The following is a 56,465-nucleotide window of genomic DNA, read 5'->3' as shown; positions in this document are numbered from 1 at the left end:
TGCGCGGCGATGGTCGCCACGCACGGGGTGTACGAGAGCAGGAAGAGCATGTAGGCCCACACCGCGGCCAAAGCATGGCCTTCCGATGCCGCCTCAAAGTCAGCGCGGATATTGCTGGCGAGGGGGCTGGCGGCTTGCTCGGTGGGATCAGCATCCGTGACGTCCGCGACGGCATAGGTCTGCGCCCACGTGGAGATAAGCGCTTCCTTCGCCACGAAGCCGGTGACGAGCGGGCCAGTGAGCGACCACGAGTCAAAGCCAGCAGGCGCGAAGGCCGGGGCGATGGTGCGCGCGACGGTGCCGTACGCGGAATCCTGTGGGGCGACCTCACCAATCCGGGCGTCCGTGCCGACGGGGATGGCCATGAGCAGCCAGATGACGATGACGGTGGAGACGATAATGCCGCCGGCGGTGCGCAGGAATCCTTTGAGACGAATCCACATAACGGACAAGGCCAGGCGCGCGGTGGGCAGCTGGTAGGAGGGCAAATCAATGACAAGTGCCTCGGCGGGCATGGCGCGCCACAGCGTGTGGCGCAGGAGCAGGCCGGTGAGCACGACGAGTGCGATGGAGACGACGTACATCGTGAAGACGGCGCTGCCTGCATGCGCCGGGAAGAAGGTCTGCGCGAGCATGAGGAAGACGACGAGGCGCGCGGAGCACGACGTGAATGGAATGAGCAGTGCGGTGAGGATGCGCTGGCGTGGTGCGGCGAGCACGCGCGTGGCGGCAATCGCCGGGACATTGCAGCCAAAGCCCACGATGATGGGGATAAACGCCTTGCCCGGCAGCCCGATGGCGCGCATGACGCGGTCGGTGACCACCGCCGCCCGCGCCATATAGCCGGAGTCCTCCAGCACGGCCAGGCAGATGAACATGAGCGCCATGAGCGGGGCGAAGGTGAGCACGGTGCCCACGCCGCCGATGAAACCGTCGACAAGGAGGCCTTCCACCAGTCCCCCGCCCAGGCCGACTTTTTCGAGCCCGGCGCGCGCCGCATCAGAGACTGGCCCCATGATGAACGCCTCGAGGCCATCCTGCAGCGGTGCCGCGACAGTGGTGGTGATCTGGAAGACGAGCCACATGACGCCAAGGAAGAGAATGGGCCCCAGGACCGGGTGGAGGGCGAAGCGGTCAATCTTCTCCGTGGCGGTGGTCGCGGCGGGACCGCGGGTGACGGCGGCCTTCACAGCAGCATCGACATCTCGGAATCGATCGTCGGGATCATGGGAGGTGCGGAGGGTGGTCTTAGTCGTAGCCAGTGCTGCGCGGACGGCGCGCTCTAGTTCTGCGATGCCGGAGCGCGTGCGTCCGTTGACAGTGACGACGGGCATCCCGAGCTGCTTTTCCAGCTTCCTGACATCCACGGTGATGCCGCGGGCGGCGGCCGTGTCCGTCTTACTCAGCGCGATGACGACGCGGTGCGGGTACTCCGCAACCTGCAGCGCCATGTTGAGACCGCGCGCCACGGCGGTGGCGTCGACGAGGACCACGACGGCATCGGGACGCTCGTCCACCGGATGCCTGATGAGCATGTCCCGGGTGAGCTCCTCATCCGGGCTCATAGGGTCGAGCGAATACGCGCCAGGAAAGTCGATGAGGTCGATCGCCTGCGCCTGGTGAGGGCAGTGGCACTCGCTGGTCCCGGCACACGCGCAGTCGTGCGCTGTGCTGAGCCGCCAGGCGCCGCGGGCGACCTCGACGGTGGTGCCTGGCCAGTTGCCGGTCTGGGCCTTCGCACCGGTGAGCGCGTTAAAGAGCGTGGACTTGCCGGAGTTCGGTGCGCCGACGAGCGCGACGATAGGCGCGCCCGCGGGAGCTACTGCCCCGCCGGCATTGCCGTGGCAGCTGGCGGCTTTGTGTGTGGTGCTCATCGTTGGACGTCCAGGCTCGCGAGGGTCGCCACGTCGAGGGCGTAGCGGCAGCCGTCCACGGTCACGACGCGGCCGCCGCCGGCCGTCTTATTGCCGATGGTGAGTGTCGCGCCCTCGCGCAAGCCGAGCTCGCGCAGGCGAAGGGCCAGCGCCGGATTCGTGACGCGGGCGACGCTGGTGAGCACGGCTTCGGCGCCGACGGGCAGGAGGTGGGCGCGGGCAGTGCATTCGCGCTCGACCGCGCCAGGCAGCGGTGCAGAAGTCGCGGCGCGGTGGCCGGTGGCAAAAAGCGACAACATAACCATGAGGAATTCCTCGTCAATGAGTGAGGCTGATAATTAATCTCATCGGTAATTTAAATCGCGAAGGCTTGCCTTAGGAAGGCGATCCTTGGCTTTGACTACTTTGTCACCCCCAGGGGTGGATCCCCTCCTTGTTTCGGCGCCGCGGTACGCGGCCATCAATTGCACTTTGTGCAGGGTGTTCCCGCGTCGCTGCCTGCCTCTTGAAAGTCGCTACCGCGGCGGCCTGACCGTCGTGCAGGCCGCTCTCGTCTCGGGCAATTCTGAGAACTGCACTCGCGAATTCACGGGAACGCTGGCCGCATGCACCGGCCGAGTGCAGCGGCATGCGTCCCCTTCGGCAGGTGGGACTGCGAAGTATGAATGAGTCGCCGAAAATTCACCCGATTTTCGGTGACTCATTCACGTTCCGTCATTCCAGAACAACCATCTCGTCGTGCATACCCCAATGCCACTGTCGTACGAAGAGCCTGTGCCACCGCTCGCCCAGTCGCGGGGCCTTCGCTGAGAGGATTTGCCCCACCACGTCCTCGAGATGATGTTTCACGCAAGAACCGGAATATCGAAGCGTCGTCCAGCCGCGCAGGACAGCATCATTATTCTTCCAGCGGTCATGGATGAACACGTCACGCTGGATGTGGAACTTGAATCCGTCAAGTTCGATTGCGACCTTCGTTTTCGGGATCACCAGATCCCAGCGGTAAAGCCCGATCAGGTGATTGACTTTTACCTCGACGCCATGTTCCCGCAGTGCACGGGCGACAGTGCGCTCGAGCGGGGACTCAGCCCCGACCGCGGCGCGGTTGATAAGTTCCCGCGTCCGCTTGGGAAGCTCGCGCACGTGCGAGAGATCCTCGTCGAGCAACTTCTGTCCCCTCTTTCCGCCGTAGCGGCTCGCGAGCAGCCGAATGGCCCGGTCGTCATTGGCGATATCGGCCACGGCGAGGGGATGATACAGGATCTTAAGGTCGCCACGCGTGAGGTACACCAACCGGTTCCGTCGCGACACGGTCCATAGCTGCGAAGACGGTAGCGATGTGCGACTCACCAAGCGCAGCGGAAAGGTGAGCTGTTCACCCAGCAGCACCTGTGCGGCGCTCTCGCCGGTTAGATACGCGCCCCTCCCGCAAGCGAGCGCCGCGAGCTGTTCCGGCGTCGGCTCTTCAGGCAAGTAAAGGCCCTGGCCTACTTTGAAAGCCCCCGGAAATTTTCTGTCAACAATCTTCATGCTGATCTCCCCCGTGTGTTGTGAGCATCAGCCTAACCGAAGGCACCCGAGCGTGCAGCACAAGTATGAATGAGTCCCCGAAAATTCACCCGATTTTCGGGGACTCATTCACGTTTCGACAAGCGAGAGCACCTGCGCTCTACCAAGCCCGCAGAAAATCAATCCGCGCCTGCAGCTGCTCCGCGTTGCACAGTGCGGTGGGCGGGCCGCCGCAGGCCTTTCTGACCTCCGTGTGGATAGCGCCGTGCGGGCGGCCGGAGCTCTGCGCCTTGATGGAGACCAAAGTGTTGAGCTCCTTGCGCAGCTCGGCGATCTCATCGACAACACCGCTGGCTTCGCCAGCGGCATCGGAAGCAGCGGGCTTCCGGTTCTGCGGCGCGCTGGGCAGGCCGAAGATTTCGCGACGGTGGGCCTCGGCGGCCTCGGCGGCGCGCTTGGCCTTCTCTTCCTGCTCGCGGCGGTCGAGTTCATCGGACTGCTTCTTGCGCAGCAGGTCCTTGACCTGATCGGCGTCGAGGAGGCCGGGGATGCCGATGAAGTCCTGGTCTTCCTGCGTGATATCGCCGGTGGTGAACTGGGAGCCGTTGAAGAGCAGGCCGGAGAACTCAGCCTCCGCACCCAAGGACTCGTAGGTCGGCTCGAGCATGTCCTGCTCGGTCTTCTTCTTGTTGGCTTCGGCCAACAGATCGTCGTCCCAGCCCTCCTTATCCGGGGACTTCTCCGCACCAAGGACGTGGTCACGGGACTTTTCCATGTTCTCCGCCAGGCCCAGGAGCACGGGGACGGAGGGCAGGAAGACACTCGCGGTTTCGCCCGGCATGCGCGAACGCACAAAACGGCCGATGGCCTGCGCAAAGAAGAGCGGCGTGGACGCGGAGGTGGCGTAGACGCCCACGGCCAGGCGCGGGACGTCGACGCCCTCAGAAACCATGCGCACAGCGACCATCCACTCGTCGGTGGACTGGGAGAATTCCTCAATGCGGTCCGAGGACGTCGGATCGTCGGAGAGGATGACGGAGACCGGCGTATTCGACAGCTTCTTCAAGATCTTCGCGTACGCGCGGGCGGTCTGCGTGTCCGTGGCGAGCACGAGGCCGCCGGCGTCCGGCATGTTGCGGCGCATCTGCATAAGCCGCGTGTGTGCCGCATTCAAAACGGTAGGAATCCACTCGCCCTTGGGGTCCAGCGCCGTCTTCCACGCGCGGGCGGTCTGCTCCGGGTTGAGGATGTCGCCCAGGCGGGCGGCATGCTCCTCGCCGGCGGAATCGCGCCAGCGCGACTCGCCAGAGTAAGAAAGAAAGACCACGGGGCGCACGACGCCATCGGCAAGCGCGTCACCGTACCCATAGGTGTGGTCGGACTGGCTAACGAGGTGGCCCTCACCGTCCTGCTCGTAGCGCACGAAGGGGATCTGCGAGTCATCGGAACGGAACGGCGTACCTGTAAGCGCCAGGCGGTGCTCCACGTCGTCGTAGGCCTCGCGCACGCCGTCGCCCCAGCTTTTTGCGTCGCCGGCGTGGTGGATCTCGTCAAGGATCACCAACGTGCGCTTGGACGAGGCCACGGCGCGGTGCTTGAACGGGTGCATGCCTACCTGGGCATAGGTGACCACAATGCCGTCGTACGCCGGGTTGACCGCAGACGAGTTCTTAAAGTTCGGGTCCAGCGACAGGTTCACGCGCGCGGCGGCGTGGGACCACTGCACCTTGAGGTGCTCCGTGGGGACCACAACAATGACGCGGTCGACCGTGCGGTCATCGATAAGCTCCGTGGCAATGCGCAACGCGAACGTCGTCTTACCGGCACCCGGCGTTGCCACGGCCATGAAGTCACGCGGTTTGGTTGCCAAGAATTTGTCCAATGCCGCCTGTTGCCAGGCGCGCAAAGGACCGCGGCGGGCGCTCACTTACGACGCAGCCCCTTATAGATTTTCTCGCAGTCCGGGCACACCGGAGAACCCGGCTTCGCCTGTTTGGTCACCGGGAAGGTCTCGCCGCACAGTGCAACGACGTATTCGCCGCTCACAGCGGAATTCAGGATCTTGTCCTTGCGCACGTAGTGGAAGAACTTCGGGGTGCCATCACCCGTCGACGTCTCTTCACGAACGTCGGGGCGTTCAATCGTCTTCGTCGTCGTAGTACTCACTCGACCTATCATGCCCCACGAGGGTTAAAAAATGCGACTCTAGGGGCTAGGCTGGGTTGTCATGAGCACTCGGGACAATGGCGACGACACCCCAGACGATCCTATGACCGGATCGTCGTCTAGCGATCCCTCCATTATTGAGGGCGTCGCAGAGGAAGCTCCCCGCCGCCGTTTTGCCCGCCGCAGTGCCCTCATTACAGACGCGAAGGTCGGCCCCGGCCAGGATCGCCTCCGCCGCGAGAAGCAATACGCTTTTCTCCAGTTCCTCCGCGTGCCCTCCCTCCTGCTCGGCGCGTTCTTCCTCGTCATGCACTGGTACCTCGCCGCGACCATCGCGCTGGCCGTCTCCGTGCCGCTGCCGTGGATTGCGGTCGTGCTCGGCAACGGCCGCGGCCAGAAGCGCGACGAGCGCGAGCGCATGGTCTACCGCCCCGCCCTCGCCCGCCAGCAGCAACAGCACTACGCCCAGCTTGAGCGTGAACGCACCGCCGAGCTGCCCGCCTCCCGCACCATCGACCACGACGACACTCAGTAAAGGCCCGCTATGACCGACTTCTTCGCGCCGCTCAACCCCAAGTTCCCGCTTGCCGATGCCGCCGCGGACCTCGCCGCCGCCTTCGAATCCGCCGGCTTTACCGACGCCGGTCTCTCCGGCCACCTGGGCCCTGAGGTCACCGAGGCCCTCTATCGCGGCGAGTCCGGCCCCGTTCTGCTCGCCACCTCCGGCGGCACGCAGCTCGACGCGCTCATTCGCGCGTTTATCCTCCACGAGCCGCTAACCCCCGCCGAGCTTGCCGATGCCCTCTCTGCACCGCTGGCCACCCGCCTCATCGACGCCGGGGTCACCGTCCCTGCTGATACCGCCGGGACGCTCCGTATCGCCCTCGACGTGCGCCCGCACGTCATCGCGGGCACCAACCACTGGGTCTTTTCCGACGTGGACGCCACCTTCGTCGACCACGTCCCCGGCCCCGATCACGTATTAGGCGTCGGCTCCGCCTCGCTCTCCCTCCTCCAGTCGACGCCGCACTCGCCGGTCGAGTCCGTCCTCGACCTCGGTACCGGCTCGGGCGTGCAGCTGCTCGGCCAGCTGGGCAACGCCACGCGGGTTGTCGCCACTGACGTCCATGCGCGCGCCCTCGAGCTCGCCCGTGCCACCGTCGCCGCGGCCGGTGCCACCGAGCGCGTCGATCTCCGCCAGGGCTCCTGGTTCGAGCCTGTCGACGGCGAACGCTTCGACCGGATCGTGGCCAACCCGCCCTTCGTCGTGGGCTTGCCCACCGTGGGCCACGTCTACCGCGACTCCGGCCTCAACCTGGACGGCGCCTCCGAGCTCGTCATCTCCCAGGCCCCAGAGCACCTCAACCCCGGCGGCACCGCGCACCTGCTCGCGGCCTGGGTCCACCAAGGCGCCGTCCCCTGGCAGCAGCGCGTCGCGTCCTGGTTGCCCGCCACTGGTGTGGCCGCGTGGATCATTCAGCGCGACGTCGCGGACCCGTCGCTCTACGTCTCGACGTGGCTCAAGGACGAATCCGTGGACCTCCGCTCGGACACCGGCAAGGAGCAGGCGCAGCGCTGGCTTCAGCACTTCCATGCCCACGACGTCACGGGCATCGGCTTCGGCTTCGTTGCTCTGCAGCGCATCGGCGACGACGAACCCTCGGACATCCTGGCGGAGTACATGCCGCAGCCGTTTAACGATCCGCTCGGCCCCGAGGTCGAGGAGTACTTCGCGCGCGTCGCGTGGCTGCGCGGCCTCGTCCCCGGCAAGCTGGAGCGCTCTCACTTCGCGGTGCGCCCGGGCCTCGCCCGCGAGGACGTCGCCCTGCCGGACGAAGCCGGCCAAGGTTTTCACCGCGCCGCACTGCGACTCACCCGTACCGAGGGCCCACGCTGGCAGCACGACGTGGACCAGCACCTCGCCGCCATCGTCGCGGGTCTCAACCCGGAGGGCCTCACACTCGCCGATACCGTCGGCGTCTACGCCGCACTCAACGACTTCGACGAGGACGAGCTCCTCGCCTCTGCCCTGCCTGCCGTCGTGGATCTCGTCCGCCACGGCTTGCTCATACCCACCGACCTGCTCAACGACTAAGGAGTCTTTCTTTCATGCGCGCCGTTCTCACTCGCGTCTCGTCCGCGTCCGTCACCGTCGAAGGCGAGGTGGTCGGCGCTATCGACTGCCCCGAGACCGGCGGGCTGCTCGCACTCGTGGGCGTGGCCCGCGAGGACTGCGACGACGCCAGCACGCTGGCGTCGAAAATTGACAAGATGGCAGACAAGATCTCGGGCCTGCGTATCCTCGACGGCGAGGTTGCCGTCCGCGACGCAGGCGCGCCGGTTCTCCTCGTCTCCCAGTTCACGCTCTACGGCCGCACCGCCAAGGGCCGCCGCCCGTCATGGTCGGACGCCGCGCCTGGCGAAGACGCCGAGCCCGTCATCGAGGCGCTGCGCACCGCGCTCGAGGGCCACGGAGTGCACGTGGAGACAGGCCGCTTCGGTGCCATGATGGAGGTCACCTCCGTCAATCAGGGCCCCTTCACGGTCCTCGTCGAGTGCTAGCCTCGCGGCCCGAGTCTGAATTTCCACTAATTTTTTGTTTTAAATGGATCTCAGGAAACCGCAGGTTACCCCCGGTGAATTACCCCCATTTGTGCGACACTTATCGCAGCAATAATCGGCGGCGGGAACTCATTTCACCTCTCGGCCGTTGAACAATGTGTTACCGGCGAAACCTTATAGGAGGCCACAAACAATGAGCAGCTCTTCCGCAGCCCACACCACCGCAGAAAACGACGGCTTCGCGCCCGACGACGCGGACCGCGGCTCCCGCCGCAATCAGACGAACGATAATCCCTCCGCAGACTTGGTTCGTGTTTATCTCAACGGTATCGGTAAGACAGCGCTGCTCTCGGCCGAAGACGAGGTGGAACTCGCCCAGCGTATTGAGGTTGGTCTCTACGCGGAGCACAAGCTCGCCAACGCCGAGAAGCTCACCCGCGCTGAGAAGCGTGATTTGAAGATCCTCGCCCGCGACGGCAAGAAGGCCCGCTCCCACCTGCTGGAAGCCAACCTCCGTCTCGTCGTCTCGCTCGCGAAGCGTTACACCGGCCGCGGCATGCCGCTCCTCGATCTCATCCAGGAGGGCAACCTCGGCCTTATTCGCGCCATGGAAAAGTTCGACTACTCCAAGGGCTTTAAGTTCTCCACGTACGCCACGTGGTGGATTCGCCAGGCCATTACGCGCGGCATGGCTGACCAGTCGCGCACCATTCGCCTCCCAGTCCACCTCGTCGAGCAGGTCAATAAGCTCTCCCGCATCAAGCGCGAGATGTACCAGTCCCTGGGCCGCGAGGCCACGAACGAGGAGCTGTCGGAGGAATCCGGCATTGACGAGTCGAAGATTGAGATGCTCCTGCGCCAGTCCCGCGACCCGGTCTCGCTTGACATGCCGGTCGGCGCGGACGAGGAAGCACCGCTGGGCGACTTCATTGAGGACGCTGAGGCGACCGACGCCGAGTCCGCCGTCGTCGCCGCGATGCGCCACTCTGATATCCGCTCCGTCATCGGCTCTTTGGAGCAGCGCGAGCAGGATGTCATCCGTCTGCGCTACGGCCTGGACGACGGTGTGCCGCGCACCCTCGACCAGATTGGCCGCAAGTTCGGTCTCTCCCGCGAGCGCGTCCGCCAGATCGAGCGCGAGGTGATGGCTAAGCTGCGCGACGGCAACCGCGCCGCCCGCCTGCGCGAGTACGCCCAGTAAACAAGCCCAGACTCATTCCGGGCACCACCGCGCCCCTTTCCACCGCTCTCGGCCAGCCGGCCGGGGGCGGTGTCGTATGTCACCTACAGGTTTCGGCGCTTAGTCGCCCACATCCCATAGTCCGCGACTATTAAAAATCGGCAGTTAAAAGTGTTTTCCTGCGCGCGGGACCGTGCTTTTACGCTAAAGTATGGGAGTAAATCACACCGCGCGGCGGCAGGTCGTGGAAATAAAACGGCGTGCTGGCGCGTTGGCGTGGGCGAGTATTTCTTTATTACAGCAGCTGGGGCCGTCGCGCACGTCGGCTCCAGACAGAAAGGCCATACAGCATGCGCGATCTAGTCGATACCACGGAGATGTATCTTCGTACCATCTATGAGCTGGAAGAAGAGGGTATTACTCCCTTGCGCGCCCGCATTGCTGAGCGCCTCGAGCAGTCCGGCCCGACGGTCTCCCAGACGGTCGCCCGCATGGAGCGCGATGGCCTACTGCACGTGCGCAACGACCGCAGCCTCGACCTCACGGCGCAGGGCCGCTCACTGGCCACGGCCGTTATGCGCAAGCACCGTCTCGCTGAGCTCCTGCTCACCGACGTCCTGGGCCTCGACATCCACCAGGTCCACGACGAGGCCTGCCGCTGGGAGCACGTCATGAGCGAGGACGTCGAGCGTCGCCTCGTCAACATCCTGGACGAACCATTCCGCTCCCCGTTCGGCAATCCCATCCCGGCCCTCGACGAGCTGGGCGTGACCCCGCCGTCGCTCGAGGCGGGCGTGCGCGTCATCGATCTTCCGGACAACGAGGAGACGAAGGGCACCATCGAGCAGATCAACGAGATCCTGCAGGTCGATGCCTCCCAGTTCCGTAAGCTCTACGAGGCTGGCATCGTGGTCGGCGCCGCGGTCACCGTGGTCAATGACAACGGCACCGTGACGATGACGACGGACAACGGCGCCACCGTTGAGCTCGTCGACGACCTCGCTCACGCCATTCGCATTCGCACGTAGCGTGCCGGGCCGGTGCTCGCCTTTCGCACCGGCGTCTTCTCCGCGGCCGCGCTCCCTGTGCCGCTCGTTTCGCCCCTCACTGGGCCACACGAGTTTCGCACCGGGACCGCGGCCGCGTTCGCGTCTACAGTGGGAGATTGTTGTATACAGACCAACACTCCTGACTCGACTCGCCTGCCCGCAGCATGTACCGCGGGCATTGCCCCAACCGCCTAATGGAAAGGTCCTATTCATGAAGCTGCTTGTCACCGGCGGTGCCGGTTACGTGGGAAGCGTGTGCGCCGCCGTCCTCGTCGAGGCCGGCCACGACGTCACCATCATTGACAACTTCACCACGGGCAACCGCGAGGCCGTCCCGGCCGCCGCCCGCCTCGTCGAGGGCGACGTGCGTGATAAGGCCGCCGAGGTCCTCGGCGAAGGCGGCTTCGAGGGCGTCGTCCACTTCGCGGCACGCTCGCTTGTCGGCGAGTCCATGGAGGTGCCGGACGAGTACTGGCAGCACAACCTCGTCACCACGCTGGCGCTGCTCGACGCGATGCGCGCCAACGACGTGAAGAACCTCGTCTTCTCGTCCACTGCGGCGACCTACGGCGAGCCCGAGGTCGTGCCGATCACCGAGGACTTGCCTACCAAACCCACGAACACGTACGGCGCGACGAAGCTCTCCATCGACTACGCCATCACGTCCTACGCGAACGCCTACGGCCTGGGCGCGACCTCGCTGCGCTACTTCAACGTTGCGGGCGCTTACGGCGAGATTGGCGAGAACCGCGAAATCGAGACCCATCTCATCCCGCTCGTGCTCCAGGTGGCGCTGGGCCACCGCGACAAGATCTTTATCTTCGGCGATGACTACCCCACCCCGGATGGCACGGCCGTGCGCGACTACATCCACATCCGCGACCTCGCGGACGCACACGTCCTCGCGCTCGAGACGAATACGCCGGGCACGCACCGCATCTACAACCTGGGCTCGGGCGACGGCTACTCCGTCAAGCAGGTCATCGAGGCCTGCCGCGCCGTGACAGGCCACCCCATCCCGGCCGAGCTTGCCCCGCGCCGCGCTGGCGACCCGGCGACGCTCATCGCGTCTTCCGCCAAGATCAAGGAAGAGCTGGGCTGGAACCCGACGCGTACAGAGCTCACCACCATCGTGACCGACGCTTGGAACTTCACGAAGAACCTGGGCGAGCGCGCGCACTCCGCCAAGCGCGTCCGCTAAGCGTCTTCCACACACGAGTCCCGACGCCGATTACGGTGCCGGGATTTCGTCGTTTCGGGCATGGACACACGTCCGCTAGGCACACAAGGCGCGCTCGCCGTCCTCGTCGAGGCCGAGGCTCGCACGCGCCTTGGCGGATCCGCGCCGGAAGTTCGCCACCATCTTGTCCTGCAGCCCGGCGCGATACCCACGCATAAGCAGGCCCGCGAGGGTGTGCTCCGGGTCTTCCTCGAGGGCGACGGACAACACGGTGCCGGCGACCATCGGCAAGCCGAGCGCGACCTGCGCCATGGCATAGAGCGCCAACGCGTTGGTGCGCGCGAGTCCGTGAACCGTCTGCGCCACGGCGAGCAGCACTCGCGCCGCGCCCTTGGGTTGGTCGCACAGAGCGCTCACGATGAGATCGCGCAACGCGGTGTCGTACAAGATGGTCGCCATGCGGGTGAGCAGGACGGCATCGGCACGCACAGGGTCGTCCTCCGGCGGCTCACCCGTCATATTCGACAGCTCGCTAAAGACCCGCGTCGCCAGCGGCACGATGTCGCGGACCTCGAAGCGCAGGCGGACGTCCTCGGCCACGGTGCTGGCCGCCCCGCCGGCTGCCATGGGCACAGGCCGCGCGGGACGGCCTTGGGCGAGCAAGGGGGCATCGGAAGCAGCGGCTCTCACCATGGCTGCGATATCGCGCGGGCCGAAGTGAGGATTGGCCTCGTCGAAGCAGGCGAAGGCCTCGTCACGGGAAATCTCTGGCAGGCGGCCAGCCTCGCGCCAGCGCTCCATAGTGGGCGACGCGGCGATGGAGCCAATGGTGCCCTGTTGCCATTCCGCGGTGTGCGTGAGCGGAATCTCCGCCGGGGCAAAGCACATCTCATAGGGCTGGCCGACGGAAATCTCTGGGGTAAACCAGCAGGCGTCGACGGTGCGGTCAGTGTCGTCGAGGTCAGCAGAGAAGTCGAAGAGGAGATCGGTGAGGTCATGAATGGCGGGGTCGGGGCGGTGGGAAACGATGAAGGCGAAGACGACGTCCGCCCCCGCGGCGACGACGGCGAAGGCCTCAGGCAGTTGGCGCGAGGCCAGCGCGATGTCGAAACGGGCGACGGGCCCTAAGACGAGGCGATTGTCCTCTGAGCTAAAGCCCATGAGGATGATGGAGTCGCTGGGATAAAATCCGAGCGCCCCAGGGATAGAAGCGAGCAGGTAACCAGGTGTAACAGCATCATGTGAAGTAGTCATGCTTTCACTGTGGCGGGTTACTTTACATGGTGTCGAGACCGGCGCGTTCGTGCCTGTGGAAAACGTGGGTGCATTGCCCAATAGAGTGTGCAGTCCCCCGGGGATTATCCACAGATGCACACATTGGTATTGACTCCACAGGAATAGATGGGGCACAACCGGCACGCTTGGCAGGTTTTTCGCGCTAAAATAGTTGGCCACCTACCCCATTGCCGCACCCCTGAAATTTGATTGCGTGCAAGGGAATAACAACGGTGAGGTTCGCTGTTGTGGAGGGTATAGACGCTAGGAGGACACCATGGCGAACGAAGATCGCATGTATGAGCTGGAGTACCCAGCACCGGCGGTGAACGACACCGCGGCCGGTGAGACGGACGGCCCCACCCTTATCGTCGCCCTGCACGGCTACGCGGACGCAGGCCAGGCGGTCGAGCACAGTGCCGACCACCTCAAGGCAGCGCTCGATAACAGACTTATCGCATCCTTTAACGCGGACGAGCTCATCGATTACCGCTCGCGCCGCCCTGCGGTGACGCTCGATAATGACGCACCGATAGAGATTGAGAATCTCGATCTCGATATGCGCGTGCTGCGCGATAACGCGGACAAGGCTTTCCTGCTGCTGTCTGGCCCCGAGCCGGACCTGCGCTGGCAGGCTTTTACCAAGGCCGTCACTGACCTGGTTGAGAAGTTCGACGTCAAGCAGACGGTCGCGCTATATGGCGCGCCCATGCCGGTGCCGCATACGCGCCCCATGGTGATTACGGCCCACGGCAACTCACCGGAGCTCGTGAGCCGCATGTTCCGCCTCGACTCCACAATGATGGTCCCGGGTGCGGCGCAGATGTACATCGAACGTGCCCTAGCGAAGGCCGGCCGGAACGTGGCGGGCTACACGGCGCACGTGCCGCACTACCTGGCCAACTCCCCGTACCCACAGGCCACGCTCGAGCTTCTCGAGTCCGTCGCCTCCGTGACGGGGCTCAAGCTGCCACTGCGCGCCCTGGAGGCCGATGCCGCGCGACTCAACCACCAGATTGAGGAGCAGGTCAACGACTCCGAGGAGATCGCACAGGTCGTGGGCCAGCTAGAGAACCAGTACGACGCCTATATGGAGCGCTACCGCGAGGAGCACCCGCAGGCCATCATGCCGGGCGAGCAGGGCGCGCCTACCGGCGAAGAGCTCTCGGAGGAATTCGAGCGCTTCCTCGATGCCCTCGGCCACGAGAATTCCTGGCGCGACCAGATCCTCACCGCGGACATCAACGACCGCGAGGATAACTTCGGTCGGGACTCTTCGGGCCCGCAAGAGCTGGGTGGTCCTTCTGCCGGAGACTCGGATGCTTCCGATGACTCGGACGATTCAGGCAAAGCCAAGTAACTCGCGTCGGCCTGCCTTGTAGACTGGTGAGTCGTGAATACCGCGACGTTGTCTGACAAGCTGGCCGACCTTGAGGATGTCCCCTCCTCCCTCTTCGACGAGGCGGTGTGGGACACCTTCATCGCGTGGACGAAAGACCGCGGGATTAGCCTCTACCCCGCCCAGGAGGAAGCCTCGTTGGGCATCCTCGCCGGCGACAATGTCATCCTTGCGACACCCACCGGCTCCGGCAAGTCCATGGTGGCTAACGCCGCGCACTTTATCGCGCTCGCCCGCGGCCAGCGCAGCTTCTACACCGCCCCCATTAAGGCGCTGGTCTCCGAGAAGTTCTTCGCGCTGTGCGAGATCTTCGGCCCCGATAACGTGGGCATGATGACGGGCGACGCCACCGTCAACGGCAACGCGCCGATTATCGCGGCCACCGCGGAGATCGTCGCCAATATCGCGCTGCGCGACGGCGCGGAGGCCTCTATCGACCAAGTCGTCATGGATGAGTTCCACTACTACTCTGAGCCCGACCGCGGCTGGGCCTGGCAAGTACCGCTCCTGGAACTGCCCAAGGCGCAGTTCCTCCTCATGTCCGCCACACTCGGCGACACGTCGTGGCTCGAGGAGGACCTCACCCAGCGCACCGGCCGCGACACCACGCTCGTTGCCGGGACCACCCGTCCCGTGCCGCTCGACTTCTCTTATGTCTTTACGGGCGTGCAGGACACCATCGAAGAACTCCTCTCCACGGGCAAGGCACCCATCTACGTCGTGCACTTCTCCCAGCGCGAGGCCTCCGAGCGCGCCCAAGCGCTCACCTCCATCGGCACAATCCTCACGCCCGAGGAAAAGGACGCAGTCGCGAAGGAAATCGGTGGTTTCCGCTTTACCACGACCTTCGGCCGGGACCTGTCCAAGCTGCTACGCAAGGGCATTGGCGTCCACCACGCCGGCATGCTGCCCAAGTACCGCCGCCTGGTCGAGCGCCTCGCCCAGCGCGGCTTGCTCAAGATCATCTGTGGCACGGACACCCTGGGCGTGGGTATTAACGTGCCCATCCGCACCGTGCTTATGACGGGCCTGGCCAAGTACGACGGCACCCGCCAGCGCATCTTGAAGTCCCGCGAGTTCCACCAGATCGCCGGCCGCGCCGGACGAGCCGGCTACGACACCGAAGGCACCGTCGTTGTCGAGGCCCCCGAGCACGAAATCGAAAACGCCAAGGCCCGCCGCAAGGCCGGGGACGACCCGGCGCGCCTGAAGAAGCTCAAGAAGAAGTCCGCCCGCGACGGCGAGGTCACCTGGTCAGAGAAGACCTACCTGCGACTCATCGATGCCGAGCCTGAGCAGCTCACCAGCCAGTTCAAGGTCTCCAACTCCATGCTGCTCAATGTCCTTGCCCGCCACGGCGACGGCTACGAGCACATGCGCCACCTCCTGCGTACCAACCACGACACCCGCTCCAAGCAGAACCAGGATATCCTCACGGCGCTGGATCTCTTCCGCGGGCTCGTGCGCACCGGCGTCGTCCAGAAGTCCACCAAGGGCCTCGACATCTACGGCCGCCCCTACCACGTGGTGCGCGAACTCCCCCGCGATTTTGCGCTCAACCAGCCCCTGTCGCCTTTCGCGCTCGCCGCACTGAGCCTGCTCGACCCAGAGTCGGACACCTACACGCTCGACATTATCTCCGTCTTCGAAGCCATCCTCGACGACCCCCGCCAGGTTCTCATCGCCCAGCAGAAGCAGCGCCGCGGCGAGGAGATCGCCCAGCTCAAGGCCGATGGCGTGGACTACACCGAGCGCATGACCATCGTCGAAGACATCACGTGGCCCAAGCCCCTGGAGGAACTCCTCGAGCAAGCCTATGACACGTTTGCTGAGACCAATGCCTGGGTCAAGGAATTCCAGATCGCGCCCAAATCCGTCGTGCGCGACATGCTGGAGAACGCCATGACCTTCTCCGACCTGGTGGCCACCTACGGCCTCGCCCGCAGCGAGGGCGTCATCCTGCGTTACCTCACCGACGCCTGGCGTACCCTCCGCCAATCCGTCCCCGACGAGTACTACACGGACGAGCTTGCCGATGTCGTCGAATGGCTCGGCGAGCTCATCCGCCAGGTCGACTCTTCTCTCGTGGACGAATGGGCTCAGATGGCCGGCGAGGACAACCCCATCTCCCAGGAGGACTTGGACCGCGAGCTCGCCTTCGGCGTCGAGGACCCCACGGCCCTTACCGCCAACCGCCGCGCGTTTACCATCATGGTGCGCAACTACTTCTTCCGCCTCGTCCAGCTCTTCGCCCTGGAGAAGGAAGACCGCCTGGCCGAGCTCCTCGACTATCTTGACGAGGTCCCCGACTTCGGCGCTGTGCTCGACGATTACTTCGACGAGTACGACGACATTGAGACCGGCCCCTCCGCCCGCGGCCCCGAGTTCTTCCGCGTGAACGACCAAGAGACCCGCGCCTGGACCGTCCGCCAAATCATTTGCGATCCCAAGGGCGAGCACGCCTTCCAGTTCGTGGGCACCGTCGACCTCGATGCTTCCGATGCCGCCGGTGAGGTGCGCCTGTCCTCCTTGCGCGTCGAGTACTAGACGTCGAGTCCCAGACGCCCCTCGGCTCCGGCTTGCCTAACGCTGTTCTAACGCTGCGCGAGCGAGGAGAGAACCTCCGGGAACTGCTCCGGGTACTGCGTCAAGATAGACGACAAGATGATGGCGTTGACCGAGGACGTAGTGACCGGAACCAGGCCACCGCCATTCGCGGACAGAGCGAAGTTCGTGGCGTCGCGAATGGCATTCACCGGGAGATCCGGGCTGATGTACATTCCTTCCCAACCCTGGCCAACGAACTCGAGCTTCTTGCCGTGCTGATAACACGGGCCAACGACCCACCGCGTGTGGACGCACACGAGGCCATCGTTGCCCTGCGGCGAGACAATCCGGTTGCCGCCCACGTTCTGGTTCCAGAACGCCGAGTCGCTCGGCGTAAGAAACTTCTCGGTGTCCCACGAGCGCTGAGAGTTGGTCGGCGACTGGTACGGCAGGACGACCTTGCCGCTCGTCACGGCGTCGAGCTCCTGCTGGAACTCGCGGTCAGACTGCTCATCCGCGCTCGCCACCGTGGGGCTGACCGCAGCCATTCCTGCAGCGAGGACGGCAGCCACCGCCGCGCGGATCGTGAGGCGGGAGCTGGACTGGAAACGAGACGACATAAAGAGTCCTTTCATCATGCTGGTGTGAGTGTTACCGCTGGGGCTTATGTTACTCTTCGGCGCCCCGCGCTACCATCCCGGCGCCTGGCCCACCGCTTAGCGCTGCGACGACGCTCGAGCCCGTACTCATGGGCATCGTGCTCTCCACGCTCTTCGCATTCCTTATCGTCTCGCCGATTTCCACCGTCGGCATCGCCACCGCCATCTTCATGGAGGGCGTGGCCTCCGGTACGGCGGACCTCGGTGCCGTCGCCACCGGCTTCACGCTGCTCATCATCGGTTGGAAGGCCAATGGCTTTGCGACATCCATCCTCCACGTCCTCGGCTCCCCCAAGGTCCAGATGGCGAATGTCTTTTCGCGCCCCATTACCCTGCTGCCGATTTTAAGCTCTGCGGCCATCCTCGGCGGCATCGACGGCGCCGTGGGCATTTCCGGCACGCCTATCTCGGCCGGCTTCGGTATTTCCGGCCTCATCGGCCCGCTCGCCGCCCTCAATTACGAAGGTTGGGGCTGGAGCGCTGGCAACGTCATCATCGTCGCCCTCGTCTTTGTCGCCGCCCCCATCGCTCTCGGCTTCCTCTTTACTTTCGTCTACAGCACGCTCCTTGGCAGGGTGAAGCCGGAGCACTACAAGCTGGACTTCGAGTAGAGCTCCGGCACCACGCCGCTGCAAGGAACGCCGTTACCTCAGACGGTGCGCGTCGGCGGCGGCTTCGGCACGCAGCCACTCCCCATAGGCCAGGGCATCTCGATAGGCCTCCCAACGCTCACCACATTCGCGGAAAAGCGGGCACAACGCGCGACGCTCCTGGAGTTCCTCGCCGCGGAAAGCACGGCAAAGCCGTACCCCTAAAATGTCGCGGGGCTCTCGGTTTCCTCAGCCGTGGCGTCGTGCGGGCTGGCAACGGCGGAGCCGTCAGAAGAAAAGGCGGCGATCCCCAAGGCCGCGGCAGCGACCAAACCGCTAAATGCGAGGCGCGACGACGTGCTCATAGACCTTCCTTAACTAAAAGTGGGCAGGATGCGAAGACCTAGTCAATGCAGTTCTCACAACTGCTCTTAATTTAGCGCACAACGCACGCCCGTTCTAGCTCAAACGGAAATGATCTCACCTGTGGATTTTCCCCAAGGATCACAAAAAGGCCCTGCGCTCGTGTGAACGCAAGGCCCAGTGCAAGAGAACTGGAAGCTCCACCGGTTCTAGGAGTGCATGCTCTTAGCGAGCAGCCTCAATCTGAACAGCCTGTGCAACAGCCTGAACGGTGGCAGCCACGCGGATGCCCTCCCAGACCTGCTCCTTGGTCAGGCCCTCCTCCTGGAGGGTCTTGGTGTGAGCAACGAGGCAGTGCTCACAGCCGTTGATGGCGGAGACAACAGTGTTCCACAGCTCGAAGTTGGCCTTCTCAACGCCCGGCTTGGAAATGATGTTCATGCGCAGGCCGAACTTGACCTGAGCGAAGTCATCGCCCAGCCAGCCCTTAGCGCGGTACGCAACGTTATTCATTGCCATGACGGTAGCGGCGCCGAGGGCAGCCTCAATAGCCTCAGCGGACAGGTGCTCCTTGGCCTCTTCCATGATCTCGGAGAGGACGGTGTCGTTGCGGGTGGCAGCGGCCGCGGCGAGGATGGAGCCCCACAGCTGCTCCTCGTTGAGCTCGGTGGAACGAGTGAGGGTGCCCAGGTTCAGCTTCTGGTCCTTGGCGTACTCCGGCAGGGAAGACTTCAGGTTGTCGATAGACATATTCTTTGCTCCTTACAGCGTTTTATAGGTGTTTTTCAATCGATGGTCAAAAGCAAGCCCCGCAGAGTGTGCGAGGCTTGAAAGCTCATGGCCCAATGCCTGAGATGGGCGCAGCCTTAGAGCGAGGACTGGACGACGTCGAGCTTGTTGATGTTCTTGGTCGGGTCGTTAGCTTCCCAGTTGCAGGCGCACACTTCCTCAGACTGCAGAGCGTCGAGGACACGGAGAACCTCGTCAGTGTTACGGCCGACAGCGTCCGGGGTCACGGAGACGAACTGGATGATGCCATCCGGATCGATGATGAAGGTAGCGCGGTCTGCAACGCCGTCAGCGTTCTCGACACCGAGGGCGCGGATGAGGTCGTGGCGGACGTCAGCGAACATCGGGAACGGGATGGACTTAAGCTCCGGGTGGGTTGCACGCCAATTGAAGTGAGCGAACTCGTTGTCGGTGGAACCGCCCAGAACCTGGGTGTCGCGATCCTCAAACTCCTCGTTCAGCTTGCCAAATGCAGCGATCTCAGTCGGGCAGACGAAGGTGAAGTCCTTCGGGTAGAAGAAGACAACCTTCCACTTGCCCTGGTACTTGTCGAGCGAAACCTGCTCGAAGTAATCCTCCGGCTGCTGCGCGTTCACGTCGTGCAGGTCGCCGCCCTTCAGAGCGGTGAGGTCGAACTCCGGGAACTTCTCGCCAACGGTCAAGATAGGCATAGTGTGTGTTACTCCTTAGGGTGCAAACAACTTGAATGGTTTCACTACTGGCCGTTTCCGCAGGCCCCGCTCACAATGACCGGGACTGTGTGGCCAACATGCTCCATTATGCCTATCAAATCGCGGGCTGTCAATAGCTAAACTTATTAAGAAGTGTTAGAGTTATAGGCATGCACAATAAAGAGTATCGTCCCACGCTTGCTCAGCTGCGCACTTTCGTGACGATCGCCGAGAATAAGCACTTCGGCACCGCCGCTACCAAGCTGCAGATTTCCCAGCCTTCCCTCTCCCAGGCGCTCGTCGCGCTCGAGCAAGGCCTTGGCGTCCAACTTATCGAGCGCTCCACCCGCAAAGTGATTGTTACTACAGCGGGGGAGTCTCTCCTCCCTTATGCCAAGGCCACGCTCGAAGCTGCCGATGCCTTCTTAGCCCACGCCCGCGGCGCCAACGGGACCCTCACAGGCCCACTTACCATTGGCATTATTCCTACGATCGCGCCGTATATCCTGCCGGACCTCCTCACTTCCATCGCCGAGCGGTTCCCGGAGCTCGAACCGCGCTTCGTCGAAGAGCAGACGGATAACCTCGTCCAGCGCCTGCGCGACGGCCAGCTCGATGTCGCCATCATGGCGCTGCCTGCGGAGTCGCATGGTCTTGTCGAGGTGCCGCTCTACCACGAGAATTTCCGGGTCGTCACCAATGTCTCGCACCCACTCGCCGGCCGCACCGACCTTGAGCTCAAGCAGCTCGATGACCTCGATCTGCTCCTCCTCGATGACGGGCACTGCCTGCGCGATCAGATTCTCGACCTCTGCCGCACCGCGCACATTAATCCGGCAGAAGCGACGAACGCCGTGACCCGCGCCTCCTCGCTCACGACCATCATGCAGCTCGTCATGGGCAACCTGGGCAGCACGCTCGTCCCCGAGTCCGCGCTCGCCACCGAATGCGGCAACCCGGAGCTCGCCGTGGGCCGTTTCGCCCCCGACGTCGTCGCCGAGCGCACCATCGGCCTCGTCTTCCGTTCCTCGGCCGCGCGCTCCCAGGAATTCGAGGAGCTGGGCGCGCTCGTCACCGCCGCATTCCACAACGCCGTCGAGCGTTCGGCACCGCTCTCCCCTGCCTAAAGCGCCGAACTGCCCCCGCGTTCCATAGCAAAGCGCGCCGCCCACAGACCGGGCGGCGCGCTTCGCTGTATACGTGAAGGTGGCTATGCCTTGCGGCCTGCTGCGGGAATCTCGCCGCCCACGACCTGGCGGTAGTAGTGTGCAGTACCCAGCGTATACGCCGGTAGCAGCACGCACGCGCCTAGGCCCAAGGTCACGATGAGGCCAAACATCATGATGAGACCCATGAGCAGGGTGAAGCCCAGCAGCGGGAAGAAGTGACGCAGGCCGGCACGGAAGCCCTGCACGATGGCGTCCTTGACGCTGGCGCCGTCCGCCGCGTGCCACTGCATCAGCAGTAACAGCGGGGTCATGATCACGGTGACCACGAGAACGACGAGCAGCATGAGCAACAACGAGCCCAACGCCGCAAAGAGCTCGTCATTGCTCACATTCGGCTTGTCCATCAGGTCGATCATGCCGAACAACGGCGACGCGATAAGCGCGAAGGTCACGATGCCCGGGATGATGGAGGCGACAAGCCCCGCACCCAGTGTCGGCCAGAACTTCACGTCGCGGCCAACGAAGCCCCACTCCGTCGTGGGGTCATCGATCTGCCACAGCGCCAACCGGAGGATGAACGGCATGACGATAAGCGACAGAATGCCGGAAACGACATCGACAAATGTATTCGAGCCCTCATCGCCGCCGAGCGCAGCGCCCAGCGCACCGAAGGCCGCGGCAGCCAGGAAGTAGACGAGGCCGCCGACGATCCACAGCTTGGCGTTGCCGAACGTCGCCTTGAAGCCCCACCCGAAGGCATCCGTGACGGACGTCTCGGGTCCGGCCTTCACGGTCGCCGCGCCGCCGTAACCGAAGAGCGCCTCGTTCGCGCTGTAGCCCTGGTAGCCCGGTCCCGGCTGGCCGCCCGGAATTGCTCCGCTGCCCTGCCCCGGGTAGCCCGGGTAGTTCGGAATTCCACCCGCGGGCTGCTGACCAAAGCCCGGCGCGTCCTCCGGGTGATTCGTGGGGCCATACTCACCGTAGCCATAGTTTCCGCCGTTTCCGTAGACACCACCGTTCTCACCAGTGCCGTCAGAGTTGTAGTCACCGCCGCCGAACGGATTGCGTGGATCCTGTGGGTTCGTCACGTCACTGCTCCTCACACGTTGTTGCTACGGGGACTCTCCCCGCGCTGCTGAACGGTTCTAGAGTAGCGAAGAACCGCCACTGATGTGCTCACAATCCACAGCGCGGGAGGCTGTGGGGCGCCGGGCACGGCGGCATCGGAAAGCTACGCGCAGCGGCGGGTAGACTGGTGCGCAACTATGTCTGAAAACACCACAGCCCCTTCGCGCGAGGAACTCTTCGCCGCGCTTGAAAAGGTATCCCTCGCCGAGGCACGCAGTTTCAAGCGCCGGCTCCACAAGGCACGCTCCGAGGGTGCCCGCACCGCCATCGGCCGCGATATCGAGGCGGCCCAGGAGCGCGTCGCGCTTATCGATGCCTCCGTTCCGGAGATAACCTACCCCGACGCGCTGCCCGTCTCGGCGCGCAAGGATGACATCGCGGAGGCCATCCGCGACAACCAAGTCGTCATTATCGCTGGCGAAACCGGTTCCGGTAAGACCACGCAGATCCCCAAGATCTGCTTGGAACTCGGCCGCGGACGCCGCGGACTCATCGGCCACACGCAGCCCCGTCGTCTGGCCGCACGCACCGTCGCCGAGCGCATCGCGCAGGAACTGGATCAGAAGATCGGCGAGACCGTTGGCTACGCCATCCGCTTCGACGACCGCGTGTCGGCAACGACCGCGGTCAAGCTCATGACGGACGGTATTTTGCTCGCGGAGATGCAGCGCGACCGCTTCCTCAACGCCTATGACACGATCATTATTGACGAGGCGCACGAACGATCGCTCAATATCGATTTCCTGCTGGGCTACTTGAAGCGTCTGTTGCCCAAGCGTCCGGACCTCAAGGTCATCATTACGTCGGCGACGATTGACCCGGAGCGCTTTGCGTCCCATTTCGCGTCCCAGGATGGGACGCCGGCGCCCATTATTGAGGTCTCTGGGCGCACCTTCCCCGTCGAGATTCGCTACCGTCCCCTCGAGTTTGAGGCCGGCGGCAAGATTGTGGACCAAGATCCTCTTGACGGACTGTGCGAAGCCATCGAGGAACTCATGGCCGAGGGCGAGGGCGATATCCTTTGCTTCTTCCCCGGCGAGCGCGACATCCGTGACGCGATGGAGGCCCTCGAAGGCCGCACATGGCGCGGAGTGGAGGTCACGCCCCTGTTCGGACGCCTGTCCAACGAGGAACAGCACCGCGTGTTCTCCTCGCACCGCGGACGGCGGATTGTGCTGTCCACCAATATCGCGGAGACCTCCCTGACCGTCCCCGGCATCCGCTACGTCGTGGACACCGGCACCGCGCGCATCTCTCGCTACTCCACGCGCACCAAGGTCCAGCGCTTGCCCATCGAGCCCATCTCGCAGGCCAGCGCCAACCAGCGCTCCGGTCGCTGTGGCCGTGTCGCCGACGGCATCGCCATCCGCCTCTACTCCGAGGACGATTTCAACTCGCGCCCCGAGTTCACCGATCCGGAAATCCTGCGTACCAACCTGGCCAGCGTCATCCTGCAGATGATCTCGCTGCGACTGGGCGATATCTCCGAGTTTCCCTTCGTCCAGCCGCCGGACCAGAAGGCCATCCGCGACGGCCTACTCCTCCTTCACGAGCTCTCCGCTCTCAAGGACGAGGAGAAAGACGGCCTGCCCGTCCTCACCCCAGTCGGCCGCGACCTTGCGCGCATCCCTGTCGATCCGCGCATGGCCCGCATGCTCGTCGAAGCCCGCACCACCGGCTGCCTCGAGGACGTCATCGTCATCGTCGCCGCCATGACCATCCAGGACGTGCGCGAGCGCCCCACCGAATTCAGGGCCCAGGCCGACCAAGCCCACGCCCGCTTCAAGGACACAAAGTCCGATTTCCTGGCGATGCTCAAGCTGTGGGACTACATCGTGGAAACCCGCGACGAACAGTCCGGCAACGCCTTCCGCAAGCGCATGAAGAAGGAATACCTCCACTACATGCGCATCCGCGAGTGGTTCGACTTGGTGCGCCAGCTGCGTGACGTAGCGAAGCAGCTGGGCTGGCAGTTTAATGAGTCCTCCTCCAGGGATGATGACCGTATCCACATGTCCCTGCTGTCCGGCCTGCTGTCTAACATCGGCGCGCGCGACGGCAACTCCAAGGAATTCCAGGGTGCGCGCAACACACGCTTCCTCGTCTTCCCCGGCTCCGCACTCGCGAAGAAGCCGCCGGAGTTCCTCATGGCCTCCGAACTCGTGGAGACCTCCCGCCTCTGGGCCCGCGACGTCGCAGCCATCGATCCCGCCTGGGTGGAAAAACTCGGCGCAGATCTGCTCAAGCGCCATTATTCGGAGCCCACGTGGTCGCGCAAACGCGCTGCCGCGATGGCGCATGAGAAAGCGACGCTCTACGGCGTTCCCATCTTCAACGACCGCCTCGTGCCCTACCACCGCGTCGATCCGGTGGCCGCGCGCGACATGTTCATCCGCGAGGCCCTCATCGCTGGCGACTGGAACACGCACCACACCTTCTTTAAGAAGAACGCGCAGGCCTTGGAAGACGCCGCCGAATACGAGGAGAAGGCACGCCGCCGCGGACTTGTGGTCGACGAGGACCGGCTCTTCGACTTCTACGACTCGCGCCTGCCCGCAAAGATTACGACCGGCCACCATTTCGACTCCTGGTGGAAGAAGGAGCGCCAGAAGCACCCCGACCTCCTCGACTTCGATCCCGCGAAGCTTGTGGAAGACGACGCCGGCGTCACGGAGGAAGCATTCCCTGACCGCTGGCTCAAGGGGTCTATCGACTACGACCTCACGTACAAGTTTGAACCGGGCGATCCTCTCGATGGCGTCACCCTCATGGTGCCCATCCCGCTGCTCGCGGGTCTTGACACCGAGGGCTTCGATTGGCTGGTCCCGGGTCTGCGCTTGGAGCTACTCACCGAGCTCATCCGCACCCTGCCCAAGGCCCTGCGCCGTACCGTCGTTCCTGCGCCCGAGTTCGCCGAGCGCGCGCTCGACCGCGTCATCCCTTACGAAGGCACCGTCACGCAGCAGCTTGCCGATGTCCTCCGCGAGCTCGGCGGCTCCGGCATTCAGACCGAGGACTTCCGCCCGTCCGCCCTGCCCGCTCACCTCAAGATGAACTACGCGGCCATCGACAAGCGCGGCAAAATTGTGGATTCGGACCGTGACTTGGCCGCTCTCGTCGAGCGCCAAGCCGGTTCCATCAAGTCCTCCGTCTCCCGCGTAGGCCGCAAGTCCGAGTCCAAGGCCGTGAAGGAATGGACTGCCGAGACCCTCGGCACCGTGGAGGAGACCGTCTCCACCGTCGTCGACGGCCACGAGGTCCAAGCCTATCCAGCGCTCGTCGCCACCAAGGATGGCGTGGAGCTCAAGGTGCACCCGACCAAGGCTGCTGCCGATGCCGCCATGCTCACCACCACGCTCACCCTGCTCATGCGCGATATCCACGTGCAGGCTGGGCCCATGGTCAAGGGTCTGCCCTTGCAACAGCGGGTTGCCGTGGACTCGTATCCGCACGGCGGCGCCCAGGGGCTCGTCGACGACGCCCGCGTCGCCGCAATTCGCGACCTCATGATGTCCGCCGGCGGTCCCGTGCGCTCACCCGAGGAATTTGAGAAGCTGCGCGCCAAGGTCAAACCCGATGTCCCCGGTGCCGTGCGCCGTACCGTCGTAGCACTCGCGCCCGGTCTCGTGGAATACGCTAACGTCGTCACAGAGCTCGCCAAGTGGGAAGGCCCCGCCATCGACGATATGCGCCGCCAGCTCGAGTTCCTGCTGCCGCGTAACGCCGTCACGGTCCACGGGCTTGTTCATCTGCAGCACCTGCCGCGCTACGTTGCCGCCATGCGTATTCGCTTGGAGGAAATGGGCATGGACCCTGACAAAGATGCCGACCGCCAGGCAGAGATCGACGAGGCCCACGCCTACCTGAAGAACCGACTGCGCAACCTCCCCGCTGGCCGCAAGAAGACCCGCGAGGTCAAGGAGATCCACTGGATGATCGAGGAACTGCGCGTCTCCCTCTTCGCTCAGCGCCTCGGCACCGCCCGCCCCATCTCGCTACGTCGCGTGCAAAAAGCCGTGGACAAGCTGCGCTAAACAGCGCCCCACGGCAACGCGTCGGGTCGGGGCGATCTCATGAATAAGGTCGCCCCGGCCCTTTGTGCTCTATGTATCCGGGCACAGTGCGCGCGGCCCGGCTCTTCTAGCTGTCTGCGCGGTCGCGACGCTTCATGAGGCGAATCTCGGACTCGAAGTCGTCTGCACTTTCGAAGGACTTATACACCGACGCGAAACGCAGATAGGCCACCTCATCGAGATGTCGCAACGGCTCGAGAATCGCCAAACCGATGTCGTTGGCGTTGACCTGGGAGCTGCCGTGGCTGCGCACGGTTTCCTCGACTTCTTGGGCAAGGCGCTTCAACGCGTCATCCGGCACGTGGCGTCCCTGGCATGCGCGGCGCACCCCGCGGATGAGTTTGTCGCGGCTAAACGGCTCCGTAATGCCGTTACGCTTGACCACGAGCAGCACGGCCTTCTCCACGGTCGTGAAGCGACCCGTGCAGTTCGTGCATTCGCGGCGCCGGCGAATGGCTGTGCCCGCGTCCACGACGCGTGAGTCGATGACGCGCGACTGTTCATTGTGGCAAAACGGGCAATACACTGGGACTCCTCTCCACGGTGCCGCAGCGACCACGGCCACTTGTGCGGCCATGGGTGCGGTACGGATTCGATGTCCCAGTGTAGCGCCCTGCCCTCGCGGGCCCTATTTACTTATGTCTCGCTTGCGAACGTCCCCGGCATGCCGCGCCGTGACGTCCCCAAGCGAAGCTTTCCCTACCGCCCGCGTGACCAAGCGACCTAGCGGGCACCGTTGACAGCGGCCACTTCTGCCTGCGGCGCCATATCCGCACCAGTCATGGTCTCTTCCGCGGCGCCGCCGCCGAAGACGATGGTGAAGAAGAGCGCTGCTCCAAACACGGCACCGAGCACTGCGCCGCCGCGCAACGATTCCCTCTCCTCCGTGTTCGAAACATCAACACGAGCATTGCGAGGACGCACGGATGCTGGTCCATGACCGCTCCGGCGTTCGATATCTAGCGTTCGAACGCTCCCACCGTAGGCGCCGGTTCGACGTGGAGTGCGATGCCCCGCCGGGACATCCCACACGGCCGCCGGCGGCACGACTGCGGCGGAGTGATTGTCAACCAAAGACGAGGTACGAGCTGCGAAGCGACTAGTGTTCAATGCGATAGCCATGAGAGAGTCCTTTCGTCGTGTGCGGCCATCATACGAAGCGGTAAGAACATGTTCGAAAGTTGGTCGCTGTTATGTTCGAATTAGTTGCTATGTTCGATTTATAGCAAGGTTTCGAAAATTTGTCCACAAATCGTACAAATTTCTCGAACATCCGTGCTTAGCGTGCTACAAATAGAGGGGAAGCCATTTCATGGCAGTCGCACGTCTCTGGCACGACTCGGAGGTAGCATCACGGCGGATCATATTCCTCGCCCAGCCATCTCCCGGTTCGTGCAAATACGCCCAGTCCGTATCCGCACGTTCGTCCCGTCCACCGACCACACGACTTTTCGCCCCACCCAAAGGAGCCTTGACCCCATGCCCCGCAAGTCAGCAAAAAATACCGGCAAGCCTGACGTTTCCGCGCTGAGCGAGCGCCAGCGTCGCATTCTCGAAGTCATCAGCGACGCAGTCCTGCTGCGCGGTTATCCGCCAAGCATTCGCGAGATTGGTGACGCTACCGGACTGCAGTCCACCTCGTCCGTGGCCTACCAGCTCAAGCAGCTGGAGGAAAAGGGGTTCTTGCGCCGTGACCCTAACAAGCCGCGCGCGGTGGACGTTCGCCACCTCCACGATCAGAAGAAGAAGCCGGGCCCTGCACCGAAGTCTGCGGACGCACAGCCGGTTCCGCCGGAGGCCTCGGGAGTGAGCTACGTGCCGGTCGTCGGCCGCATTGCCGCAGGCGCCCCCATCACAGCAGAGGAAAACGTGGACACTTACTTCCCCATGCCGGACGAGATTGTCGGCTCCGGGGATCTGTACATGCTCCAGGTCGTCGGCGAGTCCATGAAGGATGCGGGCATCCTCGACGGCGACTGGGTCATCGTTCACTCGCAGTCCACCGCCGAGGAAGGCGACTTTGTCGCAGCATTGTTGGGTGGCGATGAAGCAACGGTCAAGGAATTTCACCGTGACTCCACCGGCGTGTGGCTATTGCCGCACAATGATGACTTCGACCCCATCGACGGCACTCATGCCACCATTATGGGCAAGGTCGTGTCCGTTTTCCGCAAGATTTAATCGGATAACCTTTTACGAGTCAAGGGTGGGATTACCCACCCTTTTCTGGTATTTTTTACCCCTTAATTGGGGCGATACCTGCATGGACACTCATCACAGATTGAAGTCCGCACACAGCCGAAATCCCATGTAGAACAATTTTTAGGGGCGATGTGGCGCACACCTCAATGTGAGATTAGATCCGAACGCCTTTGTTTTACGCGTGTTTTGGGACAATGGTCTTATATCTTCATACGGCAACGCGACCGCAGCAATGCAGTGCGCCGCGACGCACCAGCTCCCGGCTCCCTTACCGAGGCCTGCGCAGCACTGGTCCTGTTCGCCGCACCACGCGTTGACCGGAATTGTCCCCGAGTAAAAGAAGTGATGCCGCCATGTACGCTGAGGAGCGCCGCCGCCAGATTGCTTCGTTGACCGCCGTCGAAGGGCGCGTCAACGTCACCGAACTTTCCGAGAGATTCGATGTCACCGCGGAGACCATTCGACGCGACTTAGCGGTGCTCGACCGCGATGGCGTCGTCCACCGCGTCCACGGCGGCGCTGTTGCTTCCCAGTCTTTCCAGACCGCGGAGTTTACCCTCGACGCACGCTCACGCTCCGCGTCAACCGCCAAGTCGGCCATCGCACGCGCCGCGGTGGACTACCTCCCACAGCCGGGCGGCTCCATCTTTCTCGACGCTGGTACCACTATCAACGCTCTCGCTGACCTCATCTCGGTTCAGCCTAACGCGCACAGCTGGTCCATCGTTTCCAATAGCCTTCCCATTGCGCTCTCTCTGGCCAGCAATGGTCTCTCCGAGGTCCAGCTGCTGGGCGGCACGGTCCGCGCCATCACGCAGGCGGTGGTCGGCGATACGGCGCTGCGCACCATGGCACTCATGCGCGCTGACGTCGCCTTCATCGGTACGAACGCGCTTACCCTCGACCACGGACTGTCCACGGCAGACTCCCAAGAGGCTGCAATGAAGTCCGCTTTCGTTACCCACGCACAGAAGGTTGTCGTGCTCTGCGACTCCACGAAACTGGGCAATGACTACCTCGTGAGCTTCGCGTCAATCGCTGACCTTGATGTGGTCATCACGGATTCCGGCGCACCGCAGTCCTTCATCGACCAACTGCGCGACCGCGAGGTTGAGGTCATTGTCGTAGAGGACAAGTAAACCAGACTTTCCAACGCTCCACTGCACAACGCCCCATCGGTTCACACAATGAGCCAATGGGGCGTTTCGGTATCTCCAACCATGTTCCGGTCGACCGACACGTGGCGAGACACACGAGTTGGCCAAGACGACAAAGCCGCCCATGCACGGGGCACGGGCGGCAGCGGCTGCAGAAGTCGCTTAGATGTTCGCGATGTACTCGCGGACAGCCTCGCGGGCCTCAGAAGCGCCAACGGAGTTGACGGCGATGTCGGCGATCTTCTGGCACTGCTCCAGGGTGAGCTCCGAGAGCTGAGCGCCCACGCCGGCGACGGCGGTGGCGGCGCAGGACAGGGAGTTCACGCCCAATCCGACGAGCACGCCGGCGAGCATCGGATCAGCGGCGGCCTCGCCACAGACGCCCACGGCCACGTTGTTGTCGCGGCCGACAACACAGGTGTGTTGGATAAGACGCAGCACGGCCGGTTGCCACGGGTCGGTGAGGTAGGCCAGCTGTGGGGACAGACGGTCCGCAGCCATGGTGTACTGCGTGAGGTCATTGGTACCGATGGACACGAAGTCGAGGTACGGCATGATGGTGTCGGCCATGAGCGCAGCGGCGGGGACCTCAATCATCGCACCCGCGGTGAGGTTGCGCTCACGGCACAGATCTGCGAACCACTTGGCTTCAGAGGATGTAGCAACCATCGGAGCCATGACCCAGGTGGGAGCGTTCTCGTCACGCTCAGCGGCGGCCTTCGCAATGGCGTCGAGCTGGCGCGTAAGAAGCGACTCGTTGTCACGGGCAATACGCAGACCGCGCACACCGAGAGCCGGGTTTTCCTCGGTCTCCATGGTGGCGTAGGAAATCGGCTTATCCGAGCCTGCGTCGAGCGTACGGACAACGACCTTGGACTGCGGGAAGGCAGCGAAGACCTTGCCATAGATGCGTGCCTGCTCATCAACAGTTGGCTCTTCCGTCGCGGACAGGAAGGACATCTCCGTGCGGTAGAGGCCGATGCCCTCTGCCTGCGTGTCAGCGGCGACGCGAGCGGCATTGCCGTCTGCCACATTGGCGAGCAGCTGGAAGCGGTGGCCGTCCTTGGTCTGGGCCGGACCGGTCCACTGCGCCACCTTGGCGGCGCGCTCGCGGTACTCCGCGACGGCGGCCTCAGAGGTAGCCGGGTCAGCACCGAGGGTCACGGTACCCAACGAACCGTCGACGAAGACCTTGGTGCCCGGCTCGATGTCGCGCAGCTTGGCGCCTACGGCGACGATGCACGGGATGTCGAGCTGACGCGCGATGATCGCGGTGTGCGAGGTCGGGCCGCCGAGCTCGGTGACGAGCGCCTTGATGTGGGTGCCGTCGAGGGTCGCGGTATCCGCCGGCGCGAGGTCATCGGCGAAGAGAACGGCTTCGCCCTCAACGGTGGGCAGGCCGGGCTCCGGCTCGCCGCGCAGCTGTGCAATAACGCGGTCACGCACGTCCTTTAGGTCGGTCGTGCGCTCAGCCATGACGCCGCCCGCAGCCTCGAACATGGCGATGAATTTGTCGGTCGCGCCGACGACGGCGTATTCCGCGTTATTGCCGGCGTTGATGTTCTTACGCACGGCCTTGTGCCAGCCGCGGTCCTTGACCATGCCGGCGGTCGCGTTGAGCACCTCAGCCGCGTTGCCTTCCGCGCCCGCGGCGCGGGTCTCCAGACGACCGGAAACGGTGAGCACGGCCTCGTTAAAGCGATCGAATTCTGCCGCTGCCTCATCTTCGGCGATCGGCGTGCCCGAGGTCGGCAGATCGGGGCGGGGTCTTACCCAGACGGCCTCAGCAAAAGCGACGCCCGAAACGACGCCGGTGCCCTTGATAGTGGACTGAGATGCGTTTTCCATGCGTGGAAACTCCCTTGCATTCATATCGAATGGTGTCTTTTGTTCAGATCATCACAAATCGGACGCAAAATCAATAGAAAACACAGGAAACCATTGACAAACGGACAGATTCGGACAAAAATCAACAGTGACCACAAATGTAATTCACAAGCGTTTTCCCAGAGTGTCCACCATCCGGGAGAAACACCAACAAACACCAGCATACGGAAATATCCGGAGAGGGATGTTTATTAGATGATCGTCACACTGACACCGAACCCCAGCGTCGACGCCACCCAGGAGCTGGGTGGACCGCTGGAGCCCGGCGCCGTCCAGCGCACCGTGGCTTATAGCCACGCCGCCGGTGGCAAGGGACTTAACGTCTCCCACGCCGTGCATCTCGCAGGCGCACCGACGCTCGCGCTGTTCCCGGCTGCGAACCGCGACGGCTTCCTCAGTCTCGTCGAGGATTCCGAAGTCCCGTTCGAGAATATCCCTATGACGGATCTCGTGCGTACGAACTCCACCATCACGGAGCCGGACGGCCGCACCACGAAGATCAACGGCTTGGGCCCGACGCTGTCTGAAGACACGCAGGCCGAGCTCGTCGCCCGCTTGAGCGCCGCAGCGGCCACGGCCGACTGGGTCGTCCTCGCCGGTTCTCTGCCACGCGGCGTGGACAAGGACTGGTACGCCACCCTGGTGCGCGCCGTGCGCGCGGCCAACCCCAACTCGCAGATCGCCGTCGACACCTCGGATGGCCCCATGGAGGCCCTCGGCGCCCGCCTGGACGACTCCGCGCCGGACCTCATCAAGCCCAATGGCTTGGAGCTGGGACAGCTCACCGGTCGCGACGGTCTGGCGCTCGAGCGCCAGGCGGAAGACGGGGACTTCAGCGGCGTCGTCGAGGCGGCGCGCGAGGTCAACGCGCGAGGCATCCCCCAGGTGCTCGTCACCTTGGGCGGCGCAGGCGCCGTCCTCGTTACCCCGGAGGGCGCCTGGATTGCGACCCCGCCGCCCGTCGAGGTCAAGTCGACCGTCGGCGCAGGCGACTCCTCTCTCGCTGGCTACATCCTGGCACGCAGCCAGGGCAAGAACTTCGCGGACTCACTCGCCCAGTCGGTTGCCTATGGCACCGCGGCAGCCGGACTGCCCGGCACAACGATTCCGCGCCCGGAACAATTGAATATTGAAGAGACCACAGTCTCTGCCCTGTAATCCACCCCAGATAAATGAAGTAAGGAGCCTGACATGGCATCCGATCTGATTACGACCGACCTGGTCGCGCTTGACGCCGACTTTGGTGACAGTGTCGAATCGGTCATTACGAACCTCGCCACGCTAGTCCACGGCACTGGCCGCGCGACTGACATCGAGGGACTCGCGCAGCCCGCCATCAACCGCGAGGCACAGGCCGGTACCGGCGTGCCCGGCGGCGTGGCTATCCCCCACTGCCGTTCCGAGGTTGTCACCGAGCCGACCCTCGCATTCGCGCGCCTGTCTCAGGGCGTGGATTTTTCGGGCCCGGACGGCGACGCTCACCTCGTCTTCCTCATCGCAGCCCCCGCCGGCGGCGGCAAGGCGCACCTCAAGATCCTCTCCAAGCTCGCACGCGCGCTCGTGAAGAAGGACTTCCTTGCGGCTCTTCGATCCGCAAGTACGAAGGAAGAAATCGTCACGCTCGTCCTCGACGTCGTCAACGCCGAGAAGAAGCCTAAGGCCCAGCCTGCCGATGCCCCCGCTACCGCAGCCGCCGCACCGGCTGCCAACGTCACGCGTATCGTCGCCGTCACGGCCTGCCCCACTGGCATCGCCCACACCTATATGGCTGCCGATGCCCTTACGCAGACCGCCGCCGAGCGTTCCGACGTCGACCTGCAGGTCGAGACCCAGGGTTCCTCCAACAACACGGCCCTGTCCCAGGCGACCATCGACGCGGCTGACGCCGTCATCTTCGCCACCGATGTGGGAGTCCGCGACCGCGAGCGCTTCGCGGGCAAGCCCGTCATCGAGTCTGGCGTCAAGCGCGGCATCAACGAGCCGGGCAAGATGATCGACGAGGCCATCGCTGCCTCAAAGAATCCCAACGCCCGCAAGGTAGCCGGCACCGCTGGGGCGGCATCGGCAAGCTCTGCACAGGAAGAAGGCGCAGGCCTGGGCTGGGGCAAGCGCATCCAGCAGGCGATTATGACGGGCGTGTCCTACATGGTGCCGTTCGTTGCCGCCGGCGGTCTGTTGCTCGCCCTCGGCTTCCTCTTCGGCGGCTATGACATGGCCAACGGTTGGGGCGCCATCTCTACGCAGTACTCGCTTAACAACCTGCCGGGCCACGAGGTCGACGTCGATGGCACGATGATGACCTTCGAGCGCTCCGGCTTCCTGCTCTACATCGGCGCGGTGCTCTTCGCGACCGGCCAAGCAGCGATGGGCTTCATCGTTGCGGCCCTGTCCGGTTATATCGCGTTCGCGCTCGCTGGCCGTCCGGGCATCGCACCGGGCTTCGTCGGCGGCGCCATCGCCGTGACCCTGGGCGCCGGCTTCATCGGCGGTCTGGTCACCGGTCTTATCGCTGGTCTCGTCGCCATGTGGATCGGCAACTGGAAGGTCCCGCGCTGGCTGGGCTCCCTCATGCCGGTCGTCATCATCCCGCTGCTTGCTTCCCTCGTTACCGGCCTGCTCATGTACCTCGTCCTCGGCGCACCGCTCGAGGCGATCATGAACGGCCTGCAGAACTGGTTGTCGTCCATGTCCGGCTCCTCTGCCGTGCTGCTCGGCATCATCCTCGGCCTCATGATGTGCTTTGACCTCGGTGGCCCGGTCAACAAGGCGGCCTACCTCTTCGCGACCGCTGGCCTGTCCACGGGCGACGAAGCCTCCATGCAGATTATGGCTGCCGTCATGGCCGCCGGTATGGTCCCGCCGATTGCCCTGTCCATCGCCACGTTCTTGCGCAAGAACCTATTCACCCCTGCCGAGCAAGAAAACGGCAAGTCTTCCTGGCTGCTGGGCCTGTCCTTCGTCTCCGAGGGTGCCATCCCGTTCGCCGCGGCTGACCCGCTGCGCGTCATCCCGTCCATGATGGCCGGTGGCGCCGTCACCGGTGCCCTGTCCATGGCCTTCCACGTCGGTTCCCGTGCTCCGCACGGCGGCATCTTCGTCTTCTTCGCCATCGACCCGATTTGGGGCTGGATCATCGCGCTGCTCGCCGGCATCGCCGTCTCCACCCTCGCGGTCATCGCCATGAAGCAGTTCTGGCCCAACAAGACGGTCGAGGCCGAGGCCGCCAAGGCTGAAGCAACCGCCGCGTAACTCTTCTCACGTATGGTCCCCGGCGCATCCGGCCGGGGACGAGTACACTGGTTTACAACGATTTACCCCGTATGAAAGGACTTACATACCATGGCTTCTAAGACCGTTAAGGTTGGTTCCTCCGTCGGCCTGCACGCCCGTCCGGCTTCCATCATCGCTGATGCTGCTGGCGAGTACGACGAGGACATCTTCCTCACCCTCGTGGGTGGCGACGATGATGACGAGACCGACGCTGCCTCGTCCCTGATGATCATGGCCCTCGGTGCCGAGCAGGGCGACGAGGTCACCGTTACCTCTGACAACGAGGACGCTGTCGAGAAGATCGCCGCTCTCATCGAGAAGGACCTGGACGCCTAAGTCTTCATCCTGACAAGCGGGCCCTCGGGCCCGCTTTTCGCGTTTTCAAAAGGCTTGTCCCCTGGCGTACCCGGATTTCACGACGACCAAGGCCTCAAAACCGAGGACATTCGGGCGCTTCGTTGTCGTGAAATCCCGTCTCCCCTTCCGCGAAGTCCGCGGGTTCGGTTTTCAGGACAACGAAGGCGCCCCGGAACGCGGACCTCAAGGGCTTCGTTGTCGTGAAATCCGCGCAAAGACTGTGCGGTGGGCGGCCAGGGACATGTGAAAGCCCGCTGCGGTGAGGCAGCGGGCAGGCAGAACAGCGGCGGGGTTAGACGTACCAGTACAGGTCCGTCACGGGGCCGCCGTCCTGTCCGGGCATGAGGACGTAATCCTCGAAGGCGACCTCGCTAGGGTCGTGACCGGACTCGCGCAGGGCGGTCTCAAACTGGTTCCATGCTTCGGGGAGCATGGCGTAGTCCTGTTCAAAGCGCGCGACCACGGCGGAACCCTCGGGGAAATCAAGGAGCTGCGCTGGGTACTCCGCGGCGTCGAGGACGGTGGCGACGGCGGCACGATGGGCATCGGAAAGCACAAAGGCAGCGGCGACGTCGAAGCTTTCGTCGGGTGCCGAGAAATAGTAGGCCCGGCAGGCGGCGGGAACGACGCCAGCGGCCTCGAGGACGCGCGCGAGAACCGGATAGGCGGCGTCGAAGAAGGTCCGGAGGTCAGTGACCTCGCGGCGCAGGGCAAGCACCGTGTGGCGCGGGAGGGGACGCGGCTCCATTAGTATTTCGCTCCATGCCCCTCACCCATGCGCTCATAGAGCCACCTGGCCAACGGGTAGACGACGATAACGCCCACGGAGCCCCAAGCGATGCCCTCGAGTGAGACGGAGCCGACATTGAGCGTGAGGTTGCCGATGCCGGCGACCAGTGCCACGGCCGCGCAGGTGAGGTTGACCGGGTTGTTGAAATTCACCTTATTGTCCATCCAGATGCGGATGCCGAGCATGCCGATGAGACCGTAGAGCACGAGCGTGGCGCCACCGAGAACGCCGGTAGGGATGGTGAAGATGAGTGCGCCGAACTTCGGGATGAAGGCGAGCGCGATGGCGAAGAGTGCCGCAACCCAGTACGCGGCCGTCGAGTACACGCGGGTCGCGGCCATAACGCCGATGTTCTCCGCGTAGGTCGTGGTGCCGGAACCGCCGAAGCCGCCCGCGATGGCGGTGCCGAGGCCGTCCGCAATGAGGGCGTCGCCAGCGAGATCGTCGAGGTCGCGCTTGGTCATCTCGGACACAGCCTTGACGTGGCCGACGTTCTCCGCGATGAGGACGACGAGGACCGGCAGCGCCACGAGGATGGCCGAGAGGTGGAAGGAGGGCGTGTGGAACTGCGGCACACCGATCCAGTCAGCATCGGCGATGGTCTGCGCGGTGTCCGGCGCGAGGTTGCCCGTCACGGCGGCAAAGACCCATCCGATGACGACGCCAATGAGGATGCCCAGGCGGGCAACCATTCCGCGGCCACCCACGGTCGCGACGATGATGGCGACGAGGGTGACGAAAGCAACGAGCGGCTGCGTCTGGAAGTTGGCGGTGGCGCTCGGTGCCAGGTTCAGGCCGATGAGCGCGACGATGGCGCCAGTCACGGCCGGCGGCATGACGGCGTCGAGGACGCGACGGCCAGCAGCCTTCACGATAAAGCCGACAAGCACGAGGACAAGGCCTGTGACGAGGACGGAGCCCGCCTGGACGCTGATGCCTTCAGACTGCGAGGCCGACAGCGGTGCGATGAACGCAAAGGACGAGCCCAGGTACGAGGGCAGGCGGTTGCGCGTGATGAGAAGGAAGAGGATGGTCGAGATACCTGAGAACAACAGCGTGGTGTTCACAGGGAAGCCGGTGAGCGTCGGCACGAGTAGCGTCGCGCCGAACATGGCGACGACGTGCTGCATGCCAATGCCGATCGTCCGGCCCCAGCTCAAGCGTTCTTCCGGCGCGACAACCGCGCCCGGAGCAATTTTCTGACCGTCACCGTGGACGGTCCAACCTAGAGAGTAAGTCACGAACCCTCATTATGGTCGACCTGCGACGAATACGGAAACGTGAACGCCTCAGCGGCTCCGTCTACGCGGCGTCGGAGACGTGGAACTCCTTGAGCTCGTCCGCGACGGCGACGGGCAGGCGCACGTCGAGCAGCGTGCCGTCCTCGGTGTAGGACTCGGAGCGCACGGTGCCCACGGCGTGGGCACGGGCCACGACGTCGCCGCGGGTAAACGGCACGAGCAGCTGTACGTGAGCGTCGCGGGCGTTGAGGAAGAGCTCGACGCGGGCGGTGAGCTCGTCGATGCCCTCCCCCGTCTTCGCCGAGACGTACACGACGTTGTCGCGGTCAAGGACGTGGCGCAGCTCTGCGAGCACGAGCGGGTCGGCCTCGTCGATCTTGTTGATGACGATGATCTCTGGCGGGGCGTCCTCGCCGGTCTCGCGCACGATGTCGTAGATGACCTTGTTCACGGCCTCGATCTGCTTGAGCGGGAACGGGTCCGAGCCGTCGACGACGTGGAGCATGATGTCTGCGGCGAGGACCTCCTCGAGCGTGGACTTGAAAGCCTCCACGAGCTGCGTGGGCAGGTGACGAACGAACCCGACGGTGTCTGTAAAGACGACTTGGCGGCCATCGGCAAGCTCTGCACGGCGCGTGGTGGGATCCAGGGTGGCGAAGAGGGCGTTCTCGACGAGAACGCCCGCGCCGGTCATGGCGTTGATCAGGCTCGACTTGCCGGCGTTCGTGTAGCCAGCGATGGCGATTTGCGGAATGGCCGACGCGCCGCGGCGGGCACGCTTGACCTCGCGCGCGGTCTTCATAGCCTTGAGCTCGCGACGTAGCAGCGCCATCTGGGTGCGAATGCGGCGACGGTCCGTCTCGATCTTCGTCTCACCGGGACCACGCAGGCCCACGCCGCCGTTGGAGCCGGCGCGGCCACCCGCCTGACGCGAGAGGTTGCCACCCCAACCACGGGTGTGGGTGTAGAGGTATTCGAGCTGGGCTAGGGAGACCTGCGCCTTTCCCTCTTTGGACTTCGCGTGCTGCGCAAAGATATCGAGGATGAGCATGGTGCGGTCGATGACCTTGGTGTCGAGCTCGCGCTCCAGCGCGGAGAGCTGACCGGGGGTGAGCTCACCATCGCAGACCACGGTATCGGCACCGGTGGCCATGACGATGTCTTTGAGCTCCTTGACTTTGCCCGAGCCAACGTACGTGCCCGGGTCTGGCTTATCGCGCTTTTGGTAGAGGGCCTCGACAACTTCAGCGCCGGCGGTCTCTGTGAGCGCGGCAAGCTCGGACATGGTGGCCTCAACCTCGGCGACGGTGCCTTCGGTCCACACGCCGACAAGCACGACCTGCTCAAGGCGCAGCTTACGGTACTCAACCTCGTAGCCGTCAGTGGTGTCTTCGGCACGAATGGTCGTTGCCTTCGTGACGCGGCGGAAGGAGTTACGCTCGGCGAGGTCGAGCTCGCCGGTGGTTGGGTCACCGTGGTCTCCGTGGTCGACTGGGCGCACACCGTGCACCGGCGCCGCATGGTCGCGAAAGGCCGCGGCGAGGAGATCCTCGTGGGATTGCTTTTCTTTCTCTGTCATATGCTTTCCCATCTTTCCACGTCGCGCGGGAAAACGGTGAATAATTCGCCCACAGCGCACAGCACCCCCACATTGATTAAATACGGAGAACCCTGTGGGAATGAACACGCCCGCGCAACGGTTGAACGTTACTGGAAATATTGGCCCCCACGCTAGGATGATCCCCATGACCACACCTGTTGAATCCACCGCTAATCCGGAGATGCAGGCCATCGGCCTCAACTACTCCCGTTGGCAGGACGCGGTTGAAGCCGCCATCGCCACGAACCAGCTCACCGTCACCGGCGAGGTCCGCGGCGGCCAGCTTATTCAGTTCGCTGATCCGTCGGGCGCACAGCTCAACATCCTGGCCGTTGAGCCTTTCGCGACCTTCATCGGCTTTGAGGCGACCACGCAGACCTTCGCCCACGTCGACATGGTCAACGACGTTCTGTCCTACATGGACGTCATCGACCCGTTCGGCAACTCGCTGGCTCAGGTCACCGCGAACTTGGCACAGGGCCCGCTACTCGCCGAGGAAGATACGCAGGAATGGCAGCAGGTGAGCCTCACCGCCATGGGCGTCGCCGTCGAGTCCTTTGACTCCGCCGAGGCCTACGAGGCCGCCACCGGCATCTTCCCGTCCGCCTTCGAGTCCGAGGGCGCCGAGATCGTCAATGCCGGTTCCGCCGCAACACCTACCGCTGCCGCGACCTTTGCAGCGCGTGTCATGGAGTCCGAGTGGCGCCACAACCAGCTCACGGGCGAGAAATTCATGCACCTCGTCATGGACGGTCTCTTCCCCTTCGATCTCTGCCTGCCGGCTACCTTCGGTGACAGCGAGCTCCCGGCCAAGGACACCGTCCTCGCTGGCCGCGCGATGATCGTCGCCTCCGTCAACCTGCCCACCGGCGGCTGCGGTTGCGGCGGTGGCGGCTGCGGTTGCGGCGGCCACTAGGACGACCCCTAGCGCGGCGCGGGATGCTCCGTGCCGCGCTTTCCTGATCCCGCACCCACACAAAGTTGACGCGGCACTTTTCATTGGGCATCGCCGCCGCGGTGCGGTAAAATTCCCTGAAGAATTTATTTATTTACGCGCGGAGGGCAGTGACATGGTCTTATTTTCGAATTCCTATTCACGTCGCTCCACGCTGGCCATGGCGCTCACGCTCGGCGCGTGCATCGTCCTCATCGCCCTGCTCAAGGTGCCGGGGCTCATGATTTCTTTCCTGCTCGTCGGCGCTGCCTTGCTCATGATGAGCGCCCGTCCCGAGTCCACGGAGCACGACGCGCTGCGCACGTCCATCCAGCTCTCCAGCGAGGATATCCGGGACGTCATGGCGCAGTTCGAGGACTTCGAGGTTTCCCAGGACACGGACATCATCGCGGACCGCACGCTTCACCGCCCGGCTCTGCTCGATCTCGATACCAACGATCCGGACATCGAGGCCTTCCACTACCAGTACGCCTCTGCATCGCGCTTCCTCAAGCGCCTCCCGGCTCGTCTGGCCTCCCCCATGCTCGACACGAATCAGCTCGAGCAGATCTTGAGCGTCACTGACCAGCGCGCCGCGAGCCTCCAGGAATCCTGGCTCGCCGCCCGCCAGGCTGCGTTCCGCTTGGGCCCGGACTACAAACAGCAGCCTTCCAGTGCCCCTTCTGACGAGGATGAGGACTGGCGCAACTCCGCCTAGCCCCCGCGGCCACTCCGCCCTCATGCCCACTTCATGGCGAAGGCACTATCTCAAAGGCAATAACCCCAGGTCAATAAAATCGGCACTCTCGCCGCGACCTGGGGTTATTGCTGTTACAACATTGCCTTCGTCTGAAAGGCGAATGTCTGGCGGTTTTAGAGAACCGTCGTGCCTTCCGCAACGAGGCGCGACGGGCCAGTAAGACGCGAGCCGCCGTCGAAGATGTCCACCACGACCTGCCCGCCTGGGACGTTGACGGCGACGGTGCCGGTGGGTTGGGCGACATCGGCAAGCGCGGCGCGGGCCGCGGCGACGGTGCCGGTACCGCAGGAGCGGGTCTCGCCGACGCCGCGCTCGAAGACGCGCATGTGGACGGCGCCGTCGACGAGCGGGGTGACGACCTCGACGTTGACGCCTGCGGGGAAGAACTCGTGGTCGAAGACGGGCTGCTCGAAGTCCATGGCGGCGAGTTCCTCGGACGTGAGCGACGGGATGACGGCAGCGAGGTGCGGGTTACCCATGTCGACGCCCAGGCCGGCGAAGCTCGTGCCCGCCATCGACGCGGTGGACACGCCGGTGACAACAGCGTCGCCCATCTCGATGGAAACCTCCGCGTCGAAGTCATCGAAGGAATGGACCTTCACCTGCTTAGCGCCCGCGCGGGTGCCGATGGTGAACTCATCTGCGTCGACGAGGCCGCGGGCGCGCAGGTAATGCGCGAAGACGCGGCTGCCGTTGCCGCACATCTCGGCCACGGAGCCGTCCGCGTTGCGGTAGTCCATGAACCAGTCCTCGCGGTCGCAGTCGATCGACTCGACCTCGCCGGCGTCGAGGAGCGCGCCCGCGCGAACGACACGCAGAAGGCCGTCGCCGCCAATGCCGGCGCGGCGATCGCAGAGCAGCGCAACGCGCTCGGGTGCGATGGGAGTTGCCGCATCTAGATCTTCAATGATGACGAAGTCGTTTTCGGTGCCGTGGCCCTTGGTGAAATGAGTCGTGGTCATACGGCGATACTACGCCAGCGCGGCGCGCGCTTGGGCCGCGGTGTCCCCTGCCGCGTCGAGCCACGTAATGCGCGGGTCGCGGTTAAACCACGAGCGCTGGCGGCGCACGTAACGGCGGGTGCCGGTGATCGTGCGCTCGACGGCCTCGTCCCAGGTGAGTTCACCACGCTGGGCCTGGAAGACCTGGGCGTAGCCGATGGCACGGCCGGCCGTTGAATCAGAGACGAGGCCCTGTTTTTGAAGCGCCTCCACTTCCGCGACGAGGCCGCGCTCGAACATCTGGCGCGTGCGCAGATCGATGCGCGGGTTGAGCCACTCGGGAGTGGTGCGCAGGCCGAGCATGCGCGTGCCCCAGCGCGGCGGCGCGTCCTTGGGCGGCTGCGACGCCTTAAACGGCTTGCCGGTGAGTTCGATGACCTCCAACGCCCGGACGGTGCGGCGCGGGTCCTTGTCCTCGATAATCGAGGCGGCGGCGGGGTCGATTTCTGCAAGTTCGCGGTGCAGCGCATCGATGCCAATGTCCAGACGGCGCGCCTCATACTTCGCCCGGACAGAAGGGTCCGTGGGTGGGAATTGCCAGTCATCCACCAGCGCCTGCACGTAGAGCATGGAACCGCCCACGAGGATGGGCGTCTTGCCGCGGGCTAGGATGTCCTCAACGTCGGCGACGGCGTCGCGCTGGTAGCGCGCCACGGAGGCGGGCTCGGTGACGTCCCAGACGTCGAGCTGGTGGTGCGGGATTCCCTCGCGTTCCTCAAGCGTGAGCTTCGCAGTACCGATATCCATCCCGCGGTAGAGCTGCATGGAGTCGACGTTGACGACCTCGCCGTCGAGCTCGTGGGCAAGGACGAGGCCGAGGGCAGACTTGCCGGAGGCGGTGGGACCGATGACGGCGATGGGGCGCAGATTATTTTCAGGCATGACTCGACCCATCTTAGGGAAATTCGCCCCTACAACCTAAGACAAAGTGGGCCAGAAACTATTAAAGTGAGAAAAGACGTTTTATTGGCAGCCCCCGCGCGGGGCACGCAAGCAGAAGAAAGCACGGTGTGCGCACATGACTCCCATCCCTACCCCAGGCAATATGCCCAAGCCCGGCCCGCGCCCGGGAGCCAAACCCGGTGCGCACCGCCCTGCCGCACAGCCTGTGCCGGTGGCCACGCCGGTCGCCTCTGACCCGTCCAAATTCGGCCGCGTGGCTGACGATGGCACCGTGTATCTGAAGACCGCTGATGGCGAGCGAGAGATTGGCCAGTGGCAGGCCGGAACCCCGGCTGAGGGCTTGTCCCACTACGGTAAGCGCTTCGACGACCTTGCCACCGAGGTCGAGCTGCTCGAGGCCCGTCTCAAGGCGAACCCGGGCGAGGCCGAGTCCATCAAGAAGACGGCGTCCGAGCTGCGCGAGTCGCTGCCCACCGCCGCCGTCATTGGCGATATCGAGGCGCTGGACAAGCGCCTGACCGCAGTCCTCGAGCACTCGGACAAGGCCGGCCAGCAGGCGCAGGCCGACAAGGCCCGCCGCCGCGAGGAGGCCATCGCTGCCAAAGAGAAGCTTGCCGCAGAAGCCGAGGACCTCGCTGCGAACTCCACCGAGTGGAAAGCGGCGGGCGATCGCATCCGCACCATCCTCGAGGAGTGGAAGCAGATCCGCGGCATCGACCGCAAGACGGACGACCAGCTGTGGAAGCGCTACTCCCGCGCCCGCGACTCCTTCAACCGCCGCCGCGGTTCCCACTTCGCGGAGCTCGACCGTAGCCGCGCCGCCGCGAAGGCGAAGAAGGAAGAGCTCGTCGCCCGCGCCGAGGCGCTCATGGATTCCACGGAATGGGGCGAGACCGCCCGCAAGTTCCGCGACCTCATGAGCGAGTGGAAGGCTGCCGGCCGCGCCCCGCGCGACATCGATGACAAGCTGTGGGCCGCGTTCCGTGCCGCGCAGGACAAGTTCTTCGACGCCCGCAACGCCCTCAACGACGAGCGCGACAAGGAATTCGCGGCGAACGCCGAGGCCAAGGACGCGCTGCTTGCCGAGTACGACTCCCAGATCGACCCGGAGAAGTCCATCGAGACGGCGAAGAACAAGCTGCGCGAGCTCCAGGAGAAGTGGGAGGACATCGGCTTCGTCCCGCGGGCTCGCATCCGCGAGTACGAGGACAAGATCGAGGCGCTCGAAAAGCGCGTCGCTGACGCCGAGTCCGCCGAGTGGCGCCGCACAGACCCCGAGGTCCAGGCCCGTGTCGCCCAGTTCCAGGCCAAGGTCGACAACTTCACTGCGCAAGCCGAGGCCGCTGAGGCCAAGGGCAAGACGAAGAAGGCCGAGGAGCTGCGCGCCCAGGCCGCGCAGTGGCAGGAGTGGGCTGACACGGCCGCTGCCGCCGCGAACGACCAGTAAATGCGCCTCATTCAGGTCTCCCCGCCCGCTGCCACGCTCGTGGCGGCGGGCGCCTTCGATCCCTCAGACGTCGTGCGCAGCTTCGTCTTCGCCTCGAACCTCGCGGCGCAGGAGGCGACGGGCGACCCCGCCGCGTCCGTCGCGCCGGAGCGCGTCCTCAATCGTCTCAAAGGCTCGACCGAGTCCACGACTCTCCTCTTTGCCGCTGTCGAGGGCCCCGCCGTCGGCGAGGTGGGCGAACTCGGCCTGCCCACCACGCCCGCCGCCGTCGACCCCGGCGCCGACTCCCCGCTCTTTGATTACCGTGGCTTTATCTTGCTCACGCTCCCCCTGCTTGAGGAAAAGGGCCACGCCGACATCGAGCTCGTCCTCGACGTCGATCTATTGCCTCTGCCGGGCGAGCCGCTCGATCTCGAGGGCGAAGAAGTCGCACGCTGGCTCGCCGCGCAGTCCCTCACTCTCATGGGAAAGCTCGGTCGCGATGTCGCGCAGGTGGGACTCACAGTCGAGCCCGAAGACCCGTTCCTCCCCGCATTCCGGGAGCTGGGCTTCGAGTGCAAGCACCGTGAGGAACAAATCGTCTGCTCTGTCCCCGCAGACCCAGCGGTGCCGCTGCTTCCCCACGGGCTCGCCGTGCGCGTGTGGGAGGACTACGACATCCCGGACGCGGAGCTGCCAGACGTCCTGGAGCTGCTCACCGTCGCCGGCGCCGACACGTGCAACGGGGCGCTCACCGTCGAACCCGTCGTGTGGACCGCCGAGCGCCTCCGCGACGCCGCGGCCCGGCTGCGCGACCGCAAGGCGCACACCCTGCTCGTGGGGCTAGAAATCGAGGGTCGCGTGGTGGTTCTCAGCGAGCTCGCACACCAGGAGCACGGGGATCCCGAGGTCGCCGAGTGGACGCTTACCGTCACCGCGCGTGACCGCCGCGGCGAGGGGCTCTCGCGCTTGGCGCAGCTCGTCGCGCTGCGCGAGGTGCGCCGCGTGTGGCCCGAGGTCACCCGTGCGTACGGCTCCTTCGCGCCTGCCGATGCCCCCTCCGCCCAGCTAGCACAAAGCCTCGGCGCGCAGAGGATCTCTGCGGCCGAGGCCTGGGAGCTCAAGCTCTAGTTCTCGCTAGTTTTCGCGCTGGCGGCGGTGACGCTCGGCGGCCTGCGCACGGCGGTCGTCGATGAGGACCGGATTATCGTCTGCGGCATCCTTCGGCGTGTGCGTCTGAACGGCGACGACGGCGTTCGGGCGGGCGGCGAGCTCGCGCACGCGCCCCTCGGCAGCGCGCTGCTCCGGGGACTTGTGCATGATAATCCGCGCGAAGGCGACGACCGCAATGATATCGCCGAGGAGCAACAGGTAGAAACCCGGGCCCGTCGAATTCGCTGCCCAGAAAGCCCACAGCGCGACGAAAAGGCCGAGGCCCACGAGCATCCACGCAATTTGGGCAAGCATCGTACGGCGTGCCACGAGCGTAATAAGCGTGAGAATCATTCCGATGGCCGAGGCGAGGGCGAAGACCTGCTCCATGATGGAGACGTCGCCCAGCCCCAGGAGCGTTTCCGCGCCGCTGAAGCCATTCGTGTTGTCGAAGAGCAGGCTCACAACGTAGAGCAGCACCGCAACGCCCAGCGGGATAGTCGCGCCGCCGAGCTCCAGTGTTTTCGCCGCGCGCTTCTCCGCGGCGAGCGCGTCCTGCAATTCTTTCGTATCACTCATGGAGCTCAACCTTACTCTGGCTTAGCAACCACACGATTTTTCGCCAGGCTCGCCAGCGACCGGCGCGGATGCCGGCTTGCCGATGGACGGCAGGCCTAGACCCACGCCAATCGGCGCGGTGGTCGGGGTCTCGCCCGCGGCCGACATGTCGCCCGCCTTGGTGCGACGGTGCTCAGTGACGCCGGCGTCAGCAATGAGGAAGAAGGATCCTGCGTCCGTGACCGTCGTGTGAACGACGTCGCCGGGTCGTATATCTCCGGCAATCTCATTGCCGGCGGCATCGGAAGGCGTGAAGTGCACGAGGCGGCCGTCGCGGGCGCGGCCGGTAAGACGGTGGGTCTCCTCGTTTTTCCGGCCGCCGGTAGCCTGGACGAGCAGCTCGACGTCGGTGCCCACGAGCTTGGCGTTCTCCTCCGCGGCGATGCGGTCCTGGAGCGCGACGAGGCGCTCGAAGCGGTCCTGGACGACCTCCTTAGGGATCTGATCCTCGCGGGCGCCAGCCGGGGTGCCGGGGCGCGGCGAGTACTGGAACGTGAACGCGGAGGCGAAGCGGGCGCGCTCGACGACGTCCATGGTGGCTTGGAAGTCTTCCTCGGTCTCGCCCGGGAAGCCCACGATGATATCCGTGGTAATCGCCGCATGCGGAATCTTCTCGCGCACCTCGTCGAGGATGCCCAGGAACTTCTTGGATCGGTAGCTGCGACGCATCTCCTTGAGGACGCGGTCCGAGCCGGACTGTAGCGGCATGTGCAGCTGCGGACAGATGACGGGGTTCTCGGCCATGACGTCGATAACGTCCGAGGTGAACTCGGCCGGGTGCGGCGAGGTGAAGCGCAGGCGCTCCAAGCCTTCAATCTTCGCGACTTCGCGCAGCAGCTTGGAGAACGCGAATTTATCGCGCGGCAGGTTGGGGTCCGCGAAGTTCACGCCGTAGGCGTTGACGTTCTGGCCGAGCAGCGTAACTTCGGACACGCCCTGGTCAACGAGCGCCTGGACTTCGGCCAGGATGTCGCCCGGGCGACGGTCCTCTTCTTTGCCACGCAGCGACGGCACAATGCAGAACGTGCACGTGTTATTGCAGCCCACGGACACGGACACCCAGCCGGCGTACGCGGACTCGCGCTTGGCAGGCAGGACGGAGGGGAACTCCTCGAGGGAGTCAACAATCTCAATCTGCGCTTCGTCATTGTGACGGGCACGCTCGAGCAGCGTGGGCAGCGCCGCCATGTTGTGGGTGCCGAAGACGGCATCAACCCATGGCGCGTTGCCCAGCACGGTGTCCTTATCCTTCTGCGCGAGGCAACCGCCCACGGCAATCTGCATGCCGGGGTGATTGTCCTTCGTCTTCTTCAGGTTGCCCAGCGTGCCGTAGAGGCGCTTATCGGCGTTCTCACGCACGGCGCACGTATTGAACACGACGAGGTCAGGCTCCTGCTCCTCCGCGGCGGCGACATAGCCAGCCTCTTCTAGCAGACCCGAGATGCGCTCAGAGTCGTGAACGTTCATCTGGCAGCCGAAAGTACGCACTTCATAGGTACGCGCGGAACCATCCGGGTTGGTGCCAGCGCTCTGCGCGATCTGGCCGAGGGCGGCCTCCGGATCGACTCCGGTGACGGCGTTTTTGGGGTTTCTAGTGTTCATGGGGGCGCTCACGTCGGTTCATTCTAACGACGCTCGGGGGTAACTCATAACCGCGCTCTTTCCCGGTTCACCAACTTCGCCGCATGAATGTTTCCTGCCATCCACCAGGCGTTTCTATATATTGACAGATATACTCCTTTTTGCAGGCGGGTGAAGCGTTATCAAAATGTGACCCTATTGTTCACCCTTGTGACACCGCGCACCTTATTATCCCAACATGACCCGTTCAACATACGGAAGGAAGTAGTGATGTGAGCAACTCCCCAATGATTCGCATCAGCGACGTACAAAAGTACTTCGACGATTATCACGCATTGCGCGACATTAATCTCGAGATCCAGCGCGGCGAAGTTGTTGTCGTGCTCGGCCCCTCGGGATCCGGTAAGTCCACGCTGTGCCGCACCATCAACCGCCTCGAGACCATCGAGTCCGGCTCCATCGCCATCGACGGCACCCCACTGCCGGAGGAAGGCAAGGCCCTGGCCACGTTGCGCGCCGACGTGGGCATGGTCTTCCAGCAGTTCAACCTCTTCCCGCACTTGACCATCAAGGACAACGTGACGCTGGGCCCCATCAAGGTGCGCAAGATGTCCAAGTCCGCCGCGAACGACCTGGCGCTCCAGCTCCTCGACCGCGTGGGGATTGCCAACCAGGCAGACAAATACCCGGCGCAGCTCTCCGGTGGACAGCAACAGCGCGTCGCCATCGCCCGCGCGCTCGCGATGAAGCCGAAGGTCATGCTCTTCGACGAACCAACCTCCGCGCTGGACCCGGAGATGGTCAACGAGGTTTTGGACGTCATGACGGACCTCGCCAAGGAGGGCATGACCATGGTCGTCGTCACGCACGAGATGGGATTCGCCCGCAAGGCCGCGGACCGCATCTTGTTCATGGCCGACGGCGAGATCGTCGAAGATACCGACCCCGACTCTTTCTTCACCAACCCGCAATCGGGTCGCGCCCGGGACTTCCTGGGCAAGATCCTCCACCACTAATCCCATCCTCATCTCAAGGAGAAACACCATGTCTCGTTCCCACATCACCCGCGTTATCGCCGCCACCTCCGCCGTCCTTGCCTCTGGCGCCCTGCTCGCTGCCTGCGGCGGCTCCTCCGACTCCGCCTCCGGCGAAGGCGAGGGCCTACTCGCCCACATCGAGTCTGGCAACGTCACCCTCGGCACCAAGTTCGACCAGCCGGGTCTCGGCCTGCGCGAGGGCGACGGGTCCATGTCCGGCCTGGACGTCGACGTCGCGACCTACGTCGTCAACCAGATCGCGAAGGACAAGGGCTGGGCTGAGCCAAAAATCGAGTGGAAGGAAACCCCTTCCGCGCAGCGCGAGACCCTCATCGAGAACGGCCAGGTCGACATGATCGCCGCGACCTACTCCATCAACGCCTCCCGCGCAGAGAAGGTCAACTTCGGTGGCCCGTACCTCGTCACCCACCAGGCGCTCCTCGTCTCCGAGGACAACGCGGAGATCAAGGGCCTCGATGGCCTCGACGGCAAGATCCTCTGCTCCGTCACCGGCTCCACCCCGGCTCAGAAGGTCAAGGAGGCTCTGCCGTCCGTGCAGCTCCAAGAGTTCGACACCTACTCCTCCTGTGTTGAGGCACTCTCCCAGGGCACCATCGACGCAATGACCACGGACGCGACCATCCTCAACGGCTACGCCGCCCAGAACGAGGGCAAGTTCAAGGTTGTCGAGCTCGAGAAGGACGGCAAGCCGTTCACCGACGAGTACTACGGCATCGGCCTCGCCAAGGACGACCAGGAGGCCACGGACGCCATCAATGCGGCGCTTGAGGAAATGCACTCCTCCGGCGAGTTCGACAAGCTCGTCTCCGCCAACCTTGGCGAGGGCGACGCCATCGAGCCGGGTACCCCGGGCGACCTGTCCTTCGTGGAATAACGCCCCCTTAGGCCGGGCTTGACAAGCCCGGCCCCTCCCATCCCCAATGAACGAGGAGAAAACATGAGCTCCATGTGGAGCCAGCTGGGTCCAGAACTCTGGCCCGCGTTTTGGCTCACTATCAAACTCACGCTGTGGTCGGCGTTGGGTTCCATGATCCTTGGCACCATCCTGACCGCGATGCGCGTCTCCCCCGTCGGCATTCTGCGCTTCCTGGCTACGACGTACATCACGATCGTGCGCAATACGCCGCTCACTCTGGTCGTGCTGTTCTGTTCCTTCGGTCTGTACCAGACCCTCGGTGTCACGCTCGCCAGCCGCGAGTCGGCGACATTCCTCATCGACAACAACGTGCGCCTGGCCATCGTGGGCTTTATCCTCTACACCTCCGCATTCGTCGCTGAGTCGTTGCGCTCCGGTATCAACACCGTAGACTTCGGCCAGGCGGAGGCCGCCCGCTCGCTCGGCCTGTCCTTTAGCCAGACGTTTAGCACCATCGTCTTCCCGCAGGCCGTTCGCGCGGCCATCGTGCCGCTGGGCAATACGCTCATCGCGTTGACGAAGAACACGACCATCGCGTCCGTCATCGGCGTCGCCGAGGCCTCGCTGCTCATGAAGTCGACCATTGAGTTCCACGCCAGCCAGCTCTTTGTCATCTTCCTCATCTTCGCAGCAGGCTTCATCATCCTTACGCTGCCCATGGGCCTTGGCCTGGGCAAGCTCTCTGAGAAATTGGCGGTGAAGAAATAATGTCCGTACGCGCCACAGTGCTTTACGATGCCCCCGGCCCTAAGGGCCAGCGCAACAACGTCATCTATACAGTCATCACCGTCATCGTCGCCACCGCGGTCCTCGCGTGGGTGTTCATGAAGCTGAACGAGCGCAACCAGCTCAGCCCTGAGCTGTGGACGCCGTTCCTCAATTCGCAGACATGGACGACGTATCTGCTCCCGGGTCTCAAGGGCACGATCTTCTCCGCCGTCGCCTCCATTCTGTTGGCCATCGTCTTTGGCGTGGTCTTCGGTCTAGGACGCCTGAGCGAGCACCGCCCCGTCCGCTGGGTGTGCGGCATTGTCGTGGAGTTCTTCCGCGCCATCCCCGTGCTGCTGCTCATGATTTTCGCCTACCAGCTCTTCGCGGTTTACGACCTCGTGCCGTCCAAGCACCTCGCCTTCGGCGCCGTTGTCTTCGCGCTCACGCTCTACAACGGCTCCGTCGTCGCCGAGATTCTGCGCTCCGGCATCCGCTCGCTGCCCAAGGGCCAAACCGAGGCAGCTAAGGCGCTGGGACTGAGCCACCAGCAAACCATGTTCAAGGTGTTGCTCCCCCAGGCCGTCGCGGCGATGCTGCCTGCGCTCATCTCGCAGATGGTCATCGCCCTCAAGGACTCCGCGCTCGGCTACCAGATCGGCTATGTCGAAGTTGTCCGCTCCGGTATCCAATCCGCGTCCTTCAACAAGAACTACCTGGCTTCGCTGATCGTCGTCGCCATCATCATGATCCTCATCAACTGGGGACTCACAGTGCTGGCCCAACGCATCGAGCGTCAGCTGCGCGCCGGCCGCGCCCGCAAGAACATCGTGGCCAACGTGCCGCACCATCACTCGCAGGGCCTCGACACCAAGGACGAGGTCAACGCCGATTGGCACGCACCCGGCTACAAGGAAATCCGCAACCCCGCGGAATAACCACCTCACATGGGCACGCCGAACCCCCAGCAACCAGCTGGGGGTTTACTCGTTTTCCAGCTCCGCGCAGCGCGCCTCGAGAGCCGCCTTCGCCACGCGCAACGACGCGCCCTCGTTAAAGCCGCGGCGGGCAAGCACGCCCACGATGCGCCGCAGTACCTTGTCGCGCTCCGCACGGTCTTCCGGGATGGTCTTCACCGAACGAGCCTTTTTAGCAGCAAGATCTTCCATGATTGACTGTTCGGACTCTTGCGTCACCTGCTCGAGCGCCTCCGCGCGGTCTACTTGCGCTACCCCCTTACGCTGCAGCTCGCGGTCGAGCACCCACGCCGACTTGCCGCGGCGCGCATGGCGTTGGCGCACCCATTCGCGCGCGAATGCCGCGTCATCGAGCAGGCCCACGTTCGCAAGATCGTCGAGGACCGACTCGATGACCTCCGGGTCAAACTCGGCCCGCACCAGACGGTCATGCAGCTCCGACCGCGAACGCGCACGCTGATCGAGCAACAGGAGCGCGCGCGAGCGCACCTTGGCTTTAGCTTCTTCTTCCTGGACATCAAAAAGCCCGCCCCCGGCGGCACCAGATTCATAGGCTTCTAGTGCTTGGCGTAGCTTTTCGAGCTTCTCGGGAGCGGGTTCTGACACGGCTTACTCGTCGTCGAAGTCGACGGTTGGCACCAAGTCCACAGCCTCGTCCGAGAGACCGTCATCCGCACCCGGGACGTCCATGTGGACCTCTTCATCCGTGGCGGCAGCGGTACCGATACCCAGCTTGGTGAAGATCTTCTTCTCGATCTCATCCGCCAGGTCCGGGTTGTCCTTGAGGAAATGGCGTGCCTTTTCCTTGCCCTGGCCCAGCTGGTCGCCCTCGTAGGTAAACCAGGAGCCCGACTTCTTAATGAAGCCATGCTCGACACCCATGTCGATGATCGAGGACTCACGGGAGATGCCCTCGCCATAGATGATGTCGAACTCCGCAATCTTGAACGGCGGCGAGACCTTGTTCTTCACGATCTTGATCTTGGTGCGGTTACCGATGGCGTCCTGACCGTCCTTGAGCGTCTGAATGCGGCGAATATCGCAACGCACGGACGCGTAGAACTTGAGCGCCTTACCACCGGTGGTGGTCTCCGGCGAGCCGAACATGACGCCGATCTTCTCACGCAACTGGTTAATGAAGATGGCGGTCGTACCCGAGTTGTAGAGCGCACCGGTCATCTTGCGCAGTGCCTGCGACATGAGGCGGGCTTGCAAGCCGACGTGGCTATCGCCCATCTCGCCTTCAATTTCCGCCTTCGGCGTCAGTGCGGCGACGGAGTCGATGACGATGATGTCAATGGCGCCGGAGCGCACGAGCATGTCCGCAATCTCCAGGGCCTGTTCACCGGTATCCGGCTGGGACACGAGCAGGTTATCCGTATCCACGCCCACGAGGCGTGCATATTCCGGATCCAGCGCGTGCTCGGCATCGATGAACGCGGCGATGCCGCCGTCCTTCTGCGCCGAGGCAATCGCGTGGAGGGCCACGGTGGTCTTACCGGAAGACTCAGGGCCGTAAATCTCGACGATGCGGCCGCGCGGGAAGCCGCCGATGCCCAGCGCCACGTCGATGGCGGTATTGCCGGAGGAAATAGCCCGAATAGGCGGGCGATTATCGTCGCCCAGGCGCATGACGGCGCCCTTGCCAAAGTCCTTCTCGATCATCGCCATGGCGGAGTCGAGCGCCTTCTGGCGATCCTCCGCGGCGCTGACCGTGGTGCTCTTCTTGGTCTTTGCAGCCATAGTGTGTCGTCCTTTAATAAGTCTATTGAGCGTCTATGTATCTTACGGGGCGCTAACCCCGCTTACCGAGTTAGACTGCGCGCCCACCCATGTGGGTTCCACGCGCGGTGCAAGTATTTTCTTTCATCCTGCGTCCCGCGGTATGCACAGAACTCTACGTCCCGCCGGAACATGCCCCTCATACTACACGCACGAATGTTCGATGTTCGAATTTTCGGCGCGTGTTCGGGAACTCTCCTACTTACTGTTGTAGTCCACGCCCAGGCGTCGTTCTTCAGGGACTTCAAAATCCTCACACAACTCGCGCCAGACGTCGCGCGGATCGACGCCACGTTCGATGAGTTCGTCCGCCGTGCCGCCGAGCTTCGCCAGCACGTGGGAGTGCGAAATCCACTTTCCCTCGGAGTCACCAAATTCGTCGACGATCAATTGGTGGTATTCGGTCAAACGCATGGCGGCCAGTGTACCGCGCCCCCTTGGCCCGTCGTGGACGCCGTCCCCCAATGCCCTGCATGAACGCTGTTCAAAATCCCTCTTTTACTGGGTTTTCCATCCGCGGTGCTACAGTTTCTCGCTATGAAGAAGAACTCTCTCGCCACAGATCTTGCCTACGTGGCCGTCTTTACCGCACTTGTCATTGTCCTCGCTTTCGTCTCCATCCCTATCGGCACGGCTGGCGTTCCGATCGTCCTCCAGAACGCCGCGCTCATCCTCGCCGGCTTGGTGCTTGGCGGCCGTCGCGGCATGTACGTCGGTCTCCTCTTCCTCTTCCTCGGTCTCGCTCTTCCTGTCCTCGCAGGCGGCGGCACCACCCTGCGCGCACTCGCGGGCCCCACGGCCGGCTACATCATCGGCTACGTCATCTCCCCCGCCATCGCTGGCCTCATCGCCTACCGTTCCCCGCGCAACAAGGGCGGCATGACCGTCATGCTCGCCATCGCAGCATTCGTCGGCCTTGCGGTGCAGTACACCTGCGGCGCTCTGGGCCTCATGGTGCGCTCGGGCATGGAGGCATCGGCAGCCTTCGCGGCCCAACTGCCCTTCATCGCGCCGGACTCCGGCAAACTCGTCGTCGCCATCCTCATCGCGCTCGCTGTCCACGCCGCGTTCCCGGATCTTATGGGCCACAAGAAGACCGCTTCGAAGAAGGCCGCCGTTGCCTAAGGTCGAATTCCGCGGGGTGGGCGTGTCCTATGACGAGACGCTCATCCTCGACGACATCAACCTCACGCTTACCGAACAGCGCATCGGCATCATCGGTGAGAACGGCGGCGGCAAGTCTACGCTCACGCGTCTTATCAACGGCCTGGGAGAGCCCACCACTGGCACCGTCACCGTCGACGGCCTCGACGTCGCCGAGCACGGCAAAGAGATCCGCCAGAAGGTCGGCTTCGTCTTCTCTGACGCCGAGAACCAAATCGTCATGCCGCAGGTACGCGACGACGTCGCCTTCTCCCTGCGCCGCTTCAAGCTCCCCAAGGCCGAGCGCAACCAGCGTGCCGATGCCGCCCTTGACCGCTTTGGTCTCGCCGACCGCGCCGAACAATCGCCGCACACCCTCTCCGGTGGACAAAAGCAGTTGCTAGCGCTGGCCGCCGTACTCGTCATCGACCCAGTCCTCATCATCGCGGACGAGCCCACGACGCTACTCGATTTGCGCAACCGTGACCGCATCAAGCGCGAGTTTGCCAAGCTTGAGCAACAGCTCATCGTCGTTACCCACGATCTCGAGTTCCTTTCGGACTTCGACCGCGTCATATGCATCGACGACCACCACGTGGCCGCCGACGGCACGCCCGATGAGGTCATCTCTTTCTACCGTGACCTCATGGCCACCCGTCCCCTCTAAAACATGAAACGCCGCACGAATATCCCGCTGTCCGTCTACGTTCCAGGCGACACGTTCATTCACCGGATGAAGCCGAGCTGGAAGATCCTCATTCTGATCGTCTTCATCCTGGTGACGAGCATCTTCTGCCGCACGATACCGCTCGCCGCGGCCTCCGTCTTACTCCCGGCGCTCGCCTTTGTCATCGCAAAGGTTCCGCCGAAGATTGCGTGGAGCCAGATGTGGCCGCCGCTGTTTATCCTCGTTCCACTCGCCGCCTTCCAGTGGTGGGCTCGCGACTTCGAGTACGCCGTGGTCATGTTCCTCACCATCTTCGCCGCGATGATGGCCGCATTCCTCCTCACGCTCACCTCCACGGTGGACGCCATCATGGAGTCCCTCGAGGACTCCCTGCGCCCACTCGCCCGCTTCGGGTTACCGGTGGAAACCATCAGCCTCGCCATGTCGCTCACCATCCGGCTCATCCCGCTCATGTTCGAGACAGTCTACGAGGTCCTCGATGCCCGCAAGGCCCGCGGCGCCGGCTTTAGTCCGCTGGCTTTCGGCACGCCGGTCATTATCCGGTCCATCCGCCGCGCCCGCGCGATGGGCGAAGCGCTCCAGGCCCGCGGAGTCGGCGACTAGGACGCCAGCCTGGATTTCAGAACAAGGAAGGACCCAGAACCGCGCGCATCTGGGTCCTTCGTTGTTCCACACTGCTATCGGCTGATCGCACTACGCCCGGCGGCGTGGGGTTGCGTGGGCGTATTCCTGTCGCAGGGTACGCAAGCTGGCGGACTTCTATCAGATGGGTATTACTGCGGCTAAAAGCTACAGCCCGCGGTAAAAGGCAAACGTGGAAAGAGCTGTCGACATTGCGCAGACCTGGTGCGCGGAATACTTGGATGACCAGGAGTTCTACAGTTATGACCAGCTCAATGAAGCCTTGGTTGTGCAAACGGACTTCATCAATGATAGGCCGTACTTTCGAGGTCAGAAGGTCTCACGTCGGCAACTGTTTGAACTAGCTCCTTTTTCGCGGTGACTCTGGGCGGTAGGGGGCAGGGCGTTGGCTTGGATCCGGGCCCCAACTCGGCTCCGGTAGCGGATACCAGCTAGGCATCCGCGGCAGCATCGCTAATACATCCTCACGAATCCATCCCATTTGTAGCTGAACGATCCGATAATCATCGTCGGGATATTCTTCGTTCAGACCAGCCGTCCACCGTTCACAATGAGCACGGTGAGACACTGCGTGCTCACCAATTGCATTGAATTCTGATTCATGCGGCTCTCCGTGAAAACTCACAGCGATCAAAAACTCTTCACCGGTCTCAAGTGGACGGGTGATCCCGTATGTGCCGTGGAGACTTTTCCTATAGTCGATTGTGACACATTCACACGAGAGAAACTTGTAGTCCAACCCACTAGTTAGCTCTTCCATTTCGGGATAGTCGTCCATTGCATGGACTGCCCACAGTTCCTCGGATTGACGCCACCACCACCTATAGTAACGTTGGCAATCGGGCAAAACGTTAGGTGGGTACATTGGACTCATTTTATTCCACACTCCAATCGTGTATTTGGTGGATAGGCACGTGCATAGTACTTCTTTCCACTTACATCGATAGTTCCAGCAACCGAACCACCGAAGATTGTCTTCTTGTCCCCGTCGCATTTATATGCAAGGGCCTCAGACTTTAAGCTCGCCTCACTTAAGCTATGATTTTCAAACTCCGCTAATTTGACAAATGATCCCATTGGCAACGGAAACCATTGATGGGCATGCAGACTTAGCGAATGGTCGATTCTCGTTACCCGTTTGGAACACTTAGTATAAGCCTTAAATCCGACTATCTTGTCTTCACCCGTGGCACCGCTTTTTGTGCGTCGATGAATATACTGCGGTTCAAGCACGCACGGGCCATATTCTTTGGTAATTGCGGCTCGCTCGGCAACCGCCGGAACACTCCCGTATCCGTTCTGCAAAATGCTGTTTTCGATGCTCCGGAAATACTCTTCCGCGTCAGCAGGAGATGGAAAATAGATGTAAGGAGTCACATATCCGTCAGAGCCATCAAAGACCTTGCCTCGAATAATTCCATTCTCAAACTGCTGCGTTGCTTGCAGAGTTCCCTCGGGCCTGACCCCTGGAAAGTAGACACGTCGGGGG

The 56,465-nt window shown here is 63.7% G+C and carries 51 protein-coding genes and 1 pseudogene (1 of these 52 running past the window's edge); 27 read left to right on the top strand and 25 right to left on the bottom strand.

Translation table 11 applies throughout. The features are described from left to right. From feoB to HMPREF3227_RS03050, 5 genes are all read right to left on the bottom strand, one after another. A protein-coding gene (gene feoB / locus HMPREF3227_RS03070) for a ferrous iron transport protein B (protein WP_066510151.1) crosses the window boundary here: on the bottom strand, positions 1–1,874 show its 5' portion. It extends 109 nt beyond the left edge of the window; the window shows 1,874 of its 1,983 coding nt (coding positions 1–1,874); the start codon lies at positions 1,872–1,874; the stop codon falls past the left edge of the window. Then, positions 1,871–2,179, bottom strand: coding sequence for a FeoA family protein (locus tag HMPREF3227_RS12775; RefSeq protein ID WP_231725009.1), 309 nt, complete (start codon positions 2,177–2,179; stop codon positions 1,871–1,873). The genes feoB and HMPREF3227_RS12775 overlap by 4 nt, the downstream gene beginning before the upstream one ends. A 409-nt stretch (positions 2,180–2,588) precedes the next feature. Continuing rightward, positions 2,589–3,404 carry an endonuclease domain-containing protein gene (locus HMPREF3227_RS03060; RefSeq protein ID WP_066510147.1) on the bottom strand — a complete coding sequence of 272 codons (816 nt, stop codon included), beginning with the start codon at positions 3,402–3,404 and terminating at the stop codon, positions 2,589–2,591. A 139-nt stretch (positions 3,405–3,543) separates the two neighbouring features. After that, positions 3,544–5,310, bottom strand: a complete 1,767-nt coding sequence (locus tag HMPREF3227_RS03055; protein ID WP_066486451.1) for a DEAD/DEAH box helicase — start codon at positions 5,308–5,310, stop codon at positions 3,544–3,546. Continuing rightward, positions 5,307–5,561 carry a DUF3039 domain-containing protein gene (locus HMPREF3227_RS03050; RefSeq protein WP_066486456.1) on the bottom strand — a complete coding sequence of 85 codons (255 nt, stop codon included), beginning with the start codon at positions 5,559–5,561 and terminating at the stop codon, positions 5,307–5,309. Before HMPREF3227_RS03050 ends, HMPREF3227_RS03055 begins: the two co-directional genes overlap by 4 nt. Before the next feature lie 49 nt (positions 5,562–5,610). Here HMPREF3227_RS03050 and HMPREF3227_RS13205 point away from each other — a divergent pair, with 49 nt between their 5' ends. The 6 genes from HMPREF3227_RS13205 (at position 5,611) to galE (ending at position 11,541) form a co-directional block, all read left to right on the top strand. After that, positions 5,611–6,084 (top strand): DUF3099 domain-containing protein, encoded by a 474-nt coding sequence (locus HMPREF3227_RS13205; protein ID WP_230384119.1) that lies wholly within the window; start codon positions 5,611–5,613, stop codon positions 6,082–6,084. Positions 6,085–6,093: 9 nt separating this feature from the next. Next, entirely contained in the window at positions 6,094–7,644 is a 1,551-nt protein-coding gene (locus tag HMPREF3227_RS03040; RefSeq protein WP_066510145.1) for a DUF7782 domain-containing protein, read from the top strand. Positions 7,645–7,658: 14 nt separating this feature from the next. Then, positions 7,659–8,111, top strand: a complete 453-nt coding sequence (gene dtd / locus HMPREF3227_RS03035; protein ID WP_066486460.1) for a D-aminoacyl-tRNA deacylase — start codon at positions 7,659–7,661, stop codon at positions 8,109–8,111. A 193-nt stretch (positions 8,112–8,304) separates the two neighbouring features. Continuing rightward, positions 8,305–9,312 carry a sigma-70 family RNA polymerase sigma factor gene (locus HMPREF3227_RS03030; RefSeq protein ID WP_066486463.1) on the top strand — a complete coding sequence of 336 codons (1,008 nt, stop codon included), beginning with the start codon at positions 8,305–8,307 and terminating at the stop codon, positions 9,310–9,312. A gap of 329 nt (positions 9,313–9,641) precedes the next feature. After that, positions 9,642–10,319, top strand: a complete 678-nt coding sequence (locus tag HMPREF3227_RS03025) for a metal-dependent transcriptional regulator (RefSeq protein WP_066510141.1) — start codon at positions 9,642–9,644, stop codon at positions 10,317–10,319. Between the two features lie 232 nt (positions 10,320–10,551). Continuing rightward, a complete protein-coding gene (gene galE, locus HMPREF3227_RS03020; protein ID WP_066486471.1) occupies positions 10,552–11,541 on the top strand; it encodes a UDP-glucose 4-epimerase GalE in 990 nt (329 codons plus the stop codon). Between the two features lie 75 nt (positions 11,542–11,616). Here galE and HMPREF3227_RS03015 read toward each other — a convergent pair whose 3' ends face one another. Next, complete coding sequence (locus tag HMPREF3227_RS03015; protein WP_077210074.1) at positions 11,617–12,774, bottom strand: DUF4192 domain-containing protein; 1,158 nt, start codon at positions 12,772–12,774, stop codon at positions 11,617–11,619. Between the two features lie 298 nt (positions 12,775–13,072). Between HMPREF3227_RS03015 and HMPREF3227_RS03010 the strand changes: the two genes are divergently transcribed. Continuing rightward, complete coding sequence (locus HMPREF3227_RS03010) at positions 13,073–14,155, top strand: PAC2 family protein (RefSeq protein WP_066510123.1); 1,083 nt, start codon at positions 13,073–13,075, stop codon at positions 14,153–14,155. Between the two features lie 33 nt (positions 14,156–14,188). Next, entirely contained in the window at positions 14,189–16,741 is a 2,553-nt protein-coding gene (locus HMPREF3227_RS03005) for a DEAD/DEAH box helicase (protein ID WP_066486477.1), read from the top strand. Positions 16,742–16,788: 47 nt separating this feature from the next. Here HMPREF3227_RS03005 and HMPREF3227_RS03000 read toward each other — a convergent pair whose 3' ends face one another. Then, positions 16,789–17,361 carry a hypothetical protein gene (locus HMPREF3227_RS03000; protein WP_066510121.1) on the bottom strand — a complete coding sequence of 191 codons (573 nt, stop codon included), beginning with the start codon at positions 17,359–17,361 and terminating at the stop codon, positions 16,789–16,791. Between the two features lie 86 nt (positions 17,362–17,447). On the opposite strand from HMPREF3227_RS03000, the pseudogene HMPREF3227_RS02995 reads away from it, so the two are divergent. Next, positions 17,448–18,011 (top strand): annotated as a pseudogene (locus tag HMPREF3227_RS02995) (PTS sugar transporter subunit IIC); the annotation flags it as partial. 200 nt (positions 18,012–18,211) lie between these two features. On the opposite strand, the gene HMPREF3227_RS13200 reads toward HMPREF3227_RS02995, so the two are convergent. From HMPREF3227_RS13200 to HMPREF3227_RS02985, 3 genes are all read right to left on the bottom strand, one after another. Further along, entirely contained in the window at positions 18,212–18,355 is a 144-nt protein-coding gene (locus HMPREF3227_RS13200; RefSeq protein WP_154666913.1) for a hypothetical protein, read from the bottom strand. A 223-nt stretch (positions 18,356–18,578) separates the two neighbouring features. Beyond that, positions 18,579–19,103 (bottom strand): alkylhydroperoxidase, AhpD family, encoded by a 525-nt coding sequence (locus HMPREF3227_RS02990; RefSeq protein ID WP_066510115.1) that lies wholly within the window; start codon positions 19,101–19,103, stop codon positions 18,579–18,581. A 116-nt stretch (positions 19,104–19,219) separates the two neighbouring features. Continuing rightward, complete coding sequence (locus tag HMPREF3227_RS02985; protein WP_066486487.1) at positions 19,220–19,813, bottom strand: peroxiredoxin; 594 nt, start codon at positions 19,811–19,813, stop codon at positions 19,220–19,222. A gap of 170 nt (positions 19,814–19,983) precedes the next feature. On the opposite strand from HMPREF3227_RS02985, the gene HMPREF3227_RS02980 reads away from it, so the two are divergent. Next, positions 19,984–20,940, top strand: coding sequence for a hydrogen peroxide-inducible genes activator (locus tag HMPREF3227_RS02980; RefSeq protein WP_066486490.1), 957 nt, complete (start codon positions 19,984–19,986; stop codon positions 20,938–20,940). 83 nt (positions 20,941–21,023) lie between these two features. On the opposite strand, the gene HMPREF3227_RS02975 is transcribed toward HMPREF3227_RS02980, so the two are convergent. Next, positions 21,024–22,070, bottom strand: a complete 1,047-nt coding sequence (locus tag HMPREF3227_RS02975) for a hypothetical protein (RefSeq protein ID WP_066510113.1) — start codon at positions 22,068–22,070, stop codon at positions 21,024–21,026. Positions 22,071–22,247: 177 nt separating this feature from the next. Between HMPREF3227_RS02975 and hrpA the strand changes: the two genes are divergently transcribed. Beyond that, entirely contained in the window at positions 22,248–26,144 is a 3,897-nt protein-coding gene (gene hrpA, locus HMPREF3227_RS02970; RefSeq protein ID WP_066510105.1) for an ATP-dependent RNA helicase HrpA, read from the top strand. A 106-nt stretch (positions 26,145–26,250) separates the two neighbouring features. On the opposite strand, the gene nrdR is transcribed toward hrpA, so the two are convergent. Further along, positions 26,251–26,709, bottom strand: a complete 459-nt coding sequence (nrdR, locus tag HMPREF3227_RS02965) for a transcriptional regulator NrdR (RefSeq protein WP_066486500.1) — start codon at positions 26,707–26,709, stop codon at positions 26,251–26,253. A gap of 197 nt (positions 26,710–26,906) precedes the next feature. Continuing rightward, a complete protein-coding gene (locus HMPREF3227_RS13195; protein WP_141629113.1) occupies positions 26,907–27,107 on the bottom strand; it encodes a hypothetical protein in 201 nt (66 codons plus the stop codon). Between the two features lie 555 nt (positions 27,108–27,662). On the opposite strand from HMPREF3227_RS13195, the gene lexA reads away from it, so the two are divergent. Beyond that, positions 27,663–28,364, top strand: a complete 702-nt coding sequence (gene lexA / locus HMPREF3227_RS02960) for a transcriptional repressor LexA (protein ID WP_066486503.1) — start codon at positions 27,663–27,665, stop codon at positions 28,362–28,364. A gap of 374 nt (positions 28,365–28,738) precedes the next feature. After that, positions 28,739–29,524 carry a DeoR/GlpR family DNA-binding transcription regulator gene (locus HMPREF3227_RS02955; RefSeq protein WP_066486512.1) on the top strand — a complete coding sequence of 262 codons (786 nt, stop codon included), beginning with the start codon at positions 28,739–28,741 and terminating at the stop codon, positions 29,522–29,524. A gap of 180 nt (positions 29,525–29,704) precedes the next feature. Here HMPREF3227_RS02955 and ptsP read toward each other — a convergent pair whose 3' ends face one another. After that, a complete protein-coding gene (gene ptsP, locus HMPREF3227_RS02950) occupies positions 29,705–31,390 on the bottom strand; it encodes a phosphoenolpyruvate--protein phosphotransferase (protein WP_066510095.1) in 1,686 nt (561 codons plus the stop codon). A gap of 234 nt (positions 31,391–31,624) precedes the next feature. Between ptsP and HMPREF3227_RS02945 the strand changes: the two genes are divergently transcribed. The 3 genes from HMPREF3227_RS02945 to HMPREF3227_RS02935 all read left to right on the top strand — a co-directional run bounded on the left by HMPREF3227_RS02945 (position 31,625) and on the right by HMPREF3227_RS02935 (position 35,035). After that, the gene (locus HMPREF3227_RS02945; protein WP_066510088.1) at positions 31,625–32,587 is read left to right on the top strand and encodes a 1-phosphofructokinase family hexose kinase; all 963 of its coding nucleotides are present in this window, start codon (positions 31,625–31,627) and stop codon (positions 32,585–32,587) included. Between the two features lie 33 nt (positions 32,588–32,620). Beyond that, the gene (locus HMPREF3227_RS02940; protein ID WP_066486528.1) at positions 32,621–34,678 is read left to right on the top strand and encodes a PTS fructose transporter subunit IIABC; all 2,058 of its coding nucleotides are present in this window, start codon (positions 32,621–32,623) and stop codon (positions 34,676–34,678) included. Between the two features lie 90 nt (positions 34,679–34,768). Further along, a complete protein-coding gene (locus HMPREF3227_RS02935; protein ID WP_066486533.1) occupies positions 34,769–35,035 on the top strand; it encodes an HPr family phosphocarrier protein in 267 nt (88 codons plus the stop codon). Between the two features lie 313 nt (positions 35,036–35,348). Here HMPREF3227_RS02935 and HMPREF3227_RS02930 read toward each other — a convergent pair whose 3' ends face one another. From HMPREF3227_RS02930 to hflX, 3 genes are all read right to left on the bottom strand, one after another. Beyond that, on the bottom strand, positions 35,349–35,804 hold the full coding sequence (locus tag HMPREF3227_RS02930; protein ID WP_066486540.1) for a GyrI-like domain-containing protein: 456 nt from the start codon (positions 35,802–35,804) through the stop codon (positions 35,349–35,351). Further along, positions 35,804–37,087, bottom strand: a complete 1,284-nt coding sequence (locus HMPREF3227_RS02925) for a uracil-xanthine permease family protein (protein WP_066510086.1) — start codon at positions 37,085–37,087, stop codon at positions 35,804–35,806. Before HMPREF3227_RS02925 ends, HMPREF3227_RS02930 begins: the two co-directional genes overlap by 1 nt. 61 nt (positions 37,088–37,148) lie before the next feature. Beyond that, positions 37,149–38,666, bottom strand: coding sequence for a GTPase HflX (gene hflX / locus HMPREF3227_RS02920; RefSeq protein ID WP_066510083.1), 1,518 nt, complete (start codon positions 38,664–38,666; stop codon positions 37,149–37,151). Between the two features lie 157 nt (positions 38,667–38,823). Here hflX and HMPREF3227_RS02915 point away from each other — a divergent pair, with 157 nt between their 5' ends. Next, on the top strand, positions 38,824–39,603 hold the full coding sequence (locus HMPREF3227_RS02915) for a hypothetical protein (RefSeq protein WP_066510078.1): 780 nt from the start codon (positions 38,824–38,826) through the stop codon (positions 39,601–39,603). A gap of 154 nt (positions 39,604–39,757) precedes the next feature. Continuing rightward, on the top strand, positions 39,758–40,339 hold the full coding sequence (locus HMPREF3227_RS02910) for a hypothetical protein (protein WP_066510077.1): 582 nt from the start codon (positions 39,758–39,760) through the stop codon (positions 40,337–40,339). Between the two features lie 155 nt (positions 40,340–40,494). Here HMPREF3227_RS02910 and dapF read toward each other — a convergent pair whose 3' ends face one another. Both dapF and miaA read right to left on the bottom strand, forming a co-directional pair. Further along, complete coding sequence (gene dapF / locus HMPREF3227_RS02905; protein ID WP_066510068.1) at positions 40,495–41,343, bottom strand: diaminopimelate epimerase; 849 nt, start codon at positions 41,341–41,343, stop codon at positions 40,495–40,497. Positions 41,344–41,352: 9 nt separating this feature from the next. Then, the gene (gene miaA, locus HMPREF3227_RS02900) at positions 41,353–42,264 is read right to left on the bottom strand and encodes a tRNA (adenosine(37)-N6)-dimethylallyltransferase MiaA (RefSeq protein WP_156452957.1); all 912 of its coding nucleotides are present in this window, start codon (positions 42,262–42,264) and stop codon (positions 41,353–41,355) included. Positions 42,265–42,400: 136 nt separating this feature from the next. Between miaA and HMPREF3227_RS02895 the strand changes: the two genes are divergently transcribed. Further along, the gene (locus tag HMPREF3227_RS02895) at positions 42,401–43,732 is read left to right on the top strand and encodes a DUF349 domain-containing protein (RefSeq protein WP_066510062.1); all 1,332 of its coding nucleotides are present in this window, start codon (positions 42,401–42,403) and stop codon (positions 43,730–43,732) included. Then, a complete protein-coding gene (locus tag HMPREF3227_RS02890; RefSeq protein ID WP_066486569.1) occupies positions 43,733–44,842 on the top strand; it encodes a hypothetical protein in 1,110 nt (369 codons plus the stop codon). 6 nt (positions 44,843–44,848) lie between these two features. On the opposite strand, the gene HMPREF3227_RS02885 is transcribed toward HMPREF3227_RS02890, so the two are convergent. Together HMPREF3227_RS02885 and miaB are read right to left on the bottom strand one after the other, a co-directional pair. Next, positions 44,849–45,442 carry an Rv2732c family membrane protein gene (locus HMPREF3227_RS02885; protein WP_066510060.1) on the bottom strand — a complete coding sequence of 198 codons (594 nt, stop codon included), beginning with the start codon at positions 45,440–45,442 and terminating at the stop codon, positions 44,849–44,851. A 21-nt stretch (positions 45,443–45,463) separates the two neighbouring features. After that, positions 45,464–47,083 (bottom strand): tRNA (N6-isopentenyl adenosine(37)-C2)-methylthiotransferase MiaB, encoded by a 1,620-nt coding sequence (miaB, locus tag HMPREF3227_RS02880; protein ID WP_255357122.1) that lies wholly within the window; start codon positions 47,081–47,083, stop codon positions 45,464–45,466. Between the two features lie 266 nt (positions 47,084–47,349). On the opposite strand from miaB, the gene gluA reads away from it, so the two are divergent. The 4 genes from gluA (at position 47,350) to HMPREF3227_RS02860 (ending at position 50,682) form a co-directional block, all read left to right on the top strand. Then, the gene (gene gluA, locus HMPREF3227_RS02875; RefSeq protein WP_049145056.1) at positions 47,350–48,078 is read left to right on the top strand and encodes a glutamate ABC transporter ATP-binding protein GluA; all 729 of its coding nucleotides are present in this window, start codon (positions 47,350–47,352) and stop codon (positions 48,076–48,078) included. A 28-nt stretch (positions 48,079–48,106) separates the two neighbouring features. Next, the gene (locus tag HMPREF3227_RS02870) at positions 48,107–48,994 is read left to right on the top strand and encodes a glutamate ABC transporter substrate-binding protein (protein WP_066486575.1); all 888 of its coding nucleotides are present in this window, start codon (positions 48,107–48,109) and stop codon (positions 48,992–48,994) included. Between the two features lie 63 nt (positions 48,995–49,057). Next, complete coding sequence (gene gluC / locus HMPREF3227_RS02865; protein ID WP_066486577.1) at positions 49,058–49,744, top strand: glutamate ABC transporter permease GluC; 687 nt, start codon at positions 49,058–49,060, stop codon at positions 49,742–49,744. Beyond that, on the top strand, positions 49,744–50,682 hold the full coding sequence (locus HMPREF3227_RS02860) for an amino acid ABC transporter permease (RefSeq protein WP_066486580.1): 939 nt from the start codon (positions 49,744–49,746) through the stop codon (positions 50,680–50,682). Before gluC ends, HMPREF3227_RS02860 begins: the two co-directional genes overlap by 1 nt. Positions 50,683–50,727: 45 nt before the next feature. On the opposite strand, the gene recX is transcribed toward HMPREF3227_RS02860, so the two are convergent. From recX to HMPREF3227_RS02845, 3 genes are all read right to left on the bottom strand, one after another. Next, a complete protein-coding gene (gene recX / locus HMPREF3227_RS02855; RefSeq protein ID WP_066510057.1) occupies positions 50,728–51,327 on the bottom strand; it encodes a recombination regulator RecX in 600 nt (199 codons plus the stop codon). A 3-nt stretch (positions 51,328–51,330) separates the two neighbouring features. After that, positions 51,331–52,464, bottom strand: coding sequence for a recombinase RecA (gene recA / locus HMPREF3227_RS02850; RefSeq protein ID WP_066486592.1), 1,134 nt, complete (start codon positions 52,462–52,464; stop codon positions 51,331–51,333). Positions 52,465–52,701: 237 nt separating this feature from the next. Next, complete coding sequence (locus HMPREF3227_RS02845; protein WP_066510055.1) at positions 52,702–52,917, bottom strand: DUF3046 domain-containing protein; 216 nt, start codon at positions 52,915–52,917, stop codon at positions 52,702–52,704. 123 nt (positions 52,918–53,040) lie between these two features. Here HMPREF3227_RS02845 and HMPREF3227_RS02840 point away from each other — a divergent pair, with 123 nt between their 5' ends. From HMPREF3227_RS02840 to HMPREF3227_RS02830, 3 genes are read left to right on the top strand one after another with little or no spacing between them, the layout of a single operon-like run. Continuing rightward, on the top strand, positions 53,041–53,628 hold the full coding sequence (locus HMPREF3227_RS02840) for a biotin transporter BioY (protein ID WP_066486596.1): 588 nt from the start codon (positions 53,041–53,043) through the stop codon (positions 53,626–53,628). Next, positions 53,621–54,313 (top strand): energy-coupling factor ABC transporter ATP-binding protein, encoded by a 693-nt coding sequence (locus HMPREF3227_RS02835; RefSeq protein ID WP_066486598.1) that lies wholly within the window; start codon positions 53,621–53,623, stop codon positions 54,311–54,313. The genes HMPREF3227_RS02840 and HMPREF3227_RS02835 overlap by 8 nt, the downstream gene beginning before the upstream one ends. Before the next feature lie 3 nt (positions 54,314–54,316). Beyond that, positions 54,317–54,937 carry an energy-coupling factor transporter transmembrane component T family protein gene (locus tag HMPREF3227_RS02830; protein WP_066486601.1) on the top strand — a complete coding sequence of 207 codons (621 nt, stop codon included), beginning with the start codon at positions 54,317–54,319 and terminating at the stop codon, positions 54,935–54,937. 909 nt (positions 54,938–55,846) lie between these two features. On the opposite strand, the gene HMPREF3227_RS13190 is transcribed toward HMPREF3227_RS02830, so the two are convergent. After that, positions 55,847–56,465 (bottom strand): hypothetical protein (locus HMPREF3227_RS13190; protein WP_231732311.1); only part of this gene is annotated, 619 nt, incomplete at its 5' end.

This window comes from Corynebacterium sp. CMW7794, from assembly GCF_001563605.1.
GTDB classification, from domain to species: Bacteria; Actinomycetota; Actinomycetes; order Mycobacteriales; family Mycobacteriaceae; genus Corynebacterium; species Corynebacterium phoceense.
Note: the sequence above shows the minus strand (reverse complement) of the source record. Positions and strands in the feature narration are given on the sequence as shown.

What these genes read in the sequence shown, in the direction of transcription:
- HMPREF3227_RS12775 (WP_231725009.1), bottom strand. Translation starts at nt 2,179, where the DNA reads ATGGTTATGTTGTCGCTTTTTGCCACCGGCCACCGCGCCGCGACTTCT.
- HMPREF3227_RS03060 (WP_066510147.1), bottom strand. Translation starts at nt 3,404, where the DNA reads ATGAAGATTGTTGACAGAAAATTTCCGGGGGCTTTCAAAGTAGGCCAG.
- HMPREF3227_RS03050 (WP_066486456.1), bottom strand. Translation starts at nt 5,561, where the DNA reads ATGATAGGTCGAGTGAGTACTACGACGACGAAGACGATTGAACGCCCC.
- HMPREF3227_RS13205 (WP_230384119.1), top strand. Translation starts at nt 5,611, where the DNA reads ATGAGCACTCGGGACAATGGCGACGACACCCCAGACGATCCTATGACC.
- HMPREF3227_RS03040 (WP_066510145.1), top strand. Translation starts at nt 6,094, where the DNA reads ATGACCGACTTCTTCGCGCCGCTCAACCCCAAGTTCCCGCTTGCCGAT.
- dtd (WP_066486460.1), top strand. Translation starts at nt 7,659, where the DNA reads ATGCGCGCCGTTCTCACTCGCGTCTCGTCCGCGTCCGTCACCGTCGAA.
- HMPREF3227_RS03030 (WP_066486463.1), top strand. Translation starts at nt 8,305, where the DNA reads ATGAGCAGCTCTTCCGCAGCCCACACCACCGCAGAAAACGACGGCTTC.
- HMPREF3227_RS03025 (WP_066510141.1), top strand. Translation starts at nt 9,642, where the DNA reads ATGCGCGATCTAGTCGATACCACGGAGATGTATCTTCGTACCATCTAT.
- galE (WP_066486471.1), top strand. Translation starts at nt 10,552, where the DNA reads ATGAAGCTGCTTGTCACCGGCGGTGCCGGTTACGTGGGAAGCGTGTGC.
- HMPREF3227_RS03015 (WP_077210074.1), bottom strand. Translation starts at nt 12,774, where the DNA reads ATGACTACTTCACATGATGCTGTTACACCTGGTTACCTGCTCGCTTCT.
- HMPREF3227_RS03010 (WP_066510123.1), top strand. Translation starts at nt 13,073, where the DNA reads ATGGCGAACGAAGATCGCATGTATGAGCTGGAGTACCCAGCACCGGCG.
- HMPREF3227_RS03000 (WP_066510121.1), bottom strand. Translation starts at nt 17,361, where the DNA reads ATGTCGTCTCGTTTCCAGTCCAGCTCCCGCCTCACGATCCGCGCGGCG.
- HMPREF3227_RS13200 (WP_154666913.1), bottom strand. Translation starts at nt 18,355, where the DNA reads ATGAGCACGTCGTCGCGCCTCGCATTTAGCGGTTTGGTCGCTGCCGCG.
- HMPREF3227_RS02990 (WP_066510115.1), bottom strand. Translation starts at nt 19,103, where the DNA reads ATGTCTATCGACAACCTGAAGTCTTCCCTGCCGGAGTACGCCAAGGAC.
- HMPREF3227_RS02985 (WP_066486487.1), bottom strand. Translation starts at nt 19,813, where the DNA reads ATGCCTATCTTGACCGTTGGCGAGAAGTTCCCGGAGTTCGACCTCACC.
- HMPREF3227_RS02980 (WP_066486490.1), top strand. Translation starts at nt 19,984, where the DNA reads ATGCACAATAAAGAGTATCGTCCCACGCTTGCTCAGCTGCGCACTTTC.
- hrpA (WP_066510105.1), top strand. Translation starts at nt 22,248, where the DNA reads ATGTCTGAAAACACCACAGCCCCTTCGCGCGAGGAACTCTTCGCCGCG.
- lexA (WP_066486503.1), top strand. Translation starts at nt 27,663, where the DNA reads ATGCCCCGCAAGTCAGCAAAAAATACCGGCAAGCCTGACGTTTCCGCG.
- HMPREF3227_RS02955 (WP_066486512.1), top strand. Translation starts at nt 28,739, where the DNA reads ATGTACGCTGAGGAGCGCCGCCGCCAGATTGCTTCGTTGACCGCCGTC.
- ptsP (WP_066510095.1), bottom strand. Translation starts at nt 31,390, where the DNA reads ATGGAAAACGCATCTCAGTCCACTATCAAGGGCACCGGCGTCGTTTCG.
- HMPREF3227_RS02945 (WP_066510088.1), top strand. Translation starts at nt 31,625, where the DNA reads ATGATCGTCACACTGACACCGAACCCCAGCGTCGACGCCACCCAGGAG.
- HMPREF3227_RS02940 (WP_066486528.1), top strand. Translation starts at nt 32,621, where the DNA reads ATGGCATCCGATCTGATTACGACCGACCTGGTCGCGCTTGACGCCGAC.
- HMPREF3227_RS02935 (WP_066486533.1), top strand. Translation starts at nt 34,769, where the DNA reads ATGGCTTCTAAGACCGTTAAGGTTGGTTCCTCCGTCGGCCTGCACGCC.
- HMPREF3227_RS02930 (WP_066486540.1), bottom strand. Translation starts at nt 35,804, where the DNA reads ATGGAGCCGCGTCCCCTCCCGCGCCACACGGTGCTTGCCCTGCGCCGC.
- hflX (WP_066510083.1), bottom strand. Translation starts at nt 38,666, where the DNA reads ATGACAGAGAAAGAAAAGCAATCCCACGAGGATCTCCTCGCCGCGGCC.
- HMPREF3227_RS02915 (WP_066510078.1), top strand. Translation starts at nt 38,824, where the DNA reads ATGATCCCCATGACCACACCTGTTGAATCCACCGCTAATCCGGAGATG.
- HMPREF3227_RS02910 (WP_066510077.1), top strand. Translation starts at nt 39,758, where the DNA reads ATGGTCTTATTTTCGAATTCCTATTCACGTCGCTCCACGCTGGCCATG.
- dapF (WP_066510068.1), bottom strand. Translation starts at nt 41,343, where the DNA reads ATGACCACGACTCATTTCACCAAGGGCCACGGCACCGAAAACGACTTC.
- miaA (WP_156452957.1), bottom strand. Translation starts at nt 42,264, where the DNA reads ATGCCTGAAAATAATCTGCGCCCCATCGCCGTCATCGGTCCCACCGCC.
- HMPREF3227_RS02895 (WP_066510062.1), top strand. Translation starts at nt 42,401, where the DNA reads ATGACTCCCATCCCTACCCCAGGCAATATGCCCAAGCCCGGCCCGCGC.
- HMPREF3227_RS02890 (WP_066486569.1), top strand. Translation starts at nt 43,733, where the DNA reads ATGCGCCTCATTCAGGTCTCCCCGCCCGCTGCCACGCTCGTGGCGGCG.
- HMPREF3227_RS02885 (WP_066510060.1), bottom strand. Translation starts at nt 45,442, where the DNA reads ATGAGTGATACGAAAGAATTGCAGGACGCGCTCGCCGCGGAGAAGCGC.
- miaB (WP_255357122.1), bottom strand. Translation starts at nt 47,083, where the DNA reads ATGAACACTAGAAACCCCAAAAACGCCGTCACCGGAGTCGATCCGGAG.
- gluA (WP_049145056.1), top strand. Translation starts at nt 47,350, where the DNA reads ATGATTCGCATCAGCGACGTACAAAAGTACTTCGACGATTATCACGCA.
- HMPREF3227_RS02870 (WP_066486575.1), top strand. Translation starts at nt 48,107, where the DNA reads ATGTCTCGTTCCCACATCACCCGCGTTATCGCCGCCACCTCCGCCGTC.
- gluC (WP_066486577.1), top strand. Translation starts at nt 49,058, where the DNA reads ATGAGCTCCATGTGGAGCCAGCTGGGTCCAGAACTCTGGCCCGCGTTT.
- HMPREF3227_RS02860 (WP_066486580.1), top strand. Translation starts at nt 49,744, where the DNA reads ATGTCCGTACGCGCCACAGTGCTTTACGATGCCCCCGGCCCTAAGGGC.
- recA (WP_066486592.1), bottom strand. Translation starts at nt 52,464, where the DNA reads ATGGCTGCAAAGACCAAGAAGAGCACCACGGTCAGCGCCGCGGAGGAT.
- HMPREF3227_RS02845 (WP_066510055.1), bottom strand. Translation starts at nt 52,917, where the DNA reads ATGCGTTTGACCGAATACCACCAATTGATCGTCGACGAATTTGGTGAC.
- HMPREF3227_RS02840 (WP_066486596.1), top strand. Translation starts at nt 53,041, where the DNA reads ATGAAGAAGAACTCTCTCGCCACAGATCTTGCCTACGTGGCCGTCTTT.
- HMPREF3227_RS02830 (WP_066486601.1), top strand. Translation starts at nt 54,317, where the DNA reads ATGAAACGCCGCACGAATATCCCGCTGTCCGTCTACGTTCCAGGCGAC.